Consider the following 55,135-nt stretch of genomic DNA (forward strand, 5'->3'; position numbering starts at 1 on the left):
CGGCCTCCGCCAGGGTGAGCAGAGTAAGGCTGTCGGTGCCCTGGGTGCGCACGATCGTCATGGCGGTGTCGAGCAACTGCTCCCGCCTGGCCGGCTTGGACAGCCTCGTCGATGCGGTGGTCATCGTCCTCCCTTGCGCTGCCGCTCAGCTTAGGCTACAAAATGTAACTTACAAAATGTAGGTTCGTACGAGAGGGAACACCGTGAAGTCAGTACTGATCATGGGCGGTTCGGGGCAGGCAGGTGCGGCGACCGCGTCCATCCTGCGCCAGTGGCACCCGACGCTGCCGCTCACCATCGCGGGCCGTGATCTCGACCGCGCGCAGCGAGTTGCCGACAAGCTCGGCGGCGCGACAGCCGTGACCATCGATCTGCGGCGGAGCGACCTCGGCCTCCCGGCCGACCATGGCCACTCAGCGGTCGTCGCGGCGGTGTGGGACAGCTGCCTGCACGGACTCCGCCATGCGCAGGACCGCGGGCTCCCGTACCTCAGCATCTCCAACGGTCTGACCGACATCGCGCCCGAGGTCATCGCGGGCGGTCAGCGAGCCGGCGCCGCGCCGATCCTGCTGGCCAGTCACTGGTACGCGGGACTCGTCGTGCTCGCCGCACAGGACTTCGCCAAGGCATTCGGCAGGCTCGACACCATCCAGGTCAGTGCCGTACTGGATGAATTGGACAGCGGCGGGCCTGCGGCTCTTGAGGATGTGCAGCGCCTGCTGACCGTCACCTCGGCCGGGCTCGTACGGCGCGACGGCGTCTTCACCTGGGTCAGCGGCCCCGACGCGCAGGCGGAGGTGGTCAGCGTCGACGGCACCGTCCTGCCCGGCCAGAGCATTCCCACCCTCGACCTGCCGAGCCTGGCCATCGCGACGGGCGCACCGAACGTCCGCTTCGATTTCGCGGTCGGAGAATCCGCGAGCAGGCGCCGCGGCGGGGCTGCTTCCACCGAGGTCAGGATCGACCTCGAAGGCGCAGATCTCACGGGCGCACCACTCCGTACGAGCCGCTACCTCATCCACCCGGAGGGCCAGCGCCCCCTGACAGGGCTCGGCATCGCCCTCGGCGTCGAACGACTGCTCGGCCTGCGTGGTGAGGCTGTGACGCCGGGCATCCACACCCCGGAGGCATTGATCGACCCTGCCTACGCGGTCGAGCGGATGCTGGAGATCGGCGCCACCTTCGTCGACGCACCCGCCCATCGCTGAAGCACCCCCTCCCCGGACGGAAGCCGTCGAGGCTTCCGTCCGAACGCGCTCCCGTTACGGCTCCCGCCAACAAGTCCGCGATCCTCAACCCCACCCCGCTGTGATGACGCTCTCATCGAGTACGAGCTCTGGGACAGCATCATCAGCCTGGTCCTGTTCAAGGTCCTGGAAGGACCGCACCCCGCCGCGACGCCCCGGACACCCGAACCTCTTTCTGCAGCAGACCGCTTGCAGCCTTACGCATGTAAGGGTAGCGTTGGCGGCGCCCTTACATCTGTAAGTTCGTTCGGACGGCCAGCCCGCGCCGACAAACACGGGAACGTTTCATGAAAACAAGCAGGCGAGCAACGAAGATCGCAGGAACACTAATCATCGTAGGCATGATCGCCGGCGCGCTCAGCGTTGTTCCCGTCCTGGAGGAGCCCAACTATCTCAATCTGATTCCTGCGCACAAGACCCAGATACTCGTCGGCGCAGTCTGTCAGTTCCTCATGATCCCCGCCTATATCGGATTTGCACTGTACCTGTATCCGATATTGAGGATGGAAAATGAAGCACTCAGTCTGGGTTTCCTTGGATTCAGGCTGGTAGCAGCTACGTTCCACTTCATGGGTGTGATTTTTTTACCTTTATTCCTTGTACTGGGCCAGGAATATGCCCAAGCCGGCACTTCAGGCACATCCCACCTGGAAACCTTAGGCGAGTTGCTGCGAACGGCGCGCGACTTGGTCAATCACGTCGCGGTCATCATCTCGCTGAGTCTCGGAGACTTCCTATTCTTCTGCATTCTATATCGGTCGAGATTAATCCCTCGCCGGCTGTCCGTGTGGGGAATCACTGGGGTCGGACTAGCCACGTTGGCGAGCTTTTTGGTACTGCTCCGCCTGACTGATGTCGTCACGCCGCTCTACCTGGCCATAAATGCACCACTGGCCCTACAAAGCTTGGTCCTGGCCATGTGGTTGATCACAAAAGGCTTCGGCACAAAGACATTGACCAGGGGCCACCGGCACGACGGCCGACGCGACTGACGTGCACGTCGTCTGACCTTCCCGGATGCGTCGGCGTGTGGGGACGTTGCTGTCACCTCAGCCCTGGCCACCCGGTGCCGGGGGCCGGCACGAGTCGGCCGGCCCATCCTCATCTTTCGATGCCTACGCCTGCCGGCAAGAGCCCGGTACACGCCGCCTTCCTGTGTGCGGGGCTGGAACAGGCCACCCCTTTCACCGTGCAACGGGCATGATGCTTTGATGGATAAAGGGGGCGTTTCCGCATCCCAGCGCGGAGGCGTACCCGATCTGACAACCAGCGGAGACGGAGGCGGTCTCCATGGATCTTCTCCTGCGTCCCGGGGCACGCACAGATGCGGCTGAGTGCGGAAGGATCTGCTTCGAAGCGTTCGACCAGATAGCCCGCGAGCACGGCTTCACCGGCGACCTTCCCGACGTGGAAACCGCGACCGGCCTGGTGGACACGCTCCTGACCCACCCGGGCTTCTACAGCGTGACCGCGGAACTGGACGGACGGATCGTCGGCAGCAACTTCCTCGATGAGCGCTCGAATGCCGTCGGCGTCGGGCCGGTCACCGTCGATCCAGCATGCCAGAACGCCGGTGTGGGCCGTCGGCTCATGGAAGACGTCATGCACCGGGCCGAAGCACGGCAGGTACCGAGCATCCGGCTGCTGCAGGCGGCTTATCACTGCAGGTCGTTCGCCTTGTACGCGAGCTTGGGCTTCGAGTTCCGCGAGACCATGGCATGCCTGCAGGGCCCACCGATCGGGTCCACCATCCCCGGATACAAGGTACGGCCCGCGACGGACGCGGACCGGCCCGCATGCAACCAGGTATGCCGGCGGGTGCACGGGATCGACCGCGGTGGCGAGGTCAGCGACGCGCTCCAGCAGGGAACGGCCCGTGTGGTCGAGCACGGTGGCCGGGTGACCGGGTACGCCACCGACCTTGCTTACTTCGCCCACGCCGTGGGCGAGACTCCGGAAGATCTCAAGGCGCTCATCGCCTCGGCCTCCGCTTTCAACGGGCCGGGCATCCTCGTACCGGCCAGCGACACCGCGCTGCTCGGGTGGTGCCTGGACCACGGCCTCAAGGTGACCCAACTGGCGAACTTGATGACCATCGGGCTCTACAGCGAGCCCGCCGGAGCGTACCTGCCAAGCATCCTCTATTGATCCGCTGACTCCCCTCGACCTTCCGACGAGCCCGCTTCACACTCCAGCAACCGCACACCCGTGCAATGGCTGGATACTGGCGACCATGGTCATCGTCAACGTCGTCATGGAGACCTACGACGCGGTGGATTTCACGGCCTGGCCGATCGCGGAGCCATCGAGCGACCGCCTTCTCGCCCTCTCCGGCCGGATGTCTCCCCTCGAAGTCGGGACGGCCATGGCCGTCATCTTCAGCTACAACAAAATCGCCATCGCCCACGCCGCCGACCTGACCGAGGCCCACCTGGAACAGCATCTCGCCGAAGCGGAAGCCCTGATCGCTCCAGGCGGGCTGCGCTTCCACGACACCACCACGGGCGTCAGCATCTCGCCCGGTTGCTGCTTCGGCTTGGAGAACTGGCGGGACTGGTGGGACGTGGCTCGCGGGCAAGAGCCATGGCTCGGCCACGACCCCACGCCACACATCACACATGTGGGTCACGTCATCCGGCTCTCCCAGGACGACGGGGACTCTCCGTCCATCGAGATCACCCGCGGCGAGCTCTCCAGCCTGCTCACCACAGCCCAACAGCACTTCTCCGGATTCCTCGACCTCGCCCGGCAATGGGCGGCGACCACCACCCCCGGGCCGGCCGACCGGCTCATCTCAGCCCTCGACCAATTTTTCGTGATCACCGTAGCGGAGTAGGCGAACGCCAAGGTCACGACCACTTCAGGCTGCCCAGCAACTCTTATAGTCCGGCGCTCTGTCTAGAGCGGTGTCGCCGACCAGCGCTGACATGTCTCGCGTGTACAAGAGCCCGGTTCGAACGTGGCATCACATGGTGGAGGTGAGCCCTTCGCCGATCCTCTTCAACTCGGCGTCGACGGCCTCAGCGCTGGAGAACTCCTCCGCGTACACAGGGCTGAACATGATCTCGGCCCACTGCCTGTCGCCCATTCTGAGGAAGAGGGTCGGAGTGCCCTTCATGCCGTCCTCACCGACGTTCTGCACGACCAGGTAGCCGCTCCGTGCGCCGACGGTCACCCCCTCGCCGTCCTCCTCGCCGCGATACGCCTGGATCTGGTCGTCGACCTCCTGGACGGCCTCCTCCTCGTACATGTGAATCTGCACCCGATAGGAGCCCTTGTCGTCACCCTTGTAGTTGTACGTGATCGAGTACCTGTCGCCGTTGTCCACCGACCGTTGGGACCACTGCAGCCTCTCGGGCAGGTATCCCACCCTGACATGCCCGAACTCCCTCCCGTCGCCCAGGTCCCCGAGGTTCGGCGGCTCTGTCGGCACAGGTGGGGTGTCGTCGATGGGAGGCGGTTCCGGCACCACGGAGATCGTGGGCTCCTGCCCGGTCATGGCCACCGAGCCGACGGTCAGGTACCCGATGGGCGCGGCGGCGATGACGGCAACCGACGTGGCCAGCGCCGCGACCCTGACCCTCCGCCGCTTGCTGCGGGAGGAACGCATGACCCGCTCCGCCAGGTCGGGCGCGGCGTGCAGCCTCGCCGTCTCGTCCGCCATGAGCCGGCGGATCTCGTCCTCAAGCGTGGGCATCCTTGATCGCTCCTTCCAGTGGTTCCCGGCCGAGCGCCGAACGGAGCTTGGCCATGGCCTTCGACGCCTGGCTCTTGACCGTGCCGACCGCGCATCCGAGCACCTCGGCGGTCTGCGCCTCGGTGAGGTCCTCCCAGTAGCGCAGGACGATCACCGCCCGCTGCCGGGGCGGCAGGGCGCGCAGCGCCTCCATGAGCACATGGAGCAGGTCGGGGTCGCTCGCACGGGCCGGCGTCTCTGGCGGGCTGTACATGGGGATGATGCTGAAGATCGCCCGGCGGCGGGCGCGGCTGATGGCGGCGTTGATGATGACGCGCCTCACGTAGGGCTCGGGGTTGTCGTGGCAGGCCACCCGGTCCCAGTTCCTGTAGGTACGCTCCAGCGCTGCCTGCAGCAGGTCCTCGGCCTCTGTCTTGTCGCCGCAGGCGAGATAGGCGACCCGCAGCAGGCTCGTGGCACGCGTGGCCACGAAGGCGCCGAAGTCGTGTTCTCCGCCGCTCACGGCTGTCTGTCCGATATCACGCCTTCTAATACGCCTCGGCCTTCGCGACCGTTGCCCTCTCGCTCAGAATATTTTCGCGGGCAACCCTTCCAGCGGCCCAGGCGTATGGATGGTCGTGACTTCGAATCCATGGAGCAATCTGATGACGTTCGCGACCGCGCCGGCCCGGCGGCTGATCACTCTCGGCGTCGCCCTGGCCGTGGGCGCCACCGTCTTGAGCGCGCCGGCGGCTGTCGCGGCCACTCCCCCCGAGGGGGCCTACTGGCACACCAGGACGATGACGACGTCCACCCATCCCTTGCGGTTCGGCTCCAAGTCGGGCCCCTATTCGCTGGTCGAGCGGGAGATCTCGGAACGGTGGAGCGCCCCCGACGGCAGGGGCTGGTTCGGGTTCCGGGAGCTCGGGACGCTGCCGGGGACCGCGGCCGACAAGAAGGCATGGCGGCGCGACGGCTCCCCCTCCACGTGGAGCACGTCGATCGACGGCAAGACGGTGAAGCTGTCCGCCGAGCCCGCCAGAGGCCACGTTGGACCAGAGCCGACGAAATGGAACAAGTTCCAATTCGCGGGGCAATGGCTGACGTACGACGAGGTTCAGCGCCTGCCCGCCGACCCGAGCCGTCTGAAGGACTGGCTCACGAATGCGGGCCGGGCCGGTCGAGAGGTCGACTTGCCTGGCTGGCTCAAATACACCCTGTCCGAGCTCCTGCACGATCTTCCCGCCCCGAAGGAGGTCCGCGCCGCGGCCTACCAGGCCCTGCTGACGCTGCCGGGCGCCCGCGCCGACGGCAACGCGAAGGACGACCTGGGCAGACCCGGCGCCGCCGTCGTGATCGACCACACGAGCGGGACGGGAAAGAAGGCGCACTCGACCAGGGAGAGGCTGATCGTCGACACCGGCAGGATGGTGCTGCTGTCACAGAACCATCTGGGCACGGTCGACGGTAAGGCATCCGCAGGCACGTCCTACAGCACGACCAACACGACGCTGATCGAGGTCGGCTGGACCGACTCCCAGCCTGCCGTGCCGGCTCTGCCCTGACGCGCCGCTGTCACGCGACGTGCACGCTGCCCGGCGCCAGCAAGACTAAGAAGAAGCGCCAACAGATCGTCTGGAGCGTCGACGCTGCCCGCCGCTTCCTCGAACACGTCCAGGACGAGACGCGCGAAAAGACCGGCACCAACGGTAACCGGCGCCTGCTCAGCGGCCTCGCAACTTGATCAGCTTCAAGGACGTACACCAATGTCCAGTGCCGAGACGGAAGCAGGCCAACAGCCCTGACCCACGCATAGGGCTGGGCTGAATCAGTCGACCAGGCCGGCGCGGTAGGCGGCGATGGCCACCTGTACGCGGTTCGTGACGGCGAGCTTGTCGAACAGGTGGGAGATGTGGCTCTTGACCGTGGCCTCGCTCATGTTCAGGCGGGCTGCGATCTCGGTGTTGGAGCGGCCGAGCCCGACCTCAGTGAGCACCTCGCGCTCGCGGCCGGTCAGGGCCTCCAGCCGGGCGAGCGCGTCACGGCGGCGCCGTATGGGCTGGTCGGTGGTGATCTGGTGGATCAGCCGCCGAGTGACCCGCGGCGACAGCATCGAGTCGCCGCCGTGCGCGAGACGGATCGCCTGGATCAGGTCGTGCGGCGAGGTGTCCTTGAGCAGGAACCCGCAGGCTCCCGCCTCCAGGGCGGTGAAGATGTGCTCGTCGCTGTCGAATGTAGTGAGGATGATCACCGCAGGTGCCCGGGCGAGCCGGCGGATGGCCCCGGTGGCGGCCAGGCCGTCGTACCGGGGCATCCTGACGTCCATCAGGACGACGTCGGGCCCCAGGCGGCGGACCGCGTCGACGGCCTGGTTGCCGTCCTCGGCCTCGCCCACGACCTCCACGTCGGGTGCGGACTCGATGATGAACCGCAGCCCCGCGCGGATCAGCGATTCGTCGTCAACCAGCAGTGTCCTGATCATGTGATTCCCCTGGGGATGCGTCCGCGGCGTGCCACGGCAGCCGGCCCTCAAGACGCCAGCCTCCCGCATCATCCGGCCCGCCGCGCACCGTTCCGCCGATCAGCCGGAAACGCTCCGCCAGGCCCACCAGACCGACCCCGGCGCCGGTCTCCGGACTCCGCTGAAGCGATCGTCCGTTGGCGACCGCGATCGTGACGCCGTCTTCCCTGCTCCCGGTCGCCGTGACCGTGACCGGGGCCCCGTGGGCGTGCTTGTGCGCATTGGTCAGGCCCTCCTGGACGAGGCGATGCGCGGCCTTGGCCGTTTCCGGTGGCCACGTGCCGATCTCGCCGTGCAGGGTGACGGTCCCGCCGGCCGATACCCAAGAGTCCACCAGCCGCCGCAGGTCGGGGAAGCCGTCGTCGTCATCGTCGGGCCCGGCGCGCAGCACGCCAAGGATCTTGCGCAGCTCGTCGAGCGCCTCCTGCGCGCTGACCCTGATCAGCGCCGCCTCCCGCTCGACGCGCTCCGGCCCTGCGCTCGCGTTCACCTCCAGGCCGCCGGCGTGCAGCGAGATGAGCGCGACCTTGTGCGCGAGCACGTCGTGCATCTCCCGCGCGATCCGGCCGCGCTCAGCGGACCTCGCCTGCTCGTTGCGCAGACGCTGCTCGGTCTCGGCGCGTTCGGCGCGCTCGCGCAGCGATCGGGTCAGCTCGCGGCGGGTGGTGGCGTACGCCCCTGCCACCAGCGTGACCCCGGTGGCGGTCACCGCCGAGATCAACGCGTCCGTGCCCAACCGGCCGCCGTCCACCCACTGCTGGGCCAGGAACCCCGCCATGCCGATCGCCGCCAGCGCCGGGAAACGCGTGCCCGCGCCGGAGAACAGGCTGATCAGCAGCGGCCCCGGATTGCCCGACAGCACGTACGCGCCCGCCCCGACGACCGCCACCCCGACCGGCCACCGGCCCCGGAACCACAGCGCACCCGTGCCTGCCAGCCCGGCGGCGACGATGACGGGTCGCGGCAGCGGCGCCCATGGCGTCTTGACTGCCAGGACGGTGAGGAACAGGCAGAGCGCCACGGAGGCCGCGCTGATCGCGTGTGGCCCGAGCGCGGCCACCCACCGCAGCGCCGCGCGGTACGACAGCATCGATCCAGCGTAGCCAGGGCGGCGGCGCGCCACCTCATACCCGGGTCGATGCCGGACGCCGGGCGGTCTCCGACTTTCGTCGGAGACGCCTATGGCCGCGATGGCGATGCGGCCGCACCCTCGCCGGCCGCATCGTGGATGGCCTCGACAAGGTCAGGAGTCGTCCTGTGTATGTCTTCCGTTCGTTACTCGTCGCGGTGTGCGCGGCTCTGATGATCCTCGTCCCGCGTCCCGCCGCGGCAGCAGCTACCGATATTCCGCACGAACGTGCTCTGGCAGACTTCTTCGACGCCGCGATGGCGGACGGGCTGGCGGCCAACCACGTGCCGGGCGCGGTCGTCTCGGTGGTGGGCGGCGGGAAGATGCTCTTCAGCAAGGGGTACGGACTGGCCGACGTCGAGAACCGCAGGCCCTTTGACCCGGACACCTCAATGGTCCGGATCGCCTCGATCACCAAGCTGTTCACCTGGACCGCGGTGATGCAGCAGGTTCAGCAGGGCAAGCTGGACCTGAAGGCGGACGTGAACCGCTACCTCACCGCGTTCCGGATCCCCGCGACCTACCCCCGGCCGATCACGCTGCAGGACCTGATGGACCACACGGCCGGGTTCGAGGACCGCACGATCGGCGTGGGGGCGCGGAGCAAGGACGACGTGCCGCCCTTGGCGGACTATCTCGCCGACAACATGCCCGCGCGGGTGCGCCCGCCCGGCGAGGTATCGGCGTACTCGAACTATGGGGCGGCGCTGGCCGGATACATCGTGTCGCGGGTGAGCGGGCAGCCGTATGACGCGTACGTGCGCGATCACATCCTCGACCCGCTCGCGATGCGGCACAGCACGGCCGCCGAGCCCGTCCCTGCCCCCTTGGCCGCGGATCTGGCGCGCAGCTACGACTACGAGGGCGGGGCGTATCGGCGCAAGCCGTTCGTCTTCGACAACCTCGCCCCCGACGGGTCGATCAGTGCCACCGCGAACGACATGGCCCACTTCATGATCGCTCACCTGCGGGACGGACGCTTCGGCGACCAGCGCATCCTCGACGAGCCGACGGCCCGGCTCATGCACCGGCGGACGTTCGCGGCCGATCCGCGCATCGACGGGTACGCCCACGGGTTCAAGGAGCAGACGCTCAACGGGCATCGCGTGCTCATGCACGACGGCGGCTGGGAGGGCTTCCAGAGCGCGTTGCTGCTGGTGCCCGACGCCGACCTCGGCCTGTTCGTCTCCATGAACAGTCCAGGCGGGGCCGACGCCGCTACCGAGATCATTCCTGCCTTCTTCGACCGCTTCCTGCCCGGAAAGCGCGCCGTGCCCGACGGCGGTGCTTCCGTCATGCCTGTTGAAGGCTTCTACAAGCTCACCCGGTCCGCCGAGTCCAGCATCGAGAAGGTGGTCGCCCTGACCAGTTCCACCTCGCTGCGGGTGGAGGGCGGGAAGCTCACCTTCAGGGGCTCGACGTGGAGCCCGCTGGGGCCCGGGCTGTATCAGCGCAACGGCGGCACCCAGCGGCTGGCGCTGGTGACCGGCGGGAGCGGTGTCGCGTACGTGGCCACGGACGGCCCCGCCTACCAACGCGTCCTCTGGTGGGATACCCCGCCGGTCAATGTCGTCATCGTCCTGCTGTTCGCCGTCACCGCCCTGACCGCTGTGCTCGGCCTGCCGGTGGCCTCTGTAGTCCGCGGGGTCAAGAAGCGTCCCGTTCCGCGTGTCTGGCGCGCCGGGCGTGTCCTGACTGGGCTCGCCGCCGCGGTCGGACTGGCGTTCGTGGTGCTGTTCACGCTGGTCCTGACCGGCGACACGAGCATCCTGTACGGCGTGCCGACCAACGTCCAGGTCCTCCTGGTGCTGCCGCTGCTGGTCCTCGCCCTCACCGTCGCCGCGATCGCCACCACCGTGAGGGCCTGGCGGCGCGCGGGCGTCCTGGCCCGCGCCCACCAGGTGGTCGTGCTGGCGGGACTGCTCGCCCTCCTCTGGTTCTGCCAGCACTGGAACTTGCTCGGCTGGCACCTGTGATCACTCGACCGCCTGGCTCAGCAGGCTCTGGTACGAGGTCTCGTCCGGATGGTCGGTCGCCGGATAGTTGGCCAAGGGGTTCGTCACGTCGCCCGCCGAGTCGAAGTCCCAGCCCCGCACGAGCCGTCCCGCCGGCCCGCGCCGCGGTGGTGAACGTCCGACAACTGCTCAACGAGCTTGGCCCGCATCGGCTCACTCGGGCCCTTGGTACGCGCCTGCGGCTCCATCCGTGTCCTCACCCTGCGTCCTGTTCTGATGCTCTGGCTCGTCCTCCGGGGGCGGCCGGAATACGCCGGAGGGGGCGTACCCGTCCACGCCGTCATCCGCCTCGGCACCCGCAACGACGACACGCTTGTCACCCCTGGGCTACCCTCGCTTGACCCTTTCGTAGATCCAGGCTCCGATCCGGCAATTCGGAGTCTTTTAGGAACGATTGCTTCGATCTCAGGGTATGGGCGATTCGGAAGGGTACTTGAGGTTGCATAGGCATCTGAATGGCGAGCGAAAAGCTGTGAAAGTGCATTAGACCGCACAGGTCAGATTGCCACTATAGCCAATGCACAAATAGCTGCGGGGCGTATCGTCGGCCCGTCACGCGGAATTGTGAGAGGTGGTTCATGTGAGTTCGGCTTTTCACTACCGCGCCGTCTCCGACACTTCCTGGACCACAATCCAGGAGCCAACGGAGAGGTGCTACGATCTACAATCGGATGCCAGTTTCGCGCACAACACAACCAACTTCAAGGCCCTGCTCTACACGACGCGTTCGTGCAACGAAGCACACCTGCATCATGCGCTCATCCCCAACGAAACATGGGACGGCGGCCTGACGACAATCAGGTCCGTTCGGTTCGAAGCGTCCTGACATAACGCCGCTGCCACATCGAGTCCCGCCTGTCATGGGCGGGATCCGATGTGCATTTTGCTCGCCTGACCAGGTTATAGGTCAGGCCCTTCGCCTGGCGGCCGACTTCGAGGCGGGCGGTACGGCGGTCCTGGAGCTACGTGCTGCTGCTCTTCAGCGAGGGTGTCGTACCAGTGGGCGCTGCCGCATGGGCTCGCTCGACGCCGGCACAGTCGGGGTTGAACTGCGCCGGGATTCCGAGCCCCGAGACCCGCAAACGCCAGCCTCGATAGTGCGCCGCACATCCTCTGACTGACTACCAGCATGAGAAGGCCGGGCCTTTAGCCATTCGCAGACGCCTCCAGTCGGCCACTATGCTCCGGCATCGTGACAGCGCTCGCCATCATGGCCCTATTCGGTGCGACAGGCGAGATCGGGCCCTTACGCTGCGGCGCCTCTTTGAACAGCATCGTCGGGATACTCGGCCCGCCATGGGAGATCGGCCGTGTCAGCCAGCGGAGAAGATGGCCCCATCTCTTCTCATATGGACACGTCGAACTATGCGTCTGCCACTGCCGCACCGTCACAATGATCAGCGTTCAAGCTCGACACAACCCCATTGAGCTCCCCAAGCCAGGAACGAACCTCCTCGCCGCCTTTCCCTCTCACATGACCTTGAGGCAGATCACGAAATCGCTGGAAGAGACAGGCTGTCGTTGGCACACAGACTCGAATGACTCGCCCGACAAGCTCGAGCTTCGCACCGAACCAGCGGGCGTCAGCTTCGCCTTTCGCATCGGCCACACACCCGAACCCTGCCTGGAACAGGCTGGCCTCTGGATCAACGAGCACGAGTGCGCTTCGCCACCCCATGGACTCCCCGACGACGGCTTAGGCATGTGACGAGCGGAACGGTTGCTGTACGGCGCTGCTGTACAGAGATCAAAAGGCCCCTCCCGAATCCCGGAAGGGGCCTTTTACCTGCGAGCCGACCTGGGAATCGAACCCCAAACCTTCTGTTTCACCAAGAGTGGCCATCGTTTCCGTGTATGCTCCGGATCTTGCTGTCACGCCTGGAGTGTGGTTCCGTGCGCAGGGTTCTGGCCGTCAAGCCCGAGGGGCCATGGCTTGTGCTCGTCAGCGGAAGCTGGAATGTCGCGACCCCCGACGCGAAGGTGGACACGCCTTTCATCAGATCGAGACTCTGGCTCCTCCCGCTGCTGAAGAAGCCGCGGGATGAGGTGGAAAGTCATGGCAGGCAAGCGCTCGGCCCTGATGGTCCCGACATTGCTGAGGCATTACGAGCAGTTATCGAGTGTGGGCTTACGGGTCCTTCCGAATACTGGGTTGCACGTGCCCTGACGTGGATCATCGCTGATGAGGTCGAGCTCTTCGCCGAGCCGCTCCAGCGGATCGCCGTCGGACAGTGCTCCCAAGCTACCCGGCACGCCGCGAAACGCCTCTTGAAGCAGAAGGGCCTCTGGTCAACTCACACACCCTGTGACGGGCACGTCTGAGAACGCTGCCAACGGTTTTACAGGGCGTCGCCTGTCCCGCTGCACATGGTCGTCCCACCTCAATGTTCACCCTCTCAGCACTGCCCACCCAAAAGATCATTCGGCCACATTCCGGATCTTGCTCGTACGGCCCCACACGCTTCGCTTCTCGTCTTCATGCTCGACGATCACCCTCAGGGCGTAAGGACGATACTCGTCATTGGCGGACTCAACACGACGCCCTGCCGACGTCAAGATCACCCACAGCGCCTGCTCCATTGCCTGATGGATGACGCCGAAATGAAGGAGCGCCGCGCCATGGTGGTCACCGCTCAGCGTAGGCTCCCGAATCTGTTTCAGCAGTGTCGGGCCTACGGACCAGGAGACGAAGGCTCCTCCAGCGGGATCATGACCTGGGTCCAGATCCACGTCGACTCCTGCGGATGCGTCATGCTCTAGCGATCCGAAACCAGCCGCAGCATGATCTTCTCGTAGCCTAGCGGCGAGCCTGCTCCTAGAGGCGAAAGTAGCCTCGTCCACCCGATCAAAGTGCGACACGCTCCGAACGTAACTGCTGGGACCTACGGTCCGTACCTCGCCGATGAGGCTTCCACCTCAGCAACCTACGGCTCTCCGCTCCGTGCGCCGCTCATCCCGGAGCCGGAGCGCCCCCGCCGGAGGCTTGGCTAGGGAAAAAGCCCTTATCAGGCTTGTCCAACCATGCCATGTACCACTCGTAGAAGTTTCGTTCTCGGACAACGCCGCCATCGGAGCCTTGGTCGTCGAACCAGACCTCTCCAGCGACGGGGCCGTTCACGACCAGGCGGTGGAAGGCCCCGCACCCGAATTCGGCTAGGACCAACGATCCGGTGATCCAGCGCGATTCCTCGTAGTCCTCGGGTTGCTCTTCGAGCGGGGGTGTCCAGTCCTCGGTATGGGGGAACGGCGCGGTGTAGAAGTCGGGGTAGACGTGTTCCTTCGCATCCAGCCGTAGCGCTTCCTCAATGGTGTACATCCCATATGAGGGACCTGCTCCACCGTTCCCGACCTCGGTCAAGAAGACCCGAAAGGTGTCAGGGAGTTGGATTCCAATTTGCTTCTCGAGCTTTGCGACTTTCCGTTCGGAGAGCTTCCGTCCAAGCCGGTAGTGATGCCGGGACGCGCCGAAGCGCCTGTGCTCGGGGTCCTGGCGCTCGATCTCGGCAAGACGGCGATGAACGAGAGCAGCGTTCCACACGAGGACTCCAGCGAAGCTACTGGCGAAGGGTGGCAACAAGCTACCTCAAGCGAAAGCGGCCCGGGCCGCTGGCCTCCAGGCCACACGCCCGGCCGCCGAGCGGCGGGAGGGCCGCGAGGCGGCGCGGAGCGCCGCCCTTGATTCCTACAGGAGCAATCCGACACCGTGCGACTGCACCTCAAGCCGGGGCTCGGTCGCCACACGCTGACCAGGCTCACGGTGGCTCAGGTCGATGCCCTTTGGCAGGCCAAGCGCGAGGCCGGCTACAAGGCGAACAGCGTCCGCAACATGCGGGCCGTACTCCGGAGAGCGCTCGGGCAGCCAGAACGGGAGGGCTTGGTCATGCGGAACGTCGCGGCGCTGTCGATGCCTCCCCGCATACCCGTCGAGGAAGGCCGGACGCTCACCGTGGAGGAAGGGCTAGCTCCCGCTCCTGGGCCTGTGCATCTCGGCGCTGAAGCAGCGGCGCGAGTTGCAAGACCACGCTACACACCTGCGCCTCGTTCCTGTCGGCCCTCGATGTACACCCCCGCGTTGCGATGCGCATCCTAAGGCACTCGCAGATCAGCGTGACCATGAACGTCTACACCCAGACCCCAAGCCCAGAGACTCGAAAGGCCCGTGACCGACTGAACGCCAGCCTTGATAACGGCCAGCCCAGCTCATGACACACCACGAGCAGGGCCCTCCCGCATGCATGAGGGTCCTGCTCGTTCTAGCAGCCCATCAGGAAGGACGGCGCTTCGTTGACCCACTCCTCACTCAGCCTCACTCCTGTGGCGAGCTCAATGACGGTCAAAGCGGCCGCCCAACAGCTCTCCCCCCTCTTCCAATCGAAATAGGGAAGAATGGCCTGCACTTGCGGCCACCGGTCCCAACCTGGCAGCCCCACCGCCTCTTCGGCGTACATGGCGTTGAAGGACAGCACCATCTCACCGTCGGCGGCAAAGCCGAGGCGATTGGTGGCGTTGACATTCCAGTAGGCGCTGTAGGCTCGCCCACCCACACTCAGCCGGGGAAGCACCGGTGAATCAACACACTGAAACCCGTTGTGCTCGAAAAGTGCTACGTGCCGATCCGAACGATCGACGAGCATCCCCCAGGGCGCGTCATCCGACAGATTGATGAACACCTCCTCATGCTCGAAGGTGTCCGTCTCATGGACCTCGTACTGCCCCGTCCCGCTCACCCGCTTACCGATCTCCGCAAGACTCAACGCAGATCCGTCGTGGGGCACGAACACTGTCCAGCAGATGGCTTCTCCCATCCAACTGCCATCGAGCAACTGCCTGTAGTGCAGGTATGCCTCACGCGCAACCTCATCAACCACGCTTACCTCCATCAACCATGGCGAGGGAAAGATCGTCGCAGGAAGGACCGACAGAAGTCGGAGAGGTTGCCGTACGAAGCTGCTGTAAGCCCAACTGCGCCTATCAGTATCCCTGCGAGTACGGTTGCCGACTTCGAGCGCGTGGTTCAACAGGTTCTATGAGCCTGGCAGGTGCCCGGTACGGGGTCAGTGATCTATAACCAGTCCACAGGGGACTTTTCCGTTAGCGGACGCTGGCGAGCAGACCGTGGTGAAGGTGTCCGGGGAGTGCTTCATGCGGCTTTCTCCACCGCACTAGCCGTTTATTGTGCAACCCACGACCTGAAGCATCCTGGCCACCCCACGGAACAGTGGCGGAACAGGGCTGGAGGTTGCTTCATGGCGATCCCGAAAAAGGGCTCGCGGCTCATCGCCGTCGACGACACTAGATTCCGACAGGCAGCGCCTTCAACCTCGAACTCACCGATGGTGACCTGACCGAGTTGATGAACGGCCAACCGCCTGCCTACGACACCCCCTTCATACGGAGATAACTCCCTCGTTACCCAGCACGGCCGTCCGCTTTTCAGGCGGACCGATCACCCTGCTTGCGGGCATGGACCTTGGGGTACATGGGCGCTCGCGGTGCAGTTCGTATGGGACTGGTAGCCGCCGTTGCCGTCGCAGAACCCGGCGTGCCCAGTGGCAGGGCCCGACAGAGAAGGCCGCGGCAGGCGATCGCCATGGCCGCGTGCGGCAGGCACTGAAGTCTGCGATCGTCACGGCCTCTGCAGAACACTTCATCATGAGCTTGGCTGTAGGGGCTAGTGGTCCAGATCCCACAGCCGCACCGTGCCGTCCCAACTGCCGGAGACGGCGACCGTCTTGCCGTCCACCTGCCCGATCGCCACCGACCGAACGTTGTCGGTGTGGCCGGTGAGCGGGTCGCCAAGTTGTTCGCCCGCAGCCAGATCCCACACTCGCACCGTGTCGTCCCAGCTGCCGGTGACGGCGACCGTCTTGCCGTCCAGCTGCCCGATCGCCACCGATTGAACATCGCTGGTGTGGCCGGTGAGCGGGTCGCCGAGCTGTTTGCCCGCAGCCAGATCCCACACCCGCACCGTGGCGTCGCTGCCACCGGTGACCGCGACCGTCTTACCGTCCAACTGCCCAACCGCCACCGAGAAGACGTAGTTGGTATGGCCGGCGAGCGGGTCGCCAAGCTGCTTGCCTGCGGCCAGATCCCACACCCGCACCGTGGCGTCGCTGCCACCGGTGACCGCGACCGTCTTACCGTCCAACTGCCCAACCGCCACCGAGTAGACGTGTCGGCGGTGGCCGATGAGCGGGTCGCCGAGCAGTTGGCCTGCGGCCAGATCCCACACCCCCACCCTGCCGATGGAATCGCCGGTGACTGCGATCGTCTTACCGTCCAACTGCCCGACCGCCACCGGGCCGACGATGCCGACGAGCGGCTTGCCAAACTGCTTGCCTGCGGCCAGATCCCACATCCGCATCGTGCCGTCGCCGCCTTCGGAGACTGCGATCGTCTTACCGTTCAACTGCCCGATCGCCACTGAGAAGACTGAGCCGGTGTGGCCGGTGAACGGGTTGCCGAGCGGCTTGCCCGCGGCGAGATCCCACACCTGAACCGTGCCGTCGTCACCGACTCCACCGCCAGAGACCGCGATCGTCTTACCGTTCAACTGTCCTAACGCCACTGCTCCGACGAGGCTGTGACCGATGAACGGCTGGCCGATCTGGCGGAACGAAGGGGCCGCTTCTCGCCACCAGGCGAGGAAGGTCACGAGGGTGAAGCTGACGATGATGATCGCGACCAGGCTCCGGCGCCGAACCCGGCGGGTCGCTCGAACGTCTGAATGGCTGTCTTGGAACTGCGGATCTACCGGAGCGTGGATTGCGGTCCGGGTGGTAAGTGCCGACGCCTGCGTGCCCGGTATCAATGTGGGCGAGCGTGGTGGCATCACCGCGTCAACCGGTGATGCCGTGTGAGGGAGACTATCGGGCCTGGCGTCTATCTCGTCGCCGAGCCGCCGGGCATCGCGGGGCTGTAAGGGATGGGAATCAGACACCAGGCCTCCGACAGCTTCCGAACCTCCCCCGCTAGGCACGGAGACAGCGAACCCACCATAGATCCCTACCGACGTTACCCGGAACAGCAGGACATATCCGTAGAGGCCACCAGCCCGAGCACCTGAGCTTCTGCACCAGCAACAGAATCCGACTAGCCTGCACTCGCATTTCGCGCCGTACGAACCCAAAGGCCCCTCGCGATCATCGCGAAGGGCGTTCCACCTGGGAGCGCCAAGCGGAATCGAACCCCGAACCTTCTGTTCACAAGGGCATGGCAGGCGCCTCGTCAACGCGCGACAGTCCTGCTCAAGTGGTGATCGTGGAACGCCGGCATGTGATCGGGTAAGACGGCGTTGCTGTACGTGCTGCTGTACAGCACAGCTCATCCCCAGGCTTCGCGGGGAGGACGGTGAGGCTACTGACGGAGGTGAATGTCGCGGACCTGGTCACGCTCGCGCATCTCCTCATCGCACGACGGGTGCCTAGCCTCACCAGATGGAGCGCTCGGCAAGATCCAATCCAAGGACTACCGTACGGCTGTGACGCTTACCGATGCCGATGTGACCACTCTTCTCGCACCAGCCGGCCTCCTGTTCGTCAAGCGGATGAACCAAGAGAGTGTCCGATTGCCTCCGCTGCCACCGGGACACTCAGCCGCGAGTGCAGGACCGGAGCATGGCCGGTTCGATTCCCGCCCGGACGAGATAGCCGATGTCGACGACGCGGACATGCCCGACAAGGTCAATGCGGGCTGGTTCCGCATGGCAGCCGAGTACGGGCTCTTCAACGAAGATCGTGAGTTCCTGCTCTCAGTCTGCTACGCGAGATACTGGGAAACCGGCACTGGGGACGATGACATCGCGTGGATTCACGTACGCCTCCTCGAAGAGTGGGATTTCGTCGCTAGCCAGGTAGATCTGCTGCGAAGCAGCATGGCGGGGCTGCTCACAGAACGCTTCGTGCCGGAGTTCATGATGGCGTCCCTGGACGGGCGGATGAAGTTGAACACCACCGTCTGGGGCAACGGCACAGTCAGCACCATCGTCATACGCCCTCATGACGCCTATCCACAGCCCAGTGGGTGAACCGAACGAGCCGGCGCGCCGAGCCGGATGGGGTGTAAGCCTGGATGCCGCCGTTCAGACATCATGGCGGATCGGGTCACGCATGCCCGCCGGCGCGTGCGTGCGCGTCGAGGAGGTGCGCGACCGCTTCGGTCACCTGCACGGCGAACGGGATGTGCAGCCATTCGTCCGGCACGTGCGCGTTCGAGTCCCCACCGAGCGCGCCTGTCACGACGAACTGCGCTCGCGGATACCGCCTGCCGAGCATCTCCATGAACGGGATGCCGCCGCCGATGCCCAAGTTCTGGCACGGCTTCCCGAACACGCGATCACCGACCTGCCGCAACGCCGAGGCCAGCCAGGGGGCCGGCGCCGGCGCGTGCCAGCCGTTCATGACCATGAAGTCGCCGACCTCGACCTGCGCCCCGTACGGCACGTCGGTCGTGAGGATCTTCTCCAGCGCGGCCCGCGCCGCCTCGGCGTCGGCCGAGGGGGGCAGGCGGAAGCTCAGCCGGAAGGAGGTCCAGGCCCGCAGCACGGCGCCCGCCACCGCGGGGTCCGGGAGCCCGCCGGCGCCGGTCACGGACAGGGTCGGCCGCCAGGTGTTGTTGAGGACGAGCTCGACGTCGTCGTCGGAGGCTCGCCTCATTCCCGGCGGCAGCGGCAACCGGGGCACGGCGACCTCCGGATGGAGCGCGACGAGCTCCGCCGCCTCCGCGCGCCGGTCCTCCGGGATGGGCACCACCATCTCGGCCACCTTGACCTCGCCGGTCTCCGGGTCCTCCACCCGATCGAGCAGCAGGCGCATGACACGGAATGAGCTCGGCACGACGCCGCTCCCGAGCCCAGAGTGGACGCCCGTCTCGAGGACGCGCACCGTGACGGTCGCCTGCACCGCGCCGCGCAGGCTGGAGGTCAGCCACAACCGCTCGTAGTCTCCGCCGCCCCCGTCCAGGCAGACCACCAGCGACACCTCGCCGAGCCGACCGGCGAGATGCTCCAGGTACACGGGCAGGTCCGGGCTGCCGGACTCCTCGCCGGTCTCCAGCAGCAGGACCGCCCGGGCGTGTTCGCCGCCTGCCCCGCGTACGGCCTCCAGCGCGGTCGTTGCGGCGTAGCCCGAGTACCCGTCGTCGGCGGCACCTCGGCCGTAGAGCCGGTCGTCGCGGATCACCGCCTGCCACGGGCCCAGGCCCTCCGACCAGCCACCGAGCGGCGGCTGCTTGTCGAGGTGCCCGTACAGCAGGACGGTCCCGGTAGCCGCCGCACCCGGAGTCGCGGGCACGTCCACGAGCAGGAGCGGGGCGCGGCCGTCGAGCTGCAAGACGTCGCACCGCGCGTCGGGCAGGCCCCGCGATGCCACCCAGCCCCGCACGTGCTCGACGGCGGCCCGCAGATGACCGTGCTCCTCCCAGGCGGCGTCGTAGGCGGACGACACGGCAGGAATCCCGATCAACCCGGAGAGGCTGGGCAGCACGTCCGTCGCCCAGGCTTCACTGATCGTTTCACGAAGTTTCTGATGGTCCATGCGGTAATACTGGCGCAAACGCCGCGCCGCTCATGCACGGCGAGCGCGACGGCCCGCCCGGAAGCCGTCGGCTCCGTACGCCATGATCGGCCGTCAAAGACAGCACTCAAACGTCCCTCAAGGAGGGTCATGGTCGTCAACGATGGAACCGGGTGGTCCGGAATCGGCTGGGATGGCTGGACGAACCTAAGTCTGATCCGCGCCCGGCTCGACGCGGGCGCCGATCCCCACACGAGCGGGTACTTCCACGTCCGGCCGCTACATGCCGCCGCCGAACGGGGTTCACCCGAGGTGGTGCGCGGCCTTCTAGTTCGCCGGCGCAAATCAGATGCATCGTAGCCGTGGCCGCAGGCAGGAAGGAGCCGGGAACGGGTGGGTGCGAAGTGAACGGCTGCCAGAGGCAGGAGTCATATGCCCACGTTGCTGTACAGCACTGCTGTATGGAGATCAAAAAGGCCCCTCCCGAATCCCGGAAGGGGCCTTCTAGCTGCGAGCCGACGTGGGGAATCGAACCCCAAACCTTCTGTTTACAAGGTCCCCAAACGATCTTCATGGGCGTTCGGACACGTTCGCCACGCTGGTCGCCCGCCCTCCGGCTGTTCAGGCCTGTTCACCTCAGTTCATGATCGTCCGTTTGAGTGGCTCCCAAGGTGGCTCCCACAGAGACCTACTCGTACAGGTGGGCGACGTGGATCTGAAGAGCAAGCGACTGCCATGTCAGCGGGTCGACGTCGTCCTTGAACGGAGCTCCTTCGCGAAGACAGCCGTCCGCAAGCCAGGCCGCCCACGTTCTGAGAAAATCGCCGACGTACATCCTGCTCCAACGCCCATCGACGAACTGCTTGCCCTCGCGGCGCTGCCGTTCCCAGTCGGCACGATCGGCGTCGAAGTCGTCCGCCATGATTTCCAGGTAGGCGGCGAAGTCTCGCATGTCCTGCACGTGGGCGACGTCGGCAGGTAGCTCACGCGGTGATGTCATGAGGACGAGGGTAAGAGGGGACTGTCAGCTTGGGAACCGGCTACTGATCATGCCGCTCTGAGCAGGGAAAACAGGGGTGCAGGTCAGAGTGGGTCGAATGACCGTGAGTCCCCGCGAGCGACCGCGCTTCCCCTTCTGTTCTGGCACGCATCTGGCACGGGTGCCGGCGCCCCCTGTCGGCGCCACAGCTTGCTCGTAGGGGCTTGGCCTCCCGACGTCGACTCCTGGCATGATCGCCAGATGTTCGACTTTGGGATCAGTGGATACAGGCCCGGCACATACGGTGATCTATCGCGCATAGCGGGCTGTAGTGGTGATGCCATGCTGATTTGTCAGACGCGAGGCGAGCGATGATGGGTCAGAGGAACTCGACCTCGACCCTGTGCTTGGAGAAGATCTTCAGAAGGTGGTCCAGTTCGATGCTCGGCCCCCAGTCGCGCAGGCGGTGGTCCGGCCGATCGTAGCCAGCGACGAGGTGGCGGCGGGCCACATCGGAGTGGTGCCAGATCAGCCGGAATGGGCTGGCGGCACCCCATCTACCGGCGAGGCAGTCGTGGAGAGCGTCGAGGTTCCAGCTGAAGTAGCCACCGGGACCGTTGATCGCTTCTCCGATGGTGCAGTAGAAGGCGTCGATGTCGGTGACGAAACGGCCGTCGAGGTGATAGGTCGTCCCAGCCGGCTTGTCCGGCAGTCCGCCCTGAAGACAGTGACGACTGACTGCCAGGCCAAGCCATTCGCGCTGTAGCAGCCGGTCGTAGCGTGTCCACAGGTTGGGCTCGGCCGGACCGCCGTCATGCCACATTTGGAAGATCTCGCGGGCGCCGCTCGGTGTCGGTTCCTCGATCCCGCTGTCGAGGGTGATGTCCAGCAGGCCGTCGCCCAATCTCGACGGGCGGACGGCGACGACGGTGGCCGACAGCAGCCCGCCCCTGCCGGCGATCCGGCCGTCGTATTGAAGGGCCATGACGGATGCCGTGATCTTGCGTCCCTCGATGCTCTTCAGCAACGACGGCGCTTCGGGAAAGAAGCCGATCAGGGTCACCGGCCGGACCGGCGCGGCCGGTCGCTTGCGGAAGACTCCGGCAACGTCCAGGCACCCGCCGAGCTTCACGTCATCGAGCGCGGCCAGCCGGAACCCCGTCACGTCCGGCTTGTCCTCCGGCAGCCCTTCCTCCGGAAGCAGCCGGACATACCCGCGCAGGTCGAGGTCGACAAGGCCGTCCCGTGCCGCCGACGGGCGCCGACCGATCACGGTGATGTCGATGAGCTCTTCCACGCAGGTACACCCGTGCTCGTCCCACAGGCACCTGGCAGGCCGCTGCCGGTGGATGGGAAACAGGGCGATGCTGGGCAACCACGCCCGCTCGGTCCCCAGATGCCCCAGCGCCTCCAGCAGCGGCCCCGTCGGATCGCAGCCGAGCAGGGTGAAGGTCTCTGGCAGAGGGATGGGCTCGGGCTCTGAGAAGAGCCCGTCGATGTCATGGCACACGCCCAGCGTGACGTCCGGCTCACCCACCTCACCGGTGTACTCATCCAGCAGCAGCCACCGCGCGCCCGGCATAACAGGAGTTGTCATCGCGACAGACCCTAACCACTGGCCCTCTCATGTGCACTGGTTGGCGCCGATGGTGATCTATCACGCATAGCGGACTGTGACGGTGAGGCCACGACGAGCGGTGGAGCCTACGCACTTCCCGCTCACCACAAGCAGGGGACCAAACCCCGACGCACCACCTGACCGGTCACTATGTGCAACCGTCTACTTCGACCCATACGTTGAGAACACGAAGATCGGAGGTTGAAGGACAAGCCGAGCAGGAAAGCTAACGCGGTTGCTGTACGGCGCTGCTGTATAGAGATCAAAAGGCCCCTTCCGAATCCCGGAAGGGGCCTTTGAGCTGCGAGCCGACGTGGGGAATCGAACCCCAAACCTTCTGTTTACAAGACAGATGCTCTGCCGATTGAGCTACGTCGGCACGGCCTACCAGTGTAGACGCTCAACCACGACGATGACGAGCCACCTCGTACAACGTCACCCCAGCAGCCACCCCCGCGTTCAGCGACTCCGCCGCCGCCCGCATCGGAATCCTGGCCACGACGTCACAATGTTCCCGTACCAGCCGCGAGAGCCCCTTCCCCTCGGACCCCACCACGACGACCAGCGGCTCCCCCAGCAGCTCGACGTCGCCGATGTCGACCCTGCCCTCGCCGTCCAGGCCGATCACGAACAGTCCGGCCTCGCGGTACTCGCGCAGTGCGGCCGTCAGGTTGGCCGCTCGGGCCACCCGGAGGTTGGCCAGGGTGCCTGCGGAGGTCTTCCAGGCTCCGCCGGTGACTCCGGCGGAGCGCCGGGACGGGACCAGCAGCCCGTGGGCTCCGAAGGCCGTCGCGGAGCGGGCGATGGCGCCGAGGTTGCGCGGGTCGGTGACCCCGTCGAGGGCCACGATCAGGGGCACCTCGGCCGCGTCATGAGCCAGCTCGACCAGCTCGGAGGGGTGCGCGTAGTCGTAGGCCGGGATCTGCAGCGCCACGCCCTGGTGCACGGCGCCCTCGGTGAGGCGGTCGAGCTTGTCGCGAGTGACTTCGAGCAGGGCGATGCCTCGCTCGGTGGCGACCCGGATCGCGTCGCGTACGCGGTCGTCGTTCTCGAGGCGCTGGGCGACGTACAGGGCGTTGGCCGGGACGCCGGCGACCAGGGCCTCCAGGACCGGGTTGCGACCGCCGATGTACTCGGGGGCGTCCTCGGAGCGCTTGGGCTTGGCCGCGCCGGGACGCCGGGCGCCGCCGCGGTCCTCGCGGGCGATGCGCTCGGTGCGGGCCTTGTCCTTGTACCAGTGGCGCATCTCGGCAGGCGGGGTCGCGCCCCGGCCCTCGAGCCCGCGGCGCACCTGCCCGCCGGTGCCCTTGGACGGGCCCTTCTTCTTCGCGGGCCTACCCGACGATCTACCAGCTGCCATGGCACCAAGGGTACTCGGGCCACCGGCCAGCTCATGCCGAACGCTAGCGGCTGAGCTCCCAGCGGGGCCCGTGGGGCGTGTCCTCCACCACGACGCCCGCCGCCGCGAGCTGGTCCCTGATGGCGTCCGCGGCCGCGTAGTCCTTGCGGGCGCGGGCCGCCTTGCGCTGCTCCAGGGCCACCGCCACCAGGGCGTCGACCACCGGCCTGAGGTCCGAGCCGGCCTCGCGCCACTGCGGGGCTCGCGGGTCGAGGCCGAGCACGTCGAGCATGTTCTGGGTCTCGGCCAGCAGGCGGGCCACCGCCTCCTTGTCCCCCTTGGCCAGGGCGACGTTGCCCTCGCGGACCACCTCGTGCACGACGGCGACCGCCTGCGGGGTGCCGAGGTCGTCGTTGAGCGCGTCGACGAACGCCTGCGGGAGCGGGGCGTCTGCGTCGACGTCGTGGATGACCTCCGCCGCACGGGCGACGAAGCCCTCGATCCGCTGGTAGGCCGCCGCCGCCTCCAGCAGGGCCTCCTCGGAGTAGTCGATGGAGGAGCGGTAGTGCGGGGTCGCCAGGTAGTAGCGCAGCTCGACCGGGCGTACCTTCTGCACCAGGTCCGGGATCAGCAGCGAGTTGCCCAGCGACTTGCTCATCTTCTCGGCGCCGATCTTGAGCATGCCGTTGTGCATCCAGTAGCGGGCGAAGCCGTCGCCGGCCGCCTGGGACTGGGCGAGCTCGTTCTCGTGGTGCGGGAAGACCAGGTCGATGCCGCCGCCGTGGATGTCGAACGTCGGCCCCAGATACTTGGTGGCCATCGCCGAGCACTCCAGGTGCCAGCCCGGGCGGCCGGGACCCCACGGCGTGGGCCAGGTGGGCTCGCCGGGCTTCTCGCCCTTCCACAGCGCGAAGTCGCGCGGGTCGCCCTTGCAGGACTCGTCGTCGGTGTCGGCGGCGGGCCGCATGTTGGCGAGCTTCTGGTTGGACAGCTTGCCGTACTCGCGTTCGTACGACATCACGTTGAAGTAGACGTCGCCGCCTGCGGCGTAGGCGTGGCCGCGCTCGATGAGGCGCTGCATGAGCACGATCATCTCCGGCACGTGGCCGGTCGCGCGCGGCTCGACGGTGGGCGGCAGGCAGCCCAGCGTGTCGTACGCCCAGGTGAAGGCCCGCTGGTTGCGCTCGGCCACCACGAACCAGGGCACGCCCTCGGCGGCGGCCACGCGAATGATCTTGTCATCGATGTCGGTGACGTTGCGGCAGAAGGTCACGTCGTACCCGGAACGCGACAGCCAGCGGCGCAGCACGTCGAAGTTCACGCCGGAGCGGATATGTCCGATATGAGGAGGAGCCTGCACGGTGGCGCCACACAGATAGAGCGACGCCCGGCCGGCTTCGACCGGAACGAATTCACGAATGGCGCGCGTGCTGGTGTCGTATAGGTGCAGGCTCACGAAGGCTAGGCTAACGCCTCAGCCGGCATCACATGCCGAATAATCATCCCCGCAACGTCACCTTGTCCGGCCGGATGCGCACAATGAGCCGCTCGGCACCCGGATGCTCCGTCCACGGCTTTCCGGTGTACTTGTGCGCCAGCTCCTGAATGAGCGCGCCCTCCGGGTCTTCCTGCACGGTCACCCGGCCGCGCACCTCCACGTAGCGGTAGGGGCTCTCGGGGTCGATCACCAGCAGGCTGACCCGCGGATCCCGGTCGAAGTTACGCGGCTTACGTCGCCCCTTGACCGTGGAGAACAGCACCTCGTCGCCGTCGGTACGCACCCAGACGACCGTCGACTGCGGCCCGCCGTCAGGATTGAGCGTGGTCACCACCGCGTGGTTCGGCGCGTCGAGCAGTTCGCGAGCGCGGTCAGGCAGCTCAGCCATGTGTCTCCCCTTGATCGGTCCTGACCCCCATTGTTCTGTAGGCTCGAAAGCGCCATGGACGTGACTCCCCCCTCAACGCTGCGCCGCCTGGGCATCGCCCTGGCCGGGCTCGCCGTCGCCGCCCTCACCGGGGCCGCGTGCGTGCTGTCGTTCGACGATCTCCGGAGCCTCGCCGTGCGCGGCGAGGCCAGACCGGACCTCGCCTACCTCTATCCGGCGGCGTTCGACGCCCTGCTGGCCGTCGCGCTGATCAGCGTGCTGCTCGTCCGCTCGGCCCGCACGCTGGTACGCGCCCAGGCCGCGCTCGTGCTGGTCCTGCTGATCGTGGCCGCCGCCGCCGTGAACGTTCTCGCCGCGCTGCGCTACGAGCTCCCGATCTCGTCGACCGCGGTGGGCGTGGCCGTCGCGCCGTGGGCGATGCTGGCCGTCGCGTTGTGGCTGTGGTTGCTGTTGATCAAGCACGTGCAGGCTCGCAAGCCCGCCCCGGCCGGCGATGAGGGTACGGATCCGCACGACATCGTGCCGTTCGACGGAAGCGTACGCACTGAGGCGGCGCCACGTCCCGGCGGGCACCACGAGACCCCGCCGCCGCTCGTCACGCCGTCCGACGCCGTGCCGCCGCCCAGGAGGCCGGTGACGACCCCGCTGGAGGCGACCCCGGTCGTCGGCCCGACGGCCGCGCCGGAGACCCCGCCCATCTCGGAGCAGGTCACCCGCTGGCACGCGACCCCTGAGCCCGCCCGAGACCCGGACCTCGACCCTACGGACGGCTCGGGAGCGGCGCGCGGCCACGAGCGAGACGACACCCCACAGCCGGCGTCCAAGCCCGACGCCCAGCACGTTCCCCAGCCGGAGCCGGAGCACGAGCCGGCGCCCCGGTTCGACCCCGTGCCCCAGCCCGAACCAGAGCCCCAGCCTGAGCGTGAGCCCGAGCCGACGCCCGCTGGGCGAGAGCCCGCCGAGCACGAGCGGCGCGGGCTCGAAGGGTGGAAGCACGAGAACCACGGGCCCGACGGACGGGAGCGCGAAGGACACGGGCCCGACGGGCGGGAGCGCGAAGGGCACGAAGCCGAAGAGCGGGAGGGGCGGAAACTCACGGGGCGGGAGGCCGAGGGGCGGGAGGCCGAGTCCGAGGTCGACGTCACGCCCGATGGCGGGGCAGCGGTCGAGGCCGAGCGGCAGCCCGGCTTGCGGCGTCCGGTTCGCTGGGGTGACCGCGTCAAGCCGACCGACGTGCTGGTGCACCCCCGCCAGAGCAGGGCTGCGGAGAAGGACGTCGACACCCAGCCGGTCGCCGTCATCACCGACACGCCGTCCTCCCGCGCCGATGCGCCGACCACCCCCGAGGACTCGGCGGCCTCCCAGGAAGGCCGCGCCCCGGACCCCCACCACGGCGCGGAAGCGGCGGACGATCACGAGCGCCGCGTCACCGACTCCCCCAGGGCAGGCGGAGCAGCGGAGTTACGAGACGAGTCGATGGAGGACACGGCCCCGCACCCGGTCCTCCCGGACTCCGGCCCCACCAGAGCCGCCCAGGACGCCCCCTCAGGCCGCCTGCGCAGCACCCCACTCCCACCCGAAGCACCCGAAGCGCCGTAGAAGCCCGAAACGCTCGAAACGCCCGAAGACTGCCCCAGTCGCTCAAGGCGACCCGTGCACCTCCCCCGCCCTCCAGCTGAAGAGCGACACGGATCCGCCATGGGTGAAGGACGCGGAAGGCCCGCTCGGCCTTGCCGAGCGGGCCCTGGTGCGTGTGGTGCCGTGCCGATGGGGGTCCGGCACGTCGTCAGACGCTGCTACCACGTCGGAGCCCCGCGACGAGGCCGACACCGACGATCGCCAGCACGACCTGCATCACCAGCTCGATCCAGTCGATGCCGGGGGTCGTCTCGACGCCGAGTACCTGAGCGAGCACGGTGCCGATCAGGGCGGCAACGATGCCGACGACGATCGTCAGTATCCAGCCGATGGCCTGCCGGCCGGGAAGCAGCAGACGACCGATTGCGCCGATCACGGCACCGATCAGGATGGCGCCAAGGATGGACTGGATTGTCATGACACAAACCTCCCCGTGAGGGTGAGCCGTTCATCCTCACGGGTGGTGGATACCCGATCCCCGGCCTTTATGCGCGGGAATATTGTTTGGGCAGGTCAGGTGGTTGTTCGGCCGGTTCCGCCGGTTTTCCCTTGGGCCATTTTCGCCACGATCGACACACCGATCACGGCCAGCACCAGTTGGAGGATGTGCTCGATCCAGTCGATCCCTCTGGTGTCGGCCCAGCCGAACGCCTGGGCCAGCAGGGTGCCGAGCAGGGCGGCCACGATGCCGACGATCAGCGTCAGGCCGATGGACATGTTCTGCCTGCCGGGCACTATCAGCCGGGCCAGCGCGCCGACGATGGCGCCGATGACTACTGCGGAAACGATCGCGCCGATCATGTGGTAGCTCCCCCCGAGACGGTCACATGTCGTGAAGGGACCTACCCGACAAAAGCGCAGGTTATCCCTGGTAGACGGCGATCCGTACCGCGCCAGTGACGGACCGCCGCCGCCCAAGGTGTGCGGACCGTACGCGGAGTCCGCCCATCTACAGACGCCCGACGCCTACGAATGGTTGACCACGAGGGCGGTGGCGACGGCGGCGACGCCCTCGCCGCGACCGGTGAGCCCGAGCCCGTCCGTAGTGGTCGCGCTGAGGCTCACAGGGGCCCCCAGAGCCGCGCTGAGCGCCTTCTCGGCCTCCTGGCGCCGGGGAGCCAGTTTGGGGCGGTTACCGATCACCTGGACGGCCACGTTGCCGATCTCGAAGCCCGCCTCGCGTACCTTGCGGGCGGTCTCCTCCAGCAGGGCGATCCCGGACGCGCCCGCCCAGCGTGGGTCGGCGGTGCCGAACAGCCCGCCGAGGTCGCCGAGACCGGCGGCGGACAGCAGGGCGTCGCAGGCCGCGTGCGCGGCGGCGTCGCCGTCGGAGTGTCCGGCCAGCCCGGTCTCGCCGGGCCAGTGCAGGCCGGCGAGGTGGAGCTGCCGGCCAGATGAGAACGGGTGGACGTCGACACCGACGCCCACCCGTGGAAGCTTCGTATTCAGGAGTTGAGAACCTCGTCGAGCAGGGCTTCCGCCTTGTCCTCATTGGTCTTCTCCGCAAGTGCCAGCTCGCTGACCAGAATCTGGCGAGCCTTGGCGAGCATGCGCTTCTCCCCAGCGGACAGGCCGCGCTCGCGGTCCCTCCGCCACAGGTCGCGAACGACTTCAGCGACCTTGTTCACATCGCCGGAGGCGAGCTTCTCCAGATTGGCCTTGTAACGACGAGACCAGTTGGTCGGCTCTTCCGTGTGCGGCATTCGCAGGACGTCGAAAACCCTCTCGAGGCCTTCCTGACCAACTACATCGCGCACACCGACGAGTTCTGCGTTTTCGGCTGGCACCTGGACGGTAAGGTCGCCCTTGTCGACCTTGAGCACCAGGTAGGTCTTTTCCTCACCCTTGATGGATCGCTTGGTGATTGCTTCGATCCGAGCAGCCCCATGGTGGGGGTAGACGACAGTGTCGCCGACCTGGAAAGTCATGTGACAAGTACCCCTTCCGCTGTACTCCAGAGTACCACGCGTCCACAGCCTCCCGGAACAGTGAAATCATCATAACTGCAGGTCAAAGGCGCATATTGGGGGTTGACAAGCGGTCAACTCTATGAATCGCATATCCACACATAGCTAATGACCTGCGGGGGTGCGGATATGACCTTGGAATCAGGTCGATATGGTAGGCGCTGCCCATCCCGCATGCGCGAGACCCTAGGAGAACCCGTCGTGACCAGCCGTCGCTGGATTGTCGCCGCCGCCGCGTTCCTGGCAGCCCCTGTAGTGGCCGGCTGTTCTGTCGGATTCGACGCCAACACCAACACGCCGTACGCGCCGGTCGAGGGCGCGGCCCTCATCGAGCAGGGCGCCTACGGCAAGCAGAGCATCTTCGTCCCGCAGGCGTTCATCCTCGGCCCTGACTCGGGCGGGCAGATCCCTTGGCGCGGCTCCGTCCCCCTTTACCTGAACATTCTCAACTCCGGGACCGCCCCGGACACTCTGACGGCGGTCAGCGCCGGCACCGTGGCCCAGGCCAAGCTCACCGCGCCCATCCAGCTGCCGATCAACCAGCTCGTCAACACCGGCAAGCCGGCCCCCCAGATCATGCTGGAAGGCCTCTCCAAGGGCCTCAGAGGCGGCGAGAGCATCCGCCTGGACCTCCAGTTCGCCAACGCCGGCACCGTGTCCATGGACGTCCCCGTGGTGACGCGCAGCCGTGAGTTCGCCGCCTACCCCGCGGTCCCCGGCGCCGTGCCGGCCCCCACCCCCTCGGCCACGCCGACGCCGGCCGAGGAAGAGGCCCACTGACCGCGGCCACCGACCGGCCCACCGACCGGCTCACTGGCCGCGCTCGGCGCACGCGAAAACCCTTGTTCAGGTACGGGCTCCGTATCTGAACAAGGGTTCTCTCAGGCGGACTCCTCGGTGGCGTCGAACTTGTAGCCGAGGCCGCGCACGGTCAGGATGCAGCGCGGGTTGGACGGGTCGGCCTCGATCTTGGCGCGCAGCCGCTTGACGTGCACGTCGAGGGTCTTGGTGTCACCGACGTAGTCGGCGCCCCAGACGCGGTCGATGAGCTGGCCGCGGGTCAGCACCCGGCCGGCGTTGCGCAGCAGCACCTCCAGCAGCTCGAACTCCTTGAGCGGCAGCTGCACCTGCTCGCCGCGGACCGCCACGACGTGCCGGTCGACGTCCATGCGGACCGGGCCGACGGCGAGCACCGCCGTCTCCAGCTCCTCCACCACGTCACCCTGGCGGCGGAGCACCGCGCGGATCCGGGCCACCAGCTCGCGTGAGGAGAACGGCTTGGTCACGTAGTCGTCGGCGCCCAGCTCCAGGCCCACGACCTTGTCGATCTCGCTGTCCTTGGCGGTCAGCATGATCACCGGGACCTTGGAGCGCTGCCGCAGTGAGCGGCACACCTCGGTGCCGGACAGGCCGGGCAGCATCAGGTCGAGCAGCACCAGGTCGGCGCCGCTGCGGTCGAAGGCGTCGAGCGCGTCGGGGCCGGTCGCCGCGATCGAGACCTCGAAGCCCTCCTTGCGCAACATGTAGGACAGGGCGTCGGAGAAGGACTCCTCGTCCTCCACGACCAGGACTCGGGTCACGGAGCGACCTCCAGGGGAATCGAGGGTGGTGCGGCCAGGGCCGTCCCGCCGAAGGCGGGCAGTCGGAGAGTGAAAGTCGAGCCGGAGCCTTCTTTGCTCCACACCGTCACGTCGCCCGCGTGGGCGGCGGCGACGTGCTTGACGATGGCCAGGCCGAGCCCGGTGCCGCCGGTGGCGCGTGAGCGGGCGGCGTCGACGCGGAAGAAGCGCTCGAAGATGCGTTCCTGCGATTCCTCGGGGATGCCGATCCCCTGGTCGCTGACGCTGACCTCGACGCTGTCCCCCGCCGGTCTGGCGCTTATCACGACGCGGGTGTGCTCGGGGCTGTAGGCGATGGCGTTGTCGATGAGGTTGCGCAGCGCGGTGATCAGCAACTCGTCGTCGCCCCAGATGCGCAGCCCCTCCGTCCCGCCGGTGACGAGTGTGATGTCCTTGGCGCCGGCCCTGGTCTTGCAGTAGTCGATGGCGACCTGGACGGCCTCGTCGATGGAGACCTGCTCGGGGGTGGGGATCTCCTCGGCGCCCTGGATCCTGCTCAGGGTGATGAGGTCCTGCATCAGATAGGTGAGCCGGGCCGCCTCGTGCTGCATGCGCCCGGCGAAGCGGGTGACGGCCTCGGGGTCGTCGGCGGCGTCCTGGACGGTCTCGGCCAGCAGGCTCAGCGCGCCGACCGGGGTCTTGAGCTCGTGGCTGACGTTCGCCACGAAGTCGCGGCGCACGGCCTCGACCCTGCGCCGCTCGGTCTGGTCCTCGGCCAGCACGAGCACCTGGCCGTAGGAGCCGAGCGGGGCGACACGGACCGCGAAGTTGGTGTTCTCGTGTCCGAACTTGTGGGCTGCGACGTCGATCTCCGTCTCACGGATCTCGCCGTCGCGGCGTACCTGCCTCGCGAGCGCGAGCAGCTCCGCGGCCATCAGCCGATCGCCTTTGACCAGCCCGAACGCGCGCGCGGCCGAGCTGGCGCGGAGCACGTGGTCCTGCGCGTCCAGCACGACCGCGGACGACGGCAGCACGGCCAGCACGGACGCGATGCCCTGCGGCAGTGCCCCGGCCTCGGTCTCGGCGCTCTCGCCTGACTTGCTGCTGGGAGCCTCGATCTGATTGCGGTAGAACAGCACCGCGAGAGCCCCCACCACGAAGCCGGCCAGGGCCGCGAAGCTCATGGCCATCTCACTCATGCTTACGATGGTAGGCGTCGCCGGCCTGCGGACAGCCCCCTCACCTGGGGACGAACCCGCCTTTCCCGGAAAGTTCACCTCCGCGTCGGAGTTCGTTCATCGATCGCCGCATACGGTGACGGCATGCGCGACGCCTACCACGAAGAACTAGACGCTCTCACGGACAAGCTGGTCGAGATGACCAGGCTCGTCCGCTCGGCCATTTCCCGGGCGACCATCGCACTGCTGGACGCCGACCTGCAGCTGGCGGAGAGCGTCATCTCCCGCGACGGGGAGGTCAACGCGCTCTTCGAGGAGATCGAGACGTCCATCTTCGACCTGATGGCCCGGCAGCAGCCGGTGGCGATGGACCTGCGCCGGGTGATCACCGCGCTGCGCATGGGCACCGACCTGGAGCGCATGGGCGATCTCGCGGTGCACGTGGCCAAGGTGGCCCGCCTGCGTCATCCCGACTCGGCCATCCCGGCGGAGATCCGCTCCACGATCCTGGAGATGGGCCAGATCGCCGAGAACCTGGTCACCAAGGCCGGCAGCTGCGTCGCCTCCCGCGACGTGGACTCGGCCATGGAGCTGGAGCAGGACGACGACGCGATGGACCGGCTGCACCGGCGGCTGTTCAAGATCATCCTGTCCAAGGACTGGGCGCACGGCGTCGAGCCCGCCATCGACATCACGCTGATCGGGCGCTACTACGAGCGCTACGCGGACCACGCGGTGCGCGTGGCCACGTCCGTCGTCTATCTGGTGACGGGCACCCGGACCGTCTGACGGCCGCGAAGGGGGCGCTGACCGCCCCCTTCGCGCCGGCGCCCTACCGTCCCTGGTTGGCGACGGCCTCGATGGCCGCCTTGGCCGCCTCCGGGTCGAGATACTCGCCGCCGGGCCGCAGCGGGTGGAAGTCGGCGTCCAGCTCGTAGCGCAGCGGGATGCCGGTGGGAATGTTGAGGTGCGCGATCTCCTCGTCGCTGACGCCGTCGAGGTGCTTGACCAGGGCGCGCAGCGAGTTGCCGTGCGCGGCCACCAGAACCGTGCGGCCGGCCGCGAGGTCGGGGACGATCGAGTCGTACCAGTAGGGGAGCATGCGGTCGACGACGTCCTTGAGGCACTCCGTGCGGGGCATCAGCTCGGAGGGCAGCAGGGCGTAGCGCCGGTCACCGGCCTGGGAGTATTCGGCGCCGTCCTCGATCGGCGGCGGCGGCACGTCGTAGGAGCGCCGCCACAGCATGAACTGCTCCTCGCCGAACTCCTCACGCGTCTGCGCCTTGTTCTTGCCCTGGAGCGCGCCGTAGTGGCGCTCGTTGAGCCGCCAGCTGCGCTTGACCGGCAGCCAGCGCAGGTCGGCCTCGCCGAGCGCGAGCTCGGCCGTCTGGATGGCCCTGGTCAGCAGGCTGGTGTGCACGACGTCCGGGTGGACGCCTGCCTCGGTCATCAGTCTGCCGCCCCGGCGGGCCTCGTCCTCGCCCTTGGCCGACAGGCTGACGTCCACCCACCCGGTGAACAAGCCCTTCGCGTTCCAATCACTCTCGCCGTGCCGCAGCAGCACCAAAGTCGCCATGCGGCCAATCCTACGGTTTGCGGGCGACCCCGCAGAGAATGTACGGCGCCGCCCCGGCCGCGCGGACTAGCTGGGGGGATTCGGGACGCCACTCGGCCAGGTTGACCACGCCGGGCGGCAGCAGTTCGAGACCGTCGAAGAAGTCGGCGATCTGGGCCGGCCGGGCCGGGGCGCCCTGGTAGATCTCGTCCACGGCGGGCTGGACCCCGCCCGACATGTGGGAGCCCGACATGTGGGACAGCACGAGATGACTGCCCGGCGCGAGCGACGCCATGAGGTCGGAGATGATCGGCCGCGGGTCGGCGACGACGTGCACGACGGTCAGCAGCAGGACCGCGACGGGCTGGTCGAGGTCGAGGTGCTCCTGGACGCCGGGGTGACCGAGGATCTCCTTGGGGGCGTGCAGGTCACCGTGCAGGAACCGGACGCCGGGGGTGCCGTGGAGCAGCGCACGGGCGTACGAGACGACCTCCGGGTCGTTGTCCACGTAGACGGTGCGGCAGCCGGCGGCCTCCTCGGCGGCCACCTCGTGGACGCATCGCCGGGTGGGCAGTCCGGCGCCGATGTCGATGAACTGGCGGACGCCGTCACGGACGAGAAAGCGTACGGCTCGGCCGAGGAAGGCCCGGTTCTCGCGGGCTCCGGTGAGGATGCCGGGCAGGATCTCCAGGACGCGGTCGGCCGCCTCGCGGTCGATGGCGGAGTTGTCCGTGCCGCCGAGCAGGTGGTCGTACATCCGCGCGACGTTCGGCTCCGCGTGTCCCTGGGGCTCTAAGTTGCCGGGTTCGGTCACAGCCAAAGATCTTAGCCACGCTCGGGATCGGCGAAGCGGGCGAACGCCCGCAGGTTGGCCAGCGACTCGCCGCGCTTGGCCCGCCACTCCCACTCGCGCCTGATGGACGAGGCGAAGCCCAGCTCCAGCGCCCGGTCGAACCAGTCGTCGGCGTAGGTGAGCACGCAGCCGAGCAGCCGGTCGATCTCCTCCTCGGAGACCGCCGCCAGCGGGGTCCGGCCGACGAGGTAGACGTCGCCGACCGGGTCGAGGGAGAAGTGGACGCCGTACATGCCGCCGTTCTTGCCGAGCAGCCACCGGTAGAACTCGGCGTGGTTCTCGTCCGGCTGACGGCAGAAGAACGCCTCCACGTGCAGCGCCCGCTCACCGACGATCAGCCAGACCATGGTGGCGAGCTTGTGCTGCCCGGGCAGCTTGACCAGGAACGCCCCCGGCCGCGGCTCGTCAAAGGTGACGTCCGCGGCGGTGAGCGCGGCTTCGACGACGGCGCGCATGCCGTACAGCCTATGAGTTGATCGCCACGGGCTGCCGGTGCAGGTTGGCGACGGCCTCGGCGTAGACCTCCATGAGCCGGGAGGAGGTGGCCTGCCAGCCGAAGGCGGCGGCGTGCTCGCGGGCGCCGGCCGACAGGGTGTCGCGCCAGCGGGGCTCGGTCACGAAGCGGCTCAGCGCCCTGGCCCAGTCGTGCGGGTCGTGGCCGTCCACGAGCCGGCCGGACACGCCGTCGCGGACCGCCGTGCGCAGCCCGCCCACGGCGGCGGCCGCGACCGGCGTGCCGCAGGCCTGTGACTCTAAGGCGACCAGGCCGAACGACTCGCTGTGCGAGGGCACCACGGTCACGTCGGCCGCGCGGTACCAGTCGGCGAGCTCGTGCTGCGGAGCGGGCGGGACCAGCCGGACCACGTCGGCGATGCCGAGTTCGGCGGCCAGTTCGGTGAGGAGCGAGGGCCTGGCCAGACCGTTGCCCGAGGGGCCGCCCACGCAGGCGACCACCAGGCGGCCGCGGAGCGAGGGGTCGTCGATCAGCATCCGGGAGGCGGCGCGCAGCAGCACGTCGGGGGCCTTCAGCGGCTGGATCCGGCCCACGAACAGCAGCATGTGCGCGTCCCGGGGGACGCCGAGCCTGCGCCGGGCCTCGTCCTGTGAAGCGGGCTGGAAGACGGTGAGATTGACACCGGGGTTGACCACGGCGACCCGCTGCTCGGACGCGCCGTACAGCTCGATGAGCTCGCGCGCCTCGTCGCGGGTGTTGGCCACGAGCCGGTCGGCGATCTCCACGACCTGCTCCTCGCCCACCACGCGGGCCTGCGGCTCGGGCCTGTCGCCGGCGGCCAGCAACCGGTTCTTGACCTTGGCCATGGTGTGCATGGTGTGCACCAGCGGCACGCCCCAGCGCTCCTTGGCGAGCCAGCCGACCTGGCCGGACAGCCAGTAGTGCGAGTGGATGACGTCGTAGCGGCCCGGCTCGTACATGGCCTCGGTGCGCAGCACCTCCGACAGGAACGCGCACAGCTGGCCGGGCAGGTCGGCCCGGTCCATCTCCTCGTACGGTCCCGCGGTCAGGTGGCGGACCACGACTCCCGGCTCCAGTTCGGCGACCGGTGGCAGGTCCCTGGCCGTGGCCCTGGTGAAGATCTCCACCTCCACACCCAGCTGCGCTAGCCGTCTGGCCGACTCAACGATGTACACGTTCATGCCACCGGCGTCGCCCGTCCCGGGCTGTTCCAGTGGTGACGTGTGCATGCTGATGGTCGCGACCCGGTTGACCCGTCGTCGCCTCACCCGACATCACCTCCCGAACGAAGTACAACCATGGAGATCTTCCCGGCATTCCCTCCCATAGATCACAGGGGGTGGCTTCTGGGAGGACCCCGGTTGAGGTCGCGGCGGGTGGCCTTCCGGGAGGGCCTGGCAGGATATGGCGCATGAAGAGAACTGCTGTGGTCACGGGCGCGAGCAGCGGGATCGGCGAGGCGACGGCGCGACGGCTGGCCGCCGAGGGCTACGACGTGGTGGCGGGCGCCAGGCGCCGCGAGCGGCTCGACAAGCTGGCCGCCGAGGTGCCCGGGATCAGGCCCGTCACGCTCGACGTCACTTCCCAGGACTCCGTCGAGGCGCTGGCGGCCTCGCTGGAGCGGTGTGACGTCCTGGTCAACAACGCGGGCGGCGCGCTCGGCACGGAGTCCGTCGCGGACGGCCTGCTGGACGACTGGCAGGCGATGTACGACACCAACGTGCTCGGCACCCTGCGCGTGACCCAGGCCCTGCTGCCCCGGCTCGTCGAGTCCGGCGACGGCGTGCTGGTGATGCTGACCTCCACCGCCGGCCTGGTCTCCTACGAGGGCGGCGGCGGCTACTGCGCCGCCAAGCACGCGCAGAGCTCGATGGCCGAGACCCTCCGGCTGGAGCTGGTCGGGCAGCCCGTGCGCGTCGTCGAGATCGCGCCGGGCATGGTGCGCAGCGAGGGCTTCGCCGTCACCCGCTTCCGCGGCGACGAGTCTGCCGCCGCGAAGGTCTACGAGGGCGTCCCCGATCCGCTGACCTCCGACGACGTGGCCGACGCCATCGCCTGGTGCGTCACCAGGCCCGCGCACTTCAACGTCGACCGCATGGTCCTGCGCCCCCGCGCCCAGGCCGCCCAGCACAAGGTGCACCGCGTCAGTGGCTAAGCCCGTCGGGGCGATCACCCGGGGCACGACCGGCCACAACCGGCTGCGGCGCGCGGACCGGTGGGTCGCCGCCGCGCACGGCCCCGCGCTGCGCGCCGCCCACCGCCCGCTGGTGGTGGACCTGGGCTACGGCGCCTCGCACGCCACCACGCTGGAGCTGTTCACCCGGCTGCGCGTCGTCGTGCCCGGCGTCGAGGTCGTCGGCGTCGAGATCGACCCGGTCCGGGTCGCGCTGGCCAGGCCGTACGAGCGGGAGGGGCTGAGCTTCAGGCTCGGCGGGTTCGAGCTCCCGGTCGCGCGGCCGCCGGCGCTGGTGCGCGCCTTCAACGTCCTCAGGCAGTACGGCGAGGCCGAGGCGTGGCGTTACTGGGACCTCCTGCGGGCCCGGCTCGCCCCGGGCGGCCTGCTGGTGGAGGGCACCTGCTCGGAGACGGGACACCGGGCGGTGTGGGTGTGCCTGGACCGCGACGGGCCGCGCACGCTGACCTTCTCGGCCCGCTTCGACGCCTTCGACCGGCCGTCGGACCTGGCCGACCGGCTGCCCAAGACGCTCATCCACCGCAACGTGCGCGGGGAGCCGATCCACGCCTTCCTGCGCGACTTCGACCACGCCTGGGCCGTCTGCGCGCCGTACGGGGCGCACGGGCTGCGTCAGCGCTGGCTCGCCGCGGTCGGCGCGCTGGCCGGGTCCTGGCCCATCGCGCGCCGGCCACCGCTCGGCGGCCGGCGCCGCTGGCGGCTGGGCGAGGTGACGCTCCCCTGGGCCGCCGTCGCCCCGGACACCTGAGGTCGTCGTACCGAAGGCCCGCAGTCGTCGTACCGGACGCCTGAGGGTCAGAGCGCGGCCTCGAACGCGGCGTACGCTGCCTTGTCGAACAGGACGAAACGCACCTCCTCCACGGGCGCTTCGGCGGCGCGCACCGTGCGGATCGCGACGCGCGCGCCGTCGTCGAGCGGCCAGCCGTAGATGCCGGTGGAGATCGCCGGGAAGGCCACCGTCGCCGCCCCCAGCGAGCTCGCCACCCGCAGCGACTCGCGGTAGCAGGAGGCGAGCAGGTCTGACCTGTCCTCCGTCGCGGAGTGAACCGGTCCGACGGTGTGGATGACCCAGCGCGCCGGCAGCCTGCCCGCCGTCGTGGCGACCGCCTGGCCGGTCGGCAGGCCCTTGCCGTACTGCGAGGCGCGCAGCTTCCTGCACTCCTGGAGGATCTCCGGGCCGCCACGGCGGTGGATGGCGCCGTCGACCCCGCCACCACCCATGAGGGAGGAGTTGGCGGCGTTCACCACGGCGTCGACCTGCTGCTCGGTGATGTCGCCCAGAACCAGCGTGATGTGCATCTCTTCAGCATCCCGGATGGCTGCTCGACACGTCGTAGTACTACGCTGAAGAGTGTGAAGGGTCTTGGGGAGCTTGAACGCAGCATCATGGACATCCTGTGGGCGGAGAACAACCCACTGACCGCCCGCGAGGTCGGCAGGCTCATCGCCGACCGCGACCTGGCCCCGACGACGGTCATGACCGTGCTCGACCGTCTCACCCGCAAGGGCTTCCTGCACCGCACCCGTGACGGGCGCGCCTGGCGCTACGAGCCCGCCGAAAGCCGTGACAGCTATGTCGCTGAGCTTATGCTTGAGGCACTGGGCATGACCGGTGACCGGTCCGCCGCCCTGACCCGCTTCGCCCAGGCCGTCTCTGGGCCCGAGGCGGACGTCCTGCGCAGAGTCCTTACGGAGCTGGAGGAAGAGTGATCACGGCAGTGGTGCTGGCCGCGCTCGCCACGGCGTGCGCGATCGGCTCCTGGCGTCTCACCACCGCCCGCTGGACCTCCCGCGCGCCACGGACCGCCATCATCCTCTGGCAGTCACTCGGCGTCGCCTGGGGCCTGGCCACCACCGGCTCCATGCTCGCCTTCGGCGTGCAGCCCTACGAGATCGGCGTGCTGTCCGGCCTGCTCGCCTTCGCCGACGGCCAGGCGCCGAGTGTGGCGTGGGACCCGCTGCACGTCCTGGCGATGATCGCCGGGCTCACCGCACTGACCGTGCTCGTCGTGGTGCTCATCTCGGCCGGGGTGCAGGCGCTGCGCGCCCGGCGGCGGCACCGCGTGCTGCTGGCGCTGATCTCCCGTGACGATCCGGGTGTGCCAGGTGTGCGGGTGCTCGACCACCCGAGCGCCGCCGCCTACTGCGTGCCGGGGCTGCGCTCCCAGGTGGTGGTCAGCGAGGGCGCGCTCAAGCTGCTGTCCCAGGACGAGCTGACCGCCGTGCTCGCGCACGAGGCCGCGCACGTACGCGAGCGGCACGATCTGGTGCTGCTGCCGTTCACCGCGCTGCGCAGGGCGCTGCCCTGGGCGAAGGTGGTCCGCGAGGCGCAGGAGCAGGTCGAGCTGCTGGTGGAGATGGCGGCCGACGACCGGGCCCGCCGCTACTGCTCGCCGCGCCGCCTGGCCACCGCGCTGCTCAGGTTCGGCACCGCGGGCGCGATGCCGACGCCCAGCGGGATGCTGGGCGTGCACGCGCACCACGTCATGGCCAGGGTGGACCGGCTGCTCAAGCCGGGCCCCGAGCTGCCCGTGAGCCTGCGTTACGGGGTGCTCGCCCTGTCTGTGGGCCTGGTCACCTCCACCCCCTTCCTCTGGGTCATCCAGCTCTAGCGCTTGCTCCTGCTACCACTGTGTTTGCATTTGCAAGCACGGCGAGGCACACTGGAGGCATGGCACTACCGAAGGTCGGCTCGATCGGCGAGTACATCCGTGAGCAGCGGCAGCAGGCGAAGATCTCGCTTCGCCAGCTCTCGGCCGCGGCGGGGGTCTCCAACCCCTACCTCAGCCAGATCGAGCGCGGGCTGCGCAAGCCGAGCGCGGAGATCCTCAACCAGATCGCCAAGGGTCTGCGCATCTCCTCGCAGGCGCTCTACGTGCAGGCCGGCCTCATCGAGGACCGCGAGCCGCCCAGCGACGTGATCGCCACGATCAGGGCCGACACGTCGCTGACCGAGCGGCAACGTCAGGTGCTGATCGATATCTACGAATCGTTCCGCAAGGAGCATCTCGCCGGGGATGAGCAGACCTCCCAGAATGCCCATCCCCAGCGCGACTCCGAAACGGACGACGAGCGGCCGCTGCCACCGGAATTGCTCGCCGCACTTGAGCCCTATGCGGCGAGCACGGACAACGGCGCCGTCAACCAGGAAACCAAGGAAGGTTAACCCATGACTCTGGCCACCGAGGTCAAGAAGCTCACCGATTCCAAGCCTTTCTACGCGGTCGCCGGCGTCGGTGACTTCGCCGTCGAGAAGCTGCGCGAGCTGCCCGACCAGCTGCAGAAGCTGCAGTCGCGTCGTGTCGAGCTGGCCAAGGACCTGCCGGTCCGGGCCCGCACCTACGCCGACAAGGCCGAGGGCATCGCCAAGGAGCTCCCGGAGAAGGCGCGCGAGTACGCCGACGTGCTCACCCACCGCGCGGTGGAGGCCTACGAGGACTTCGCCAGCAGGGGCCGCAAGGTCGTCAGCAAGACGACCGGCGAGGCCGCCCTGGAGCTGGAGGAGCTGTCGGAGGCCGCCGAGCCGCCCGTCGCCGCCCCTGTCAAGAAGACCCGCACCACCAAGGCCCAGGCCTGACCTGACCGAAGGCCCGGCTCGCACGAAAGCCGGGCCTTCGTTTTGTGGCTCCCGTGCGCCGGGGGCGCCTATTAGGCTGGGGCCGACTCATCGCGGCATCGGGCGGAGCCTTTATATGGAAATCATCAATCTCGTCTTCAACTTTCTCTTCCTCGTGCTCTCCGTGATCATTTTCGGCATGGCGGCGTATGCGCTGGCGCATGCGGTACGCGTGTCGAACGACGCGTTCGTGTCGGCGGGGAAGCTGCAGAAGAACATCTGGCTGATCATCTTGATCCTGGCGACGCTGTTCTCGGCGGCGGGCGCCTATGGCTATCTGACGAGTTTCCTCGTCATCGGAGGGGCCGCATTCCTCGGCATCGGCCTGGGGATCTTCTCCATCATCGCCGTCATCGCCGCCACCGTCTACATCGTGGACGTCAAGCCCGCGGTGAAGGGCATGGGCGGGCGCGGCGGCAACCAGGGGCCCTACGGACCCTGGTGAGGTAGCCGGCTCAAGGCTCCGGCCAGCCACGTCCCCAGCCGGACATGCCCGGCGTGCGTCGGATGGACGCCGTCGGGCAGCGTCATCTCCGCCTTTCCGCCCGCGGTCCAGCGCTCGCGCATCGGGTCGAGGAACGGCACCGCCTGACGCTCCGCCACCTCGGCCAGTACGTCACGCACGCGATAGGCCTTCGCCGGGGCTCGCCCCATCCAGATCGGGCCCACCATGACGACCTCGGCCCGTGGCCAGGTGGCCCTGGCGTCCTGTAGGAGCGTGGTGGCCGCGCGCCGCACCTTGGGCGAGGACCAGCGGCAGTCGTTGTGCCCACCGGAGATCACCAGCACGTCGGGCGCCGGCCGCCAGGCGAGCTCCGCCTCGAACGACTGCTGGAACGTACGTCCCACGCGCCCTTCACTGAGATAGCCGGTGCCGCCCGCGCCCGCGACGATCGGCTGCCAGCCGAGCAGGCGGGCGGCCTCGGTCGCGTACGCGTGCCAGCGAGGGACCGGCCCCGATCCGACGGTGAAGCTGTCCCCGACGAACATCACCACCGGTGCGCCCTGCCGGACGGGCGTCCGGAGTGCGATCTCGGGTGCCGCCGCCGCCGTACTACAGGCCGACGTAGTGCCATAAATCGCCATTAAGGCGGCTGCCCGGGCGATGAAGGGGAGATGCATCAGACCACGCATGTACCACCTCGAAAGCTCTAGGCTGCTGGTATGACCAGCGATCTCCACGGGCGCACGCAACGGCTTGAGCTGTCCGACCAGAACCTTCGCGACTTCGAAGCCGTCGTCCTCGACTCCACCCCTGAGGGGATCGTGGTGAACAGGTCGGCATTCTATCCAGGGGGCGGCGGCCAGCCTGCGGATCACGGAGTTCTCCTCTGGCAAGGGGTGGAAACTCGCATCGTCGGGGTGCGCAAAGGCGACGATCTCTACCTGATCCCGGCAGAGGACGACCCGGTGCCCCCGGTCGGCACGGTCGTGCGGGCAGCCGTGGCCGACGAGCGCCGCTCCGCCCTCATGCGCACCCACTCCGGCCTGCACGTGCTCTGCGGGGTCGTCTTCCGCGACTACGGTTGCCTGGTCACCGGGGGCAACATGGAGCCGATGACCGCCAGGATGGACTTCAACCTGCCGGAGGTGCCGGCGGGCTTCAAGGAGGCGGTCGAGGCGGCCTGCAACGCCGAGATCGTCGCCGACCGGCGCATCGACGTGCGCGTCCTGCCGCGCGAGGAGGCGTTCGCCATCCCCGACATCATCCGCACCGCCACCAACCTGGTGCCGCCGGAGGTGCAGGAGGTCCGCATCGTCGACATCAACGGCCTGGACACCCAGGCCGACGGCGGCACCCACGTCGCCTCCACCAAGCAGATCGGCCGCGTCAAGGTGACCAAGGTGGAGAGCAAGGGCCGCGGCTTCCGCCGCCTCCGCATCGCCATCGCCGACTGACGGCGCCCGCTCAGCGCTCCTGCTTGACCGCGCCCGCCCAGCGCCCCCTACTCGACCGCGCCCGGCCAGCGCTCCCTGCTTGAGCGCGCCCGCTCAGCGCCCCCACTCGAGCGCGCCCGCTCAGCGCCCCCTGATCGGCCGCGCCGCTCAGAGGTCCTGGTACGAGTGCGCGCCCATGCTGCGTAGCCAGGCGGCTACGGCGGTGAAGCCGTGGCGCTCGGCCGCGTCCAGGGGCGTCAGCGGCTCCCAGGACGGCACCCAGTCCACGGTGGCGCCCCGCGCCAGCAGATGCTCGGCCACCTGACGCCGGCCGCCGTGGCAGGCGTACCAGAAGGCCAGGTCGACCTCGTCCTGACCGGAGACCGTGACCTGGTCCAGCAGGCCGAGGGCGGCGGCGTGGCGAGGCTCGACGGCCGCGCCCCGCGCCACCAGCCGCCTGGCCGCCTCCCACTGCGCGAACGCCACCGCGTCCGCGAGCGCCGTCCCGCCCGCGATGACCGCACCCCGCGCCTCGATGTCGGCGCCCGCGTCCAGGAGCGCGTCCAGCGCCTCGACGTCGTCGCTGCTCGCCGCCCAGTGCAGCGGGGTCTCGGCATGCCCGCCGCGAGCGCCTCGTTCGTCGGATTCGCCGTACTCGCCGTGCTCTCCGTGCTCGTCGTGCTCGCCGCGCTCCTGGTGCTCGGGCTGGTCGCCGCCGAAGGGGGCGTTGACGTCGGCGCCCGCGTCGACGAGCGCGGCGATCGTCTCGGCGACGTTCGGGAAGTGGCCCGGCCAGTCGGTGGCCACGTGCAGGAGCGTACGAGATCCGTCCACGCGGGCGGTGGCCAGCGCCGGGTCGGACGCCAGCAGTCGCCGGAGCGCGGGCACGTCACCCGACCGGATCGCCTGGACCGCGCCGGGCCCGCTGATCGGTCCCTCCGCGTGCGGAGTGCTGCTCATCGGTTCCTCCTGGCGCATGTGGACTCCATCTTCGGGGGTTGTCGGGGGGAACCGCTAGCATGTGCGGCCATGACGGGTTTCAGGCACATGCTGGCTGCGCTGGGGGCCATCGCTCTGGTGGTGGCCTCTGCGTCCGCCACTCCCGCCATGGCGGCGGCAGGGATCACCGACGAGGTGACGATGACCCTCGGCAAGGGTGGCACCCTGCACGTCGTAGAGAAGATCAGCGGCGCCGAGGGAGAGCTCAAGCGGACGTTCCTGACCAGGACGCGCTACGACGACACCAGCGACCGGCTGTACGAGATCTCCGGCGTCAAGGGCGGCAAGCTCACCGGCGACGTGCTGACTGTGACGGCTCCGGCCACCGTCGAGTACGACGTCAAGGGCGCCGTGACCGCGACGGGCGGCATGGAGGAGCTGCGCTGGTTCGCGGTCAACGGCTGGAACACCGCCGTCGCCAAGGCCACAGTCAAGATCAACGGTCCCGGCCAGGTGCAGAGCCTGTCGTGCTTCGCCGGTGAGCTGACCTCGGCCATCGGCTGCACCTCCGCCTCCATGGACCACTCCGCGACCCGGGCCGACTTCGAGCAGGCGGGCCTCGCTCCCGGCCAGGCGCTCACCGTGGTCGTCGGCTTCCCGCGGGGCGCCAGCGGCGGGCAGCCGATCATCGACAGGCGTTTCTCGCTGGCCGCCGCCTTCGCCCTCAGCCCGGTCACCGGCGGCGCGCTGGCCGCCCTGCTGGTGCTGCTCCTCGGCGGCCTGGCCGCGCTGTACTGGACGCGCGGCCGGGACGCCCGGATCGTCGACCATGAGAGGGGCGCGGTCGACCCGGTGCGGGACGGCCACTTCTCCCCGCCCGACGGGGTGCGGCCCGGCCAGATCGGCACCCTGGTCGACGAGCAGGCCGACGTGGTCGACGTGACGGCCACGATCGTTGACCTCGCCGTACGCGGCTACCTCCGCATCGACGAGCAGCAGCGGCAGACGTACGACGCCCCGGACTGGATGCTGGTCAAGCAGCCCCACGCGCCCGTGGCCGCGCTGCTCCCCTACGAGCGGGCCCTGTACGACGCGATCTTCGACGCGCGGGACGCGGTGCTGCTGTCGCATCTGTCCGGCTCGTTCGCCGCCCATCTGGGCAAGGTCCGCGACGCGCTGTACGCCGACGTGGTCTCGCAGGGCTGGTTCGCCCGCCGCCCCGACGCCGAGCGCACCCGCTGGACCACGATCGGCGCGGTCGTCATGGTCGTGGGTGTTCTCGCCACGGCCGCGCTGGCCTGGTTGACGACCTACGGCCTGATCGGGCTGGCGCTGATCATCGCGGGCGGGGCGCTGTCCGTGGGCGGGCAGTACATGCCGGCCAAGACCGCCAAGGGCTCGGCGGCGCTGGCGCACACCCTGGGGTTCCGCGAATTCCTCTTCTCGGGTGACCTGGGTGACGTGCCGGAGAAACAGCGGGTGGAGCTGTTCTCCCGTTATCTGCCGTACGCCGTGATCTTCGACGGGGTGGAGCACTGGTCGCGCGTCGTCGCCTCGGTCACCGGCAACGGCTCACCCTCGGACAACCTCTACTGGTATCACGGGCCGGCCGAGTGGGACCTGTCGAAGTTCGCCGGTTCGATGCGCACGTTCACCACGACGACCTCGGGCGCGATCTCGGCCACCCGCCAGTTCCGCACCCTCTAGTGGCGGAGACGCAGCTCCAACGGAGACGCAACTTCGACGGATGCACAACTTCGACGGAACGCGACTCTAACGGACACGCAGCCCTAGCGGATGCGCGGGATTTACAGACGCGCATCTCCAACAGGCACGTAGCTCTAGACGGACGCGCGAGGACCAGGGGACACGCAGGCCAGCGCAACGCAGGGGCTAGCGAACGCAGGGCCAGCGGACGCGCAGGGGCTAGCGAACGCAGGCGCGCAGCGCCGCCGGGGCCGCTGCCAGGGACCGCTAACGGACGCGCGGAGACTAGCGGACGCGCACCTCGTACAGGCGCGCAGCGCCGCCGGAGCCGTCTGCAGGGGCCGCTCTAACGGACGCGGAGCTCGCCGACTTGGCGGCAACCGCTCTAACGGACCCGGAGCTCGCCGACTGGGCGGCCACCGCCCAGTACGGGCTGCGTGGCCAGCGCGTCCAGTTCGGGCGAGGTGAGCCCGAGCGTGCGCAGCGCCGCCACAGTGAGCGGGGTGCGCCCGCGTCCGGCGCCGTCCTCGACCTTGATGACGCCCGCGCGCCCGTCCTCGAACACGAAGGCTTGAAAGCCCTCCGCCCCGGCCTTGACCACCAGGCCGGGCAGGGCACGCATGAGCGCCGCCTCGGGCCGGTGGGTGCCGGACGTCCAGTCGGGATGAGCCCGCATGGCGTCGAAGACCACCCGCGGCCGCCTGCCCGCAGTGCTCACAGTGCTCACAGGGTCGACCTGGGTGCCCTCGTCAGTGCCGCCCTCAGCGCGCCCTCCTGTGCGACCCCCAGCGCGCCTTCCTTCGCCGCCCTCAGCACCACCCTCGTCGCGGCCCTCAGCACGGCCCTCAGCGCCATCCTCTCCACGGCCCTCTGCACGGCCCTGAGCACGGCCCCCGACGTCGTGCTCGGTGCGTTCGCCCGCACCGTCGTCTGTGCCCGCTTCTGTGCTCAATGCGAGTGCGGCGAAGGCTCTGGCCACGCCCAGCATCGAGACGAAGAACAGCGGTGCCCCGCACCCGTCCACGCCGGAGGCCACCATCCGCTCGCCCGTCAACTCCTCCACGGTGGCGCGGATCGCCCGCTGCAGCGGATGCGGCGGCTCCAGGTAGGTCGCCAGCGGCCAGTCGTTCTGTACGCAGGTGGCCAGCATCGCGGCGTGCTTGCCGGAGCAGTTCATGTAGACGCGGCCCCGGTCGGTGACCGCTCTGTCCTCGGGGTAGTCCTCCGGGCACCGCAGCGCCGACTCATCCAGCCCGGCCCCCGCGAGGATCTTCCTGACGCCCTCGACGTGATAGGGCTCGCCCGCGTGGGAGGCGCAGGCCAGGGCGAGCAGCTCGCCGCTCAGGCCCAGCCCGGCGCGGAGCATGCCGAGCGCCTGCAGCGGCTTCATCGACGAACGCGGCGAGGCCGGCACGTGCACCGCGCCGTGCGCCTCGACAGGACGGCCGGCCGCGTCCAAGGTCAGCATCCGGGCCTGGTGCCTGGACTCCACGAACCCGGACCTGACGACCTCCACAACCAGCGACATCTGCCACCCCTTTCGCGCAGAGTCTACGGAGCACCGCATCTGCGCCAGAATGGGATCCCATGCGAGCAGTGGTACAGCGAGTGAGCTCAGCGTCCGTGACGGTCGACGGGCAGGTCATCGGCGTGATCGACGAGCCCGGCCTGCTCGTGCTGGTCGGTGTCACTCACGCCGACACGCGCGCGGAAGCGGCCCGGCTCGCCGCCAAATTGTGGGGGCTGCGCATCCTGCACGGCGAGAAGTCCTGCTCCGACGTCTCGGCGCCGCTCCTGGTGATCAGCCAGTTCACCCTGTACGGCGACGCGCGCAAGGGCAGGCGTCCCACCTGGCAGGCCGCCGCTCCGGGCCCCGTCGCCGAGCCCCTGGTGGACGCCGTGATCGAGGAGTTGCGCGGGCTCGGCGCGCACGTGCAGACCGGCAGTTTCGGCGCCGACATGCAGGTCTCCCTCGTCAACGACGGCCCGATCACCCTCGTCCTGGACGTCTGACCGCAGGACGACGGCCCGATCATCCAGGACGTCCGACCCTCAGCGGATGCGGCGGCGCAGGGCCGGGTCGATGGTGACGTTGCGGCCCGCGTCGGGCGGCACGATGACCTCCTGGGCGGCGGCGACTCCCCCGGCCAGCAGCGTCGCGTCCACCGGAACGGTCCGCTTGACCAGGGCCAGGGCGATGGGCCCCAGCTCGTAGTGGCGGGCGGCGGATCCGACGGTGCCGACCTCCTGGCTCTCGAAGATGACCGGTGCGCCGTGCGGGGGCAGCGTGTCGACACTGCCGTCCAGGTGCAGGAAGACCAGGCGGCGCGGCGGATGGCCCACGTTGTGCACCCTGGCGACGGTCTCCTGACCTCGGTAGCAGCCCTTGTTGAGGTGGACGGCCGAGCCGATCCAGCCGACCTCGTGGGGGATCGTCTTGTGGTCGGTGTCGAAGCCGGCCCGGGGCCGGTGCTCCTCGATCCGCAGCGCCTCGTAGGCCCACAACCCGGCCAGCGGCCTGCCCAGGTGGTCGGGCAGCTCGGCCCGCGGCACCAGGAAGTCCTCCGTCGCCGAGGACAGCACCGCCAGGTCCTCGGCCAGGGACACCTCCACGCGGAGCATGAACCGCATCCGGTCGAGATAGTCGATCAGCGTCGCCGAGGTGCCCGGCTCGACGTGGGCCAGCACCGCCGTGCCGTCGTCCACCATCGTCAGGTGGTGCTCCAGCCGGCCCTGCGCGTCGAGCAGGAGCGTCTGCGTCCATTCGCCGGGGGCCAGGGTGTCGAGTTTCTGGGAGGTCAGGTCGTTGAGCCATTTCAGCCGGTCGGCCCCCGCGACGCGGATCACCTCGCGGTTGCTGCGGTCCACGACCGCCTCACCCTTGACCAGGACGCGCTGCTCGGCGAACAGGTCGCCGTAGTGGGCGGCGACGTCGGCGTCAGGACCGTCGGCGGCGACGGCGCCGGGCAGATCGAGCAGAGGGCTACGCATGCCTCCAGGTTAACGGCAGTTGTGACAGCGTCCGAAGACGGTCAGGTGTCGTACGTCGGCCTCGAAACCCAACTCGTCGTCCAGGCCTTTGACCAGGCCTTCGGCCAGCTGCGGGCGCACCTCACCGACCTCGCCGCAGCCCCGGCACACCAGGTGCACGTGGTCGGCGTCGGCCGCCAGGTGGTAGGTGGGGGCGCCGTGGCCGAGGTGGGTGTGGGTGACCATGCCGAGCTCTTCGAGCAGCTCCAGCGTGCGGTAGACGGTCGAGATGTTGACGCCGCGGGCGGTCTGGCGGACCTTGACGCAGATCTCCTCGGGAGTGCCGTGCTCCAGCTCCTTGACCGCCTCCAGCACGAGCTGCCGCTGCGGAGTCACCCGATAGCCCTTGGCGCGAAGCTCCTCATGCCACTGCGTCTCCGTCATGTCCCGAGTGTACGGCCGATGGTTATTCGCTTGCCTCGTCCGCGCGTGACCGCATAGCTTCTGCAGTACGCGGAAAGGAGGTGGTCCAAACAATGGTGATTCATGATTGGACTAGCGAGGTGGTTGTCCGCTAACGACGCGGACTTGTTGTCTCGAGTCGTTCGCGAGTACGAGGCAACCACCGGGGCCCCTGGCAGCCGGAGGACGGGATCCGATCCCGGCCTTAGTCCATCCGGCCCACCTGCTCGGCAGGCGGAACGTTGCCCGGGGCCCTTCTTCAGTTCTCAGTGCTCTCCCCTGGCGGGGATGCCCAGCTCACGGCAGGCGTCGCGGTAGAGGCGGACCACGGCCATGCGCACCTGTGCGCGCTCGGTCAGGCTCTCCCCCCATGCCACCCTGACCTGCTCGCCGCCGTCGACGGTGAACTCGATGGCCTCCGCGTCGACCCCGCTCGTCACCGCCGTGGTGGCCTCCGGCCTGCCGCCGAGACCCCGCACGATGATCAGTGCGTCGTCGGCGTGATCGTCGTTCATGTGGCGTTTGATCGCCTCCACCGCGTCCGCGGTGAACGGAGAGCTCATCTGGTCAACCCACCTTCTTCAGCTCCGCCGACATGTGCGACGTCAGCGGCTGTCCCATGGCGGCCATGTCGTACGCCCACATCAGATTTCCCTTGACCAGGCCGTACAGGCGGCGTCCGGCGGTGTACTCCTTGGCCGTCGCCGTGCGCGCCACCACGTCCGTCTGCAGCTCGATCTTGTGGAAGACGACCTCGCCGACGTAGACCTCCACGACGCCGGTCGGGTGCGCCAGCACCACCTCAAGCTGCCGGTCGGCCCGCGACCGCCAGTAGCCGGACTCCGTGGCCAGCGGCCTGACCCGGTTGCCGTCCTCGTCCAGCAGCCAGGTGCGGCTCACGTAACTGAGAAAGGGCTTGCCGTTGTGGCCGAACTCGATCTCCTGACCGAAGTTGAAGCTCTCGATCGTCGGGTAGCCCCCGACGCCCGCGCCCTCCCACCGGCCCAGCAGAAAGGCGATCGGCTCCAGGTCGGGGTGCACCGGCACCGGCTCCTCGTGTTCTACTCCCATGGTGCCCAACCCTATTGACTCCGCCGGGGACTAAGGTGACGGGCATGGCACGATCACTGGTGATCAAAGTGACAGCAGGCGCCGACGCACCCGAGCGCTGCAACCAGGCGTTCACGGTCGCGGCGGCCGCCCTCGCGAGCGGCGTCCCGGTGTCGCTCTGGCTGACCGGGGAGTCCGCCTGGTTCGCCCTTCCGGGCAAGGCCAAGGAGCTCACCCTTGCGCACGCCGTACCCCTGCCGGATCTCCTGGACGCCGTCCTCGCGGGCGGCCGGGTGACCCTGTGCACGCAGTGCGCGGCCCGCCGCGACATCACCGTCGACGACGTGATCGACGGTGTCCGCATCGCCGGCGCCCCGACCTTCGTCGAGGAAGCCATCGCGGAGGGCGCGCAGGCGCTGGTCTACTGACCTGGGATCACTGGGCGAGCACGGCGCCGAGGCGCTCCTGGCGGAGTTGCTCGTAGCGGGTGTCGTCCAGGGGGGCGAGCTCGCCGGCCCGCCAGGAGAGCAGCAGGTCGGCCAGGGCGGGGTTGCGGGCCAGGGCGGGGCCGTGGAGGTAGGTGCCGACCACGTGGCCGGCGTAGCAGCCTTCGAAGCCGTCGCCGTTGCCGACGCCCTTGATCGTCTGGGACAGGGGCTTGACGCCGGGGCCGAGGCTGGTGACGCCCATGTGGTTCTCGAAGCCGGTCAGGGTGGGCAGGCCGAGGTTGGCGTCCACCTCCGCGACCAGCTCGCCGACTGCGCGGGCGGGGCCGCGGGTGCTGGCGATGTCGAGCAGGCCGATGCCGTCGACCGGCTGGCCTTCCTCACCGCCGAATGTGCTGCCCATGATCTGGTAGCCGGCGCACACGGCCAGCATCGCGGCGCCGTGCGCGATGGCGCGGTGGAGGCCGCCGTCACGGCGCAGGCGCTCGGCCGCGAGGATCTGCGGACGGTCTTCGCCGCCGCCGATGAGGTAGATGTCACCCGATTCCGGCACCGGGTCGGCGGAGCGGACGTGGATGGTCTCGGTCTCGATGCCCCTGCGCTGCGCCCGGTGCTCCAGGACGAGCACGTTGCCCTGGTCGCCGTAGGTGCTCAGCAGGTCAGGGTAGATCCAGACGATGCGCAGGGCGCTGTCAGACGGCACGACCGAACTCCGATCGGATCTGCTGGAAGGCGGTGTAGTTGGCGATCACGTCGACCCGGCCGGGCGGCTGCATGGCCAGCGCCTCGGAGAAGGAGGTGCAGGTGGCGAACGGCACGTCGGCCACTTCGAGCCGCAACGCCAGGTCGAGCCGGCGCTCGCCGGTGATGAACACGGGACGTCCGCGCAGGATGCGGTAGTCGACGTCCCACAGCCAGGAGGTGTCGCGCCCGTCGGGGCCCTTGGCGTTGACCGACAGGATGATCGGCAGGCCGGGGTCGCTGACGTCGAACGCCTCCAGCCAGCCCGCCGGGTTCTTGGCCAGCAGCAGCCGGGCCTGGCGGCCGTCGCGCTCGACCGTGGTGTAGCGGCCGGCGACCGAGGTGACCTCGCGCAGGCTGGGCAGCGCCTGATCCACCGGCAGGCCGAACGCCTCGGCCACGGCCAGCGCCATCGCGGCGTTGGAGCGGTTGGCCAGGCCGGGGAGCTGGATGTCGAGCAGCCACCGCTCGCCGCGCGGGTCGATGACCGCGTCGTCGTCGAGGATCCACTGCGGCTCGGGCCGGTGGAAGGTGCACTCGCGGCAGGCCCAGTCGACGTCCTTGCGCTCCAGCGGGCCGCCGCACTCCGGACAGCTCCAGGAGTCTTCTTTCCAGCGCTGGCCGCCGGCGACCCAGGTGACCTTGGCCGCGGTGGAGGCACCCCAGGTGACGAGCGGGTCGTCGCAGTTGGCGATGACGTGGGTGGGCTTGCCCGACAGGGCCTTGCGCCACTTCTGTGCCAGGAGCCAGATCTCCGCGGCCCGGTCCATCTGGTCGCGGCTGAGGTTCATCAGGCAGACGACGCTCGCGCCGGTGGTGTCGAGGACCTCCGGCAGGTATTTCTCGTCGACCTCCAGCACCCCGTAGGGGGCGCCCTTCTGCTGCGACAGCGCGGAGACGTGACCGGCGGGCATGTTGGCGCCGAACGCGTTGGTGGCCACCTGCCCCAGCCGCAGCAGCGCCGAGGTGATCAGCCTCGTCGTGGTCGTCTTGCCGTTGGTCGCGCTGACCAGGGCCAGCTTGCGATCACGGGCGAGCTGGCGGAGCAGATCGGGCTCGAGCATCAGGCCGACCCGTCCGCCGATCACCGAGCCGTCGCCGCGCCCGGTCATCCTGGACAGCGTCGCGGCACTGCGGCCCAGGGCGCTCGCGAGCTGAGCCCGTAGTGGAAGCTGGGTCATGTACAGGGATCCTAGTCGTCATCGGGGGCGTGGCACCTCCATCTGACGGTCGGCGACACGTCCGATTCGGGTGATTCGCCAAGTCAGCTGGATTCAGCGAAGGAGATCTCCGGAGCGCCGCCCTGCTCGAACGGGAGCACGAACCTGCGCGGCCACGACAGGACCCCTTCCAGCCACCCGGCGCCCATCGTCTGGCCGACATGGCGGAGCCGGGCCTGCGTCTCGATCCCCACGGCGACCGTGGTGATGTCCCGCTGGACGCTCTCGCTCTCGTCGTCGCCCAGGATGACCCGCCACGCCAGCGCCCTGTTGTGGTCCACCTCCATCGACAGCGGGTGGTGACGCAGGGCCTTGGCGCGGTGGCCGAGCAGCTCGGTGCGCGCGAGGTCACCCGAGCCGTTGCCGTTGCCGTTGCCAGTGCCGGGACCAGGGCTGTCGCCGTTGGGCTGCCGGCGGAAGAGCGCATACTCCATCGGAGGCGCGGGGCTGCGCAGGTCGGGCGCGGGCCTGCCGTACGGGAAGAGTCTGTCGACCTCGTGCAGCCAGCGCACCTGCGGGATGACCCACGAGGCGCCGGGGCGTTCGCCGCCGTTGTCCAGGGTGGCGAGCAGGCGGGTGGCCGTCTCCGCGGCCTTCTCGGTGAGCAGCGCCGGGTCGAACCAGCTCCGCAGCGACCAGGCGCGCCGCTGCACCGAGCGTTCGACGAGGGTGGCCAGCAGGCACTCCCTGCGCCGGGCCGGCAGCTCGGCCCAGGCCGCCGCCAGCGAGCGCGGCACGCCGGGCAGCGGCCGGTTGCTGACGAAGGCGAGCACGACCGTGTCGCACCAGATGCGCAGCCAGGCCCACTCCGGCGCGTCGGCCAGCACGTCGGCCTCGCGCAGCTCGACCAGCGTGCACGCCTGCCCGGTGCGGCACTGGCCGCCGCACGCCGCCGACCTGCGGCCGCGGATCGGCGGGGGCGGGCTGGTCAGCAGCTTCTCGCGGCTCTCGCCGAGCGGCACGCGCACGCGCAGCGGCCGGTCCATGCCGTCGGCGAACACCGCCGCGTCGCCCGGCGGCAGCGAGACGACCTGGCGGGACTGCTCCTCGCTGAGGTTCATCGCCGCGCCGACGAGCTGCCTGTCGTCCTCCGCGGGCAGCCGGTGCACGACCTTCAGCGCGGTGTTCTTGACCACGTCGGAGACGAGCTTGGTGGGGATCTGCTCGGCCACCACGATGCCCTCGCCGTACGCCCTGATCTCGGCGAGCATGCCGGCGAGCAGTTCGACGGCGTGGGTGGCGGCCCGGCCGGCGCCGCGGTCGCGCAGCAGCCGGTGCGCCTCCTCGATGACGATGACGTGCCGCAGGTCGGTGGACTTCTCCTGCCTGGCGCGCATCCGCAGGTGCTCCACGATCCTGATGATCAGCGTGCCCATGAGGAACGCCTTGTCCTCGTCGTTGGCCACGTCCTCGATCGCCAGCACCACGTTGCGCCGCAGCAGCCCGCCGATGTCGGCCGGGTGGCCGCCCTCGAAGAAGCGCCCGGCGGAGCCGACGCGCAGCGAGCGCAGCCGGAGCGAGATGAAGCCTTCGACGTCGGCCTGCACCTCGCGCCCGTAGCCGATCTCCTTGATCACATCCATCGCGTGCTGCTGGAGCTGCTCCAGGGTGGGCACGCTGGGCGGCACCTTCGAGCCGGGCACCGCGCCGCCGGTGACCACGTCCCAGCCGGTGGCCTCGTAGACCCGCTGCAGCGCCAGCGACATGATCTGCGGGAACGGCTCCTCGGCGTCGAAGGCGGCCATGAACAGCGCCCGCACCATGTCGATGTGCGCCTGGACCGGGTATCCGGGCTCCGGTTCCAGCGGGTTGATGCTGAACGGCACGCCGCCGGGCGCGGACGGGTTGATCACCGTGACGGGCCCGTGCGACTCGACGCGGCCGGCCATGGCGGCGTACTCCGACTTGGCGGCCTCGATGGCCAGCCAGGGGATGTTCGCGTGGCTGAGCTGCTCCAGCAGGTGCCTGACGGTCTGCGACTTGCCGGAGCCGGTGGCGCCGGTGACGAAGGCGTGCCGGTTGAGCGTGGCCAGCGGCACCCGGAACGAGCCGACGGCTCGGTCCTGGCCGTCGAGGATCTCACCGAGCTCCAGCTCGCCGTCCTCGGCCTCCGAGGTCACGTCGAAGAACCCGGAGTCGAGCACCCGTACGCCCGGCACCTCGCGGCGGGGCAGCCCGGCCAGCGCGGCCAGCGCTCCGGCCGTCGCGGCGAACGGAGCGGCGGCGCCGTCGGCGGGGTCCTGCATGGTGATCGCCAGCGCGTCCGCCAGGGCGTACACAGATCCCTGGGCGCTGCGCAGCCGGTAGGGGTGGTGGCTCATCTCGACCGAGCCGACCAGCACGGGGGCGATCTGGCGCAGCTCCTCGGCGGTGGCGCCGCCGGCCAGCACCCGCGTGTTCCACAGCCCCGCCTCGCGGAAGGCGTCGAGCTCCTGCATGCGCCGTTCGGCCCGTTCGGCGTCGAACCTGGACCGCTCCGAGGCGTCGCCGTACTGCCTGAGCACGTTGAGCTGGGTGCGCAGGTGGGCCACCTCGGCGTCCAGCAGGTCGGTCGGCTCGGCCACGACCAGCCAGGCGAACGGCCGGGACATCAGCGTGACCAGGGTCGACTCGAACAAGGTGGGGCGTTTCAGCTCGTCGGGATCGCCGCCGTACTCACGCCGGCCGCCGAGCGGCGGCGCCTGGCGGCCCGGACACGGCGTCCACACCAGGTCGGCCAGGTCGGCCAGGTACTCCTCGTCGAGCTCGACGCCGCGCGCGCCACC

General features: G+C 68.8%; 58 protein-coding genes and 1 tRNA gene (2 of these 59 running past the window's edge). 22 read left to right on the forward strand and 37 right to left on the reverse strand.

The window, feature by feature from the left end; genetic code table 11:
* Positions 1-124 carry the beginning of a TetR/AcrR family transcriptional regulator gene (locus ACTMTF_RS36710; protein WP_441114784.1) on the reverse strand. The gene continues 458 nt to the left of window position 1, outside the view, so 124 of the gene's 582 nt are visible here — the first part of the coding sequence; its start codon is at positions 122-124; its stop codon lies beyond the left edge, outside the window.
* 79 nt (positions 125-203) lie between these two features.
* Between ACTMTF_RS36710 and ACTMTF_RS36715 the strand changes: the two genes are divergently transcribed.
* From ACTMTF_RS36715 to ACTMTF_RS36730, 4 genes are all read left to right on the forward strand, one after another.
* Positions 204-1,208 (forward strand): hypothetical protein, encoded by a 1,005-nt coding sequence (locus ACTMTF_RS36715; protein WP_441114785.1) that lies wholly within the window; start codon positions 204-206, stop codon positions 1,206-1,208.
* 326 nt (positions 1,209-1,534) lie between these two features.
* Positions 1,535-2,239, forward strand: a complete 705-nt coding sequence (locus tag ACTMTF_RS36720) for a DUF4386 domain-containing protein (RefSeq protein WP_441114786.1) — start codon at positions 1,535-1,537, stop codon at positions 2,237-2,239.
* A 298-nt stretch (positions 2,240-2,537) separates the two neighbouring features.
* Positions 2,538-3,395 (forward strand): GNAT family N-acetyltransferase, encoded by an 858-nt coding sequence (locus tag ACTMTF_RS36725; RefSeq protein ID WP_441114787.1) that lies wholly within the window; start codon positions 2,538-2,540, stop codon positions 3,393-3,395.
* A gap of 85 nt (positions 3,396-3,480) precedes the next feature.
* Positions 3,481-4,083 carry a hypothetical protein gene (locus ACTMTF_RS36730; RefSeq protein WP_441114788.1) on the forward strand — a complete coding sequence of 201 codons (603 nt, stop codon included), beginning with the start codon at positions 3,481-3,483 and terminating at the stop codon, positions 4,081-4,083.
* A 129-nt stretch (positions 4,084-4,212) separates the two neighbouring features.
* Here the strand turns inward: ACTMTF_RS36730 and ACTMTF_RS36735 are convergent, their stop codons facing one another.
* Positions 4,213-4,944, reverse strand: coding sequence for a hypothetical protein (locus ACTMTF_RS36735; protein WP_441114789.1), 732 nt, complete (start codon positions 4,942-4,944; stop codon positions 4,213-4,215).
* Positions 4,931-5,446: a SigE family RNA polymerase sigma factor gene (locus tag ACTMTF_RS36740; RefSeq protein WP_441114790.1), complete on the reverse strand. Its 516-nt coding sequence runs from the start codon at positions 5,444-5,446 to the stop codon at positions 4,931-4,933. Before ACTMTF_RS36740 ends, ACTMTF_RS36735 begins: the two co-directional genes overlap by 14 nt.
* 142 nt (positions 5,447-5,588) lie before the next feature.
* Between ACTMTF_RS36740 and ACTMTF_RS36745 the strand changes: the two genes are divergently transcribed.
* The gene (locus ACTMTF_RS36745) at positions 5,589-6,488 is read left to right on the forward strand and encodes a hypothetical protein (protein ID WP_441114791.1); all 900 of its coding nucleotides are present in this window, start codon (positions 5,589-5,591) and stop codon (positions 6,486-6,488) included.
* A gap of 263 nt (positions 6,489-6,751) precedes the next feature.
* Here the strand turns inward: ACTMTF_RS36745 and ACTMTF_RS36750 are convergent, their stop codons facing one another.
* Positions 6,752-7,405: a response regulator transcription factor gene (locus ACTMTF_RS36750; RefSeq protein ID WP_441114792.1), complete on the reverse strand. Its 654-nt coding sequence runs from the start codon at positions 7,403-7,405 to the stop codon at positions 6,752-6,754.
* Positions 7,383-8,534 carry a sensor histidine kinase gene (locus ACTMTF_RS36755; protein WP_441114793.1) on the reverse strand — a complete coding sequence of 384 codons (1,152 nt, stop codon included), beginning with the start codon at positions 8,532-8,534 and terminating at the stop codon, positions 7,383-7,385. Before ACTMTF_RS36755 ends, ACTMTF_RS36750 begins: the two co-directional genes overlap by 23 nt.
* Before the next feature lie 167 nt (positions 8,535-8,701).
* On the opposite strand from ACTMTF_RS36755, the gene ACTMTF_RS36760 reads away from it, so the two are divergent.
* Together ACTMTF_RS36760 and ACTMTF_RS36765 are read left to right on the forward strand one after the other, a co-directional pair.
* Entirely contained in the window at positions 8,702-10,549 is a 1,848-nt protein-coding gene (locus tag ACTMTF_RS36760; RefSeq protein ID WP_441114794.1) for a serine hydrolase domain-containing protein, read from the forward strand.
* Positions 10,550-12,481: 1,932 nt separating this feature from the next.
* A complete protein-coding gene (locus ACTMTF_RS36765; RefSeq protein ID WP_441114795.1) occupies positions 12,482-12,910 on the forward strand; it encodes a hypothetical protein in 429 nt (142 codons plus the stop codon).
* A gap of 96 nt (positions 12,911-13,006) precedes the next feature.
* Here the strand turns inward: ACTMTF_RS36765 and ACTMTF_RS36770 are convergent, their stop codons facing one another.
* The 4 genes from ACTMTF_RS36770 to ACTMTF_RS36785 form a co-directional block, all read right to left on the reverse strand.
* The gene (locus ACTMTF_RS36770; protein ID WP_441114796.1) at positions 13,007-13,318 is read right to left on the reverse strand and encodes a hypothetical protein; all 312 of its coding nucleotides are present in this window, start codon (positions 13,316-13,318) and stop codon (positions 13,007-13,009) included.
* A 220-nt stretch (positions 13,319-13,538) separates the two neighbouring features.
* A complete protein-coding gene (locus ACTMTF_RS36775) occupies positions 13,539-14,126 on the reverse strand; it encodes an SMI1/KNR4 family protein (protein WP_441114797.1) in 588 nt (195 codons plus the stop codon).
* A 715-nt stretch (positions 14,127-14,841) separates the two neighbouring features.
* Positions 14,842-15,456: a DUF6461 domain-containing protein gene (locus tag ACTMTF_RS36780; RefSeq protein WP_441114798.1), complete on the reverse strand. Its 615-nt coding sequence runs from the start codon at positions 15,454-15,456 to the stop codon at positions 14,842-14,844.
* 803 nt (positions 15,457-16,259) lie between these two features.
* Positions 16,260-17,243 carry a WD40 repeat domain-containing protein gene (locus ACTMTF_RS36785; RefSeq protein WP_441114799.1) on the reverse strand — a complete coding sequence of 328 codons (984 nt, stop codon included), beginning with the start codon at positions 17,241-17,243 and terminating at the stop codon, positions 16,260-16,262.
* Positions 17,244-18,068: 825 nt separating this feature from the next.
* On the opposite strand from ACTMTF_RS36785, the gene ACTMTF_RS36790 reads away from it, so the two are divergent.
* Positions 18,069-18,614: a hypothetical protein gene (locus ACTMTF_RS36790; RefSeq protein WP_441114800.1), complete on the forward strand. Its 546-nt coding sequence runs from the start codon at positions 18,069-18,071 to the stop codon at positions 18,612-18,614.
* A 76-nt stretch (positions 18,615-18,690) separates the two neighbouring features.
* Here ACTMTF_RS36790 and ACTMTF_RS36795 read toward each other — a convergent pair whose 3' ends face one another.
* From ACTMTF_RS36795 to ACTMTF_RS36825, 7 genes are all read right to left on the reverse strand, one after another.
* Positions 18,691-20,121 carry a M20/M25/M40 family metallo-hydrolase gene (locus ACTMTF_RS36795; RefSeq protein ID WP_441114801.1) on the reverse strand — a complete coding sequence of 477 codons (1,431 nt, stop codon included), beginning with the start codon at positions 20,119-20,121 and terminating at the stop codon, positions 18,691-18,693.
* 667 nt (positions 20,122-20,788) lie between these two features.
* Positions 20,789-21,100 (reverse strand): hypothetical protein, encoded by a 312-nt coding sequence (locus ACTMTF_RS36800; RefSeq protein ID WP_441114802.1) that lies wholly within the window; start codon positions 21,098-21,100, stop codon positions 20,789-20,791.
* Positions 21,101-21,458: 358 nt separating this feature from the next.
* Positions 21,459-22,376, reverse strand: a complete 918-nt coding sequence (locus ACTMTF_RS36805) for a barstar family protein (RefSeq protein ID WP_441114803.1) — start codon at positions 22,374-22,376, stop codon at positions 21,459-21,461.
* A gap of 627 nt (positions 22,377-23,003) precedes the next feature.
* A tRNA-Thr gene (locus ACTMTF_RS36810) sits at positions 23,004-23,076 on the reverse strand.
* 21 nt (positions 23,077-23,097) lie between these two features.
* Positions 23,098-24,057: a 23S rRNA (guanosine(2251)-2'-O)-methyltransferase RlmB gene (rlmB, locus tag ACTMTF_RS36815; RefSeq protein WP_397010889.1), complete on the reverse strand. Its 960-nt coding sequence runs from the start codon at positions 24,055-24,057 to the stop codon at positions 23,098-23,100.
* Positions 24,058-24,100: 43 nt separating this feature from the next.
* A complete protein-coding gene (cysS, locus tag ACTMTF_RS36820) occupies positions 24,101-25,492 on the reverse strand; it encodes a cysteine--tRNA ligase (protein ID WP_441114804.1) in 1,392 nt (463 codons plus the stop codon).
* Positions 25,493-25,535: 43 nt separating this feature from the next.
* Positions 25,536-25,922 (reverse strand): PPOX class F420-dependent oxidoreductase, encoded by a 387-nt coding sequence (locus tag ACTMTF_RS36825; RefSeq protein ID WP_441114805.1) that lies wholly within the window; start codon positions 25,920-25,922, stop codon positions 25,536-25,538.
* A gap of 54 nt (positions 25,923-25,976) precedes the next feature.
* On the opposite strand from ACTMTF_RS36825, the gene ACTMTF_RS36830 reads away from it, so the two are divergent.
* The gene (locus ACTMTF_RS36830; protein ID WP_441114806.1) at positions 25,977-27,521 is read left to right on the forward strand and encodes a DUF2637 domain-containing protein; all 1,545 of its coding nucleotides are present in this window, start codon (positions 25,977-25,979) and stop codon (positions 27,519-27,521) included.
* A gap of 187 nt (positions 27,522-27,708) precedes the next feature.
* Here the strand turns inward: ACTMTF_RS36830 and ACTMTF_RS36835 are convergent, their stop codons facing one another.
* The 4 genes from ACTMTF_RS36835 to ACTMTF_RS36850 all read right to left on the reverse strand — a co-directional run bounded on the left by ACTMTF_RS36835 (position 27,709) and on the right by ACTMTF_RS36850 (position 29,488).
* Positions 27,709-27,978, reverse strand: a complete 270-nt coding sequence (locus ACTMTF_RS36835) for a GlsB/YeaQ/YmgE family stress response membrane protein (protein ID WP_397010897.1) — start codon at positions 27,976-27,978, stop codon at positions 27,709-27,711.
* Positions 27,979-28,073: 95 nt separating this feature from the next.
* Positions 28,074-28,361: a GlsB/YeaQ/YmgE family stress response membrane protein gene (locus ACTMTF_RS36840; protein ID WP_397010899.1), complete on the reverse strand. Its 288-nt coding sequence runs from the start codon at positions 28,359-28,361 to the stop codon at positions 28,074-28,076.
* 165 nt (positions 28,362-28,526) lie between these two features.
* Positions 28,527-28,988, reverse strand: coding sequence for a 2-C-methyl-D-erythritol 2,4-cyclodiphosphate synthase (gene ispF, locus ACTMTF_RS36845; RefSeq protein WP_441114807.1), 462 nt, complete (start codon positions 28,986-28,988; stop codon positions 28,527-28,529).
* A gap of 17 nt (positions 28,989-29,005) precedes the next feature.
* Positions 29,006-29,488 carry a CarD family transcriptional regulator gene (locus ACTMTF_RS36850; RefSeq protein ID WP_043624891.1) on the reverse strand — a complete coding sequence of 161 codons (483 nt, stop codon included), beginning with the start codon at positions 29,486-29,488 and terminating at the stop codon, positions 29,006-29,008.
* A 240-nt stretch (positions 29,489-29,728) separates the two neighbouring features.
* On the opposite strand from ACTMTF_RS36850, the gene ACTMTF_RS36855 reads away from it, so the two are divergent.
* A complete protein-coding gene (locus ACTMTF_RS36855; RefSeq protein WP_397010903.1) occupies positions 29,729-30,307 on the forward strand; it encodes a copper chaperone PCu(A)C in 579 nt (192 codons plus the stop codon).
* Between the two features lie 101 nt (positions 30,308-30,408).
* Here ACTMTF_RS36855 and ACTMTF_RS36860 read toward each other — a convergent pair whose 3' ends face one another.
* Together ACTMTF_RS36860 and ACTMTF_RS36865 are read right to left on the reverse strand one after the other, a co-directional pair.
* A complete protein-coding gene (locus ACTMTF_RS36860) occupies positions 30,409-31,107 on the reverse strand; it encodes a winged helix-turn-helix domain-containing protein (protein WP_397010905.1) in 699 nt (232 codons plus the stop codon).
* Positions 31,104-32,276, reverse strand: coding sequence for a sensor histidine kinase (locus ACTMTF_RS36865; protein ID WP_397011537.1), 1,173 nt, complete (start codon positions 32,274-32,276; stop codon positions 31,104-31,106). The genes ACTMTF_RS36860 and ACTMTF_RS36865 overlap by 4 nt, the downstream gene beginning before the upstream one ends.
* A gap of 132 nt (positions 32,277-32,408) precedes the next feature.
* Between ACTMTF_RS36865 and phoU the strand changes: the two genes are divergently transcribed.
* Complete coding sequence (gene phoU, locus ACTMTF_RS36870; RefSeq protein WP_441114808.1) at positions 32,409-33,053, forward strand: phosphate signaling complex protein PhoU; 645 nt, start codon at positions 32,409-32,411, stop codon at positions 33,051-33,053.
* 43 nt (positions 33,054-33,096) lie between these two features.
* Here the strand turns inward: phoU and ACTMTF_RS36875 are convergent, their stop codons facing one another.
* From ACTMTF_RS36875 to mshA, 4 genes are read right to left on the reverse strand one after another with little or no spacing between them, the layout of a single operon-like run.
* Complete coding sequence (locus tag ACTMTF_RS36875; protein ID WP_441114809.1) at positions 33,097-33,840, reverse strand: phosphoglyceromutase; 744 nt, start codon at positions 33,838-33,840, stop codon at positions 33,097-33,099.
* A 10-nt stretch (positions 33,841-33,850) separates the two neighbouring features.
* Positions 33,851-34,633: an SAM-dependent methyltransferase gene (locus tag ACTMTF_RS36880; RefSeq protein ID WP_441114810.1), complete on the reverse strand. Its 783-nt coding sequence runs from the start codon at positions 34,631-34,633 to the stop codon at positions 33,851-33,853.
* A gap of 11 nt (positions 34,634-34,644) precedes the next feature.
* Complete coding sequence (locus ACTMTF_RS36885; RefSeq protein WP_441114811.1) at positions 34,645-35,127, reverse strand: YbjN domain-containing protein; 483 nt, start codon at positions 35,125-35,127, stop codon at positions 34,645-34,647.
* 10 nt (positions 35,128-35,137) lie between these two features.
* Positions 35,138-36,415 (reverse strand): D-inositol-3-phosphate glycosyltransferase, encoded by a 1,278-nt coding sequence (mshA, locus tag ACTMTF_RS36890; RefSeq protein ID WP_441114812.1) that lies wholly within the window; start codon positions 36,413-36,415, stop codon positions 35,138-35,140.
* A 143-nt stretch (positions 36,416-36,558) separates the two neighbouring features.
* On the opposite strand from mshA, the gene ACTMTF_RS36895 reads away from it, so the two are divergent.
* Positions 36,559-37,302 carry an SDR family NAD(P)-dependent oxidoreductase gene (locus ACTMTF_RS36895; RefSeq protein WP_441114813.1) on the forward strand — a complete coding sequence of 248 codons (744 nt, stop codon included), beginning with the start codon at positions 36,559-36,561 and terminating at the stop codon, positions 37,300-37,302.
* Positions 37,295-38,089 carry a class I SAM-dependent methyltransferase gene (locus ACTMTF_RS36900; RefSeq protein ID WP_441114814.1) on the forward strand — a complete coding sequence of 265 codons (795 nt, stop codon included), beginning with the start codon at positions 37,295-37,297 and terminating at the stop codon, positions 38,087-38,089. The genes ACTMTF_RS36895 and ACTMTF_RS36900 overlap by 8 nt, the downstream gene beginning before the upstream one ends.
* 47 nt (positions 38,090-38,136) lie before the next feature.
* Here the strand turns inward: ACTMTF_RS36900 and ACTMTF_RS36905 are convergent, their stop codons facing one another.
* Entirely contained in the window at positions 38,137-38,640 is a 504-nt protein-coding gene (locus ACTMTF_RS36905) for an O-acetyl-ADP-ribose deacetylase (RefSeq protein ID WP_441114815.1), read from the reverse strand.
* Positions 38,641-38,694: 54 nt separating this feature from the next.
* Here ACTMTF_RS36905 and ACTMTF_RS36910 point away from each other — a divergent pair, with 54 nt between their 5' ends.
* From ACTMTF_RS36910 to ACTMTF_RS36930, 5 genes are all read left to right on the forward strand, one after another.
* Positions 38,695-39,051, forward strand: a complete 357-nt coding sequence (locus ACTMTF_RS36910; protein WP_397010923.1) for a BlaI/MecI/CopY family transcriptional regulator — start codon at positions 38,695-38,697, stop codon at positions 39,049-39,051.
* The gene (locus tag ACTMTF_RS36915; RefSeq protein ID WP_441114816.1) at positions 39,048-39,953 is read left to right on the forward strand and encodes a M56 family metallopeptidase; all 906 of its coding nucleotides are present in this window, start codon (positions 39,048-39,050) and stop codon (positions 39,951-39,953) included. Before ACTMTF_RS36910 ends, ACTMTF_RS36915 begins: the two co-directional genes overlap by 4 nt.
* 59 nt (positions 39,954-40,012) lie before the next feature.
* Entirely contained in the window at positions 40,013-40,507 is a 495-nt protein-coding gene (locus ACTMTF_RS36920; protein WP_441114817.1) for a helix-turn-helix domain-containing protein, read from the forward strand.
* 3 nt (positions 40,508-40,510) lie between these two features.
* Positions 40,511-40,918, forward strand: a complete 408-nt coding sequence (locus ACTMTF_RS36925; RefSeq protein WP_441114818.1) for a hypothetical protein — start codon at positions 40,511-40,513, stop codon at positions 40,916-40,918.
* 115 nt (positions 40,919-41,033) lie between these two features.
* The gene (locus ACTMTF_RS36930; RefSeq protein ID WP_397010931.1) at positions 41,034-41,402 is read left to right on the forward strand and encodes a DUF2516 family protein; all 369 of its coding nucleotides are present in this window, start codon (positions 41,034-41,036) and stop codon (positions 41,400-41,402) included.
* Here the strand turns inward: ACTMTF_RS36930 and ACTMTF_RS36935 are convergent.
* On the reverse strand, positions 41,387-41,947 hold the full coding sequence (locus tag ACTMTF_RS36935; RefSeq protein WP_441114869.1) for an SGNH/GDSL hydrolase family protein: 561 nt from the start codon (positions 41,945-41,947) through the stop codon (positions 41,387-41,389). The genes ACTMTF_RS36930 and ACTMTF_RS36935 overlap by 16 nt on opposite strands.
* Before the next feature lie 174 nt (positions 41,948-42,121).
* On the opposite strand from ACTMTF_RS36935, the gene ACTMTF_RS36940 reads away from it, so the two are divergent.
* Positions 42,122-42,856: an alanyl-tRNA editing protein gene (locus tag ACTMTF_RS36940; protein ID WP_441114819.1), complete on the forward strand. Its 735-nt coding sequence runs from the start codon at positions 42,122-42,124 to the stop codon at positions 42,854-42,856.
* A gap of 147 nt (positions 42,857-43,003) precedes the next feature.
* Here ACTMTF_RS36940 and ACTMTF_RS36945 read toward each other — a convergent pair whose 3' ends face one another.
* Positions 43,004-43,795: an ankyrin repeat domain-containing protein gene (locus ACTMTF_RS36945; RefSeq protein WP_441114820.1), complete on the reverse strand. Its 792-nt coding sequence runs from the start codon at positions 43,793-43,795 to the stop codon at positions 43,004-43,006.
* 69 nt (positions 43,796-43,864) lie between these two features.
* On the opposite strand from ACTMTF_RS36945, the gene ACTMTF_RS36950 reads away from it, so the two are divergent.
* Positions 43,865-45,481 (forward strand): DUF2207 domain-containing protein, encoded by a 1,617-nt coding sequence (locus tag ACTMTF_RS36950; RefSeq protein WP_441114821.1) that lies wholly within the window; start codon positions 43,865-43,867, stop codon positions 45,479-45,481.
* A gap of 385 nt (positions 45,482-45,866) precedes the next feature.
* On the opposite strand, the gene ACTMTF_RS36955 is transcribed toward ACTMTF_RS36950, so the two are convergent.
* On the reverse strand, positions 45,867-47,009 hold the full coding sequence (locus tag ACTMTF_RS36955; RefSeq protein WP_441114822.1) for an asparaginase: 1,143 nt from the start codon (positions 47,007-47,009) through the stop codon (positions 45,867-45,869).
* A gap of 59 nt (positions 47,010-47,068) precedes the next feature.
* Between ACTMTF_RS36955 and dtd the strand changes: the two genes are divergently transcribed.
* Positions 47,069-47,494, forward strand: a complete 426-nt coding sequence (gene dtd, locus ACTMTF_RS36960; RefSeq protein ID WP_441114823.1) for a D-aminoacyl-tRNA deacylase — start codon at positions 47,069-47,071, stop codon at positions 47,492-47,494.
* A 39-nt stretch (positions 47,495-47,533) separates the two neighbouring features.
* Here the strand turns inward: dtd and ygfZ are convergent, their stop codons facing one another.
* The 4 genes from ygfZ to ACTMTF_RS36980 all read right to left on the reverse strand — a co-directional run bounded on the left by ygfZ (position 47,534) and on the right by ACTMTF_RS36980 (position 49,984).
* The gene (gene ygfZ, locus ACTMTF_RS36965) at positions 47,534-48,472 is read right to left on the reverse strand and encodes a CAF17-like 4Fe-4S cluster assembly/insertion protein YgfZ (RefSeq protein WP_441114824.1); all 939 of its coding nucleotides are present in this window, start codon (positions 48,470-48,472) and stop codon (positions 47,534-47,536) included.
* 9 nt (positions 48,473-48,481) lie between these two features.
* The gene (locus ACTMTF_RS36970) at positions 48,482-48,895 is read right to left on the reverse strand and encodes a Fur family transcriptional regulator (RefSeq protein WP_441114825.1); all 414 of its coding nucleotides are present in this window, start codon (positions 48,893-48,895) and stop codon (positions 48,482-48,484) included.
* A gap of 284 nt (positions 48,896-49,179) precedes the next feature.
* Positions 49,180-49,476, reverse strand: coding sequence for a DUF2470 domain-containing protein (locus ACTMTF_RS36975; RefSeq protein WP_441114826.1), 297 nt, complete (start codon positions 49,474-49,476; stop codon positions 49,180-49,182).
* A gap of 4 nt (positions 49,477-49,480) precedes the next feature.
* Complete coding sequence (locus ACTMTF_RS36980) at positions 49,481-49,984, reverse strand: FABP family protein (protein ID WP_397010951.1); 504 nt, start codon at positions 49,982-49,984, stop codon at positions 49,481-49,483.
* A gap of 44 nt (positions 49,985-50,028) precedes the next feature.
* Between ACTMTF_RS36980 and ACTMTF_RS36985 the strand changes: the two genes are divergently transcribed.
* On the forward strand, positions 50,029-50,391 hold the full coding sequence (locus tag ACTMTF_RS36985; RefSeq protein ID WP_397010953.1) for a DsrE family protein: 363 nt from the start codon (positions 50,029-50,031) through the stop codon (positions 50,389-50,391).
* A 7-nt stretch (positions 50,392-50,398) separates the two neighbouring features.
* Here the strand turns inward: ACTMTF_RS36985 and ACTMTF_RS36990 are convergent, their stop codons facing one another.
* From ACTMTF_RS36990 to ACTMTF_RS37000, 3 genes are all read right to left on the reverse strand, one after another.
* Positions 50,399-51,112, reverse strand: a complete 714-nt coding sequence (locus tag ACTMTF_RS36990) for a type 1 glutamine amidotransferase (protein ID WP_441114827.1) — start codon at positions 51,110-51,112, stop codon at positions 50,399-50,401.
* Entirely contained in the window at positions 51,102-52,331 is a 1,230-nt protein-coding gene (locus ACTMTF_RS36995; protein ID WP_397010957.1) for a MurT ligase domain-containing protein, read from the reverse strand. Before ACTMTF_RS36995 ends, ACTMTF_RS36990 begins: the two co-directional genes overlap by 11 nt.
* Before the next feature lie 83 nt (positions 52,332-52,414).
* Positions 52,415-55,135: the 3' portion of an ATP-binding protein gene (locus ACTMTF_RS37000; protein WP_441114828.1), read on the reverse strand. Its footprint extends 282 nt past the window's final position; only the last 2,721 of its 3,003 coding nucleotides appear in the window; the start codon falls outside the window, past its right edge; the stop codon is at positions 52,415-52,417.

Source organism: Nonomuraea sp. ZG12, from assembly GCF_052068115.1.
Lineage (GTDB): Bacteria > Actinomycetota > Actinomycetes > Streptosporangiales > Streptosporangiaceae > Nonomuraea.

Excerpts from the sequence above, each read along its gene's own strand:
- ACTMTF_RS36720 (WP_441114786.1), top strand. The coding sequence starts at position 1,535 with ATGAAAACAAGCAGGCGAGCAACGAAGATCGCAGGAACACTAATCATC.
- ACTMTF_RS36725 (WP_441114787.1), top strand. The coding sequence starts at position 2,538 with ATGGATCTTCTCCTGCGTCCCGGGGCACGCACAGATGCGGCTGAGTGC.
- ACTMTF_RS36730 (WP_441114788.1), top strand. The coding sequence starts at position 3,481 with ATGGTCATCGTCAACGTCGTCATGGAGACCTACGACGCGGTGGATTTC.
- ACTMTF_RS36735 (WP_441114789.1), bottom strand. The coding sequence starts at position 4,944 with ATGCCCACGCTTGAGGACGAGATCCGCCGGCTCATGGCGGACGAGACG.
- ACTMTF_RS36745 (WP_441114791.1), top strand. The coding sequence starts at position 5,589 with ATGACGTTCGCGACCGCGCCGGCCCGGCGGCTGATCACTCTCGGCGTC.
- ACTMTF_RS36750 (WP_441114792.1), bottom strand. The coding sequence starts at position 7,405 with ATGATCAGGACACTGCTGGTTGACGACGAATCGCTGATCCGCGCGGGG.
- ACTMTF_RS36755 (WP_441114793.1), bottom strand. The coding sequence starts at position 8,534 with ATGCTGTCGTACCGCGCGGCGCTGCGGTGGGTGGCCGCGCTCGGGCCA.
- ACTMTF_RS36795 (WP_441114801.1), bottom strand. The coding sequence starts at position 20,121 with ATGGACCATCAGAAACTTCGTGAAACGATCAGTGAAGCCTGGGCGACG.
- ACTMTF_RS36800 (WP_441114802.1), bottom strand. The coding sequence starts at position 21,100 with ATGACATCACCGCGTGAGCTACCTGCCGACGTCGCCCACGTGCAGGAC.
- rlmB (WP_397010889.1), bottom strand. The coding sequence starts at position 24,057 with ATGGCAGCTGGTAGATCGTCGGGTAGGCCCGCGAAGAAGAAGGGCCCG.
- ACTMTF_RS36825 (WP_441114805.1), bottom strand. The coding sequence starts at position 25,922 with ATGGCTGAGCTGCCTGACCGCGCTCGCGAACTGCTCGACGCGCCGAAC.
- ACTMTF_RS36830 (WP_441114806.1), top strand. The coding sequence starts at position 25,977 with ATGGACGTGACTCCCCCCTCAACGCTGCGCCGCCTGGGCATCGCCCTG.
- ACTMTF_RS36835 (WP_397010897.1), bottom strand. The coding sequence starts at position 27,978 with ATGACAATCCAGTCCATCCTTGGCGCCATCCTGATCGGTGCCGTGATC.
- ACTMTF_RS36840 (WP_397010899.1), bottom strand. The coding sequence starts at position 28,361 with ATGATCGGCGCGATCGTTTCCGCAGTAGTCATCGGCGCCATCGTCGGC.
- ACTMTF_RS36850 (WP_043624891.1), bottom strand. The coding sequence starts at position 29,488 with ATGACTTTCCAGGTCGGCGACACTGTCGTCTACCCCCACCATGGGGCT.
- ACTMTF_RS36865 (WP_397011537.1), bottom strand. The coding sequence starts at position 32,276 with ATGGCCATGAGCTTCGCGGCCCTGGCCGGCTTCGTGGTGGGGGCTCTC.
- phoU (WP_441114808.1), top strand. The coding sequence starts at position 32,409 with ATGCGCGACGCCTACCACGAAGAACTAGACGCTCTCACGGACAAGCTG.
- ACTMTF_RS36875 (WP_441114809.1), bottom strand. The coding sequence starts at position 33,840 with ATGGCGACTTTGGTGCTGCTGCGGCACGGCGAGAGTGATTGGAACGCG.
- ACTMTF_RS36885 (WP_441114811.1), bottom strand. The coding sequence starts at position 35,127 with ATGCGCGCCGTCGTCGAAGCCGCGCTCACCGCCGCGGACGTCACCTTT.
- ACTMTF_RS36895 (WP_441114813.1), top strand. The coding sequence starts at position 36,559 with ATGAAGAGAACTGCTGTGGTCACGGGCGCGAGCAGCGGGATCGGCGAG.
- ACTMTF_RS36905 (WP_441114815.1), bottom strand. The coding sequence starts at position 38,640 with ATGCACATCACGCTGGTTCTGGGCGACATCACCGAGCAGCAGGTCGAC.
- ACTMTF_RS36920 (WP_441114817.1), top strand. The coding sequence starts at position 40,013 with ATGGCACTACCGAAGGTCGGCTCGATCGGCGAGTACATCCGTGAGCAG.
- ACTMTF_RS36925 (WP_441114818.1), top strand. The coding sequence starts at position 40,511 with ATGACTCTGGCCACCGAGGTCAAGAAGCTCACCGATTCCAAGCCTTTC.
- ACTMTF_RS36930 (WP_397010931.1), top strand. The coding sequence starts at position 41,034 with ATGGAAATCATCAATCTCGTCTTCAACTTTCTCTTCCTCGTGCTCTCC.
- ACTMTF_RS36935 (WP_441114869.1), bottom strand. The coding sequence starts at position 41,947 with ATGTTCGTCGGGGACAGCTTCACCGTCGGATCGGGGCCGGTCCCTCGC.
- ACTMTF_RS36940 (WP_441114819.1), top strand. The coding sequence starts at position 42,122 with ATGACCAGCGATCTCCACGGGCGCACGCAACGGCTTGAGCTGTCCGAC.
- ACTMTF_RS36945 (WP_441114820.1), bottom strand. The coding sequence starts at position 43,795 with ATGAGCAGCACTCCGCACGCGGAGGGACCGATCAGCGGGCCCGGCGCG.
- ACTMTF_RS36950 (WP_441114821.1), top strand. The coding sequence starts at position 43,865 with ATGACGGGTTTCAGGCACATGCTGGCTGCGCTGGGGGCCATCGCTCTG.
- ACTMTF_RS36955 (WP_441114822.1), bottom strand. The coding sequence starts at position 47,009 with ATGTCGCTGGTTGTGGAGGTCGTCAGGTCCGGGTTCGTGGAGTCCAGG.
- dtd (WP_441114823.1), top strand. The coding sequence starts at position 47,069 with ATGCGAGCAGTGGTACAGCGAGTGAGCTCAGCGTCCGTGACGGTCGAC.
- ygfZ (WP_441114824.1), bottom strand. The coding sequence starts at position 48,472 with ATGCGTAGCCCTCTGCTCGATCTGCCCGGCGCCGTCGCCGCCGACGGT.
- ACTMTF_RS36970 (WP_441114825.1), bottom strand. The coding sequence starts at position 48,895 with ATGACGGAGACGCAGTGGCATGAGGAGCTTCGCGCCAAGGGCTATCGG.
- ACTMTF_RS36975 (WP_441114826.1), bottom strand. The coding sequence starts at position 49,476 with ATGAGCTCTCCGTTCACCGCGGACGCGGTGGAGGCGATCAAACGCCAC.
- ACTMTF_RS36980 (WP_397010951.1), bottom strand. The coding sequence starts at position 49,984 with ATGGGAGTAGAACACGAGGAGCCGGTGCCGGTGCACCCCGACCTGGAG.
- ACTMTF_RS36985 (WP_397010953.1), top strand. The coding sequence starts at position 50,029 with ATGGCACGATCACTGGTGATCAAAGTGACAGCAGGCGCCGACGCACCC.
- ACTMTF_RS36995 (WP_397010957.1), bottom strand. The coding sequence starts at position 52,331 with ATGACCCAGCTTCCACTACGGGCTCAGCTCGCGAGCGCCCTGGGCCGC.